This window comes from Pseudoalteromonas sp. SR44-8 (genome assembly GCF_014163635.1).
GTDB classification, from domain to species: Bacteria; Pseudomonadota; Gammaproteobacteria; order Enterobacterales; family Alteromonadaceae; genus Pseudoalteromonas; species Pseudoalteromonas rhizosphaerae.
Genome location: NZ_JACJDS010000003.1, coordinates 1 through 57671, shown reverse-complemented (window position 1 = coordinate 57671; position 57671 = coordinate 1). Strand labels below are relative to the sequence as shown.

At 40.2% G+C, this 57671-nt stretch carries 46 protein-coding genes (1 of these 46 running past the window's edge); 21 read left to right on the top strand and 25 right to left on the bottom strand.

The window, feature by feature from the left end; genetic code table 11:
• From H5183_RS01940 to H5183_RS01930, 3 genes are all read left to right on the top strand, one after another.
• Positions 1 to 3025: the 3' portion of an efflux RND transporter permease subunit gene (locus H5183_RS01940; RefSeq protein ID WP_182730777.1), read on the top strand. 107 nt of this gene lie to the left of the window's left edge; only the last 3025 of its 3132 coding nucleotides appear in the window; its start codon lies beyond the left edge, outside the window; it ends in the stop codon at positions 3023 to 3025.
• Complete coding sequence (locus tag H5183_RS01935; protein ID WP_182730776.1) at positions 3025 to 4434, top strand: efflux transporter outer membrane subunit; 1410 nt, start codon at positions 3025 to 3027, stop codon at positions 4432 to 4434. The genes H5183_RS01940 and H5183_RS01935 overlap by 1 nt, the downstream gene beginning before the upstream one ends.
• Positions 4435 to 4571: 137 nt before the next feature.
• On the top strand, positions 4572 to 5186 hold the full coding sequence (locus H5183_RS01930) for a TetR/AcrR family transcriptional regulator (protein WP_182730775.1): 615 nt from the start codon (positions 4572 to 4574) through the stop codon (positions 5184 to 5186).
• Between the two features lie 92 nt (positions 5187 to 5278).
• On the opposite strand, the gene H5183_RS01925 is transcribed toward H5183_RS01930, so the two are convergent.
• The 7 genes from H5183_RS01925 to H5183_RS01895 all read right to left on the bottom strand — a co-directional run bounded on the left by H5183_RS01925 (position 5279) and on the right by H5183_RS01895 (position 11700).
• Positions 5279 to 5866, bottom strand: a complete 588-nt coding sequence (locus H5183_RS01925) for a GNAT family N-acetyltransferase (protein WP_182730774.1) — start codon at positions 5864 to 5866, stop codon at positions 5279 to 5281.
• Positions 5867 to 6006: 140 nt separating this feature from the next.
• Entirely contained in the window at positions 6007 to 7125 is a 1119-nt protein-coding gene (locus H5183_RS01920; protein WP_182730773.1) for a HupE/UreJ family protein, read from the bottom strand.
• Positions 7122 to 8129 carry a hypothetical protein gene (locus H5183_RS01915; RefSeq protein WP_182730772.1) on the bottom strand — a complete coding sequence of 336 codons (1008 nt, stop codon included), beginning with the start codon at positions 8127 to 8129 and terminating at the stop codon, positions 7122 to 7124. The genes H5183_RS01920 and H5183_RS01915 overlap by 4 nt, the downstream gene beginning before the upstream one ends.
• Positions 8130 to 8180: 51 nt before the next feature.
• Positions 8181 to 8696, bottom strand: a complete 516-nt coding sequence (locus H5183_RS01910) for an Ig-like domain-containing protein (protein WP_182730771.1) — start codon at positions 8694 to 8696, stop codon at positions 8181 to 8183.
• A gap of 11 nt (positions 8697 to 8707) precedes the next feature.
• Positions 8708 to 10300, bottom strand: coding sequence for a DUF4331 domain-containing protein (locus H5183_RS01905; protein ID WP_182730770.1), 1593 nt, complete (start codon positions 10298 to 10300; stop codon positions 8708 to 8710).
• A gap of 177 nt (positions 10301 to 10477) precedes the next feature.
• Positions 10478 to 11164, bottom strand: a complete 687-nt coding sequence (locus tag H5183_RS01900; RefSeq protein ID WP_145234383.1) for an anti-sigma factor domain-containing protein — start codon at positions 11162 to 11164, stop codon at positions 10478 to 10480.
• Positions 11161 to 11700: a sigma-70 family RNA polymerase sigma factor gene (locus H5183_RS01895; protein ID WP_182730842.1), complete on the bottom strand. Its 540-nt coding sequence runs from the start codon at positions 11698 to 11700 to the stop codon at positions 11161 to 11163. Before H5183_RS01895 ends, H5183_RS01900 begins: the two co-directional genes overlap by 4 nt.
• Positions 11701 to 12062: 362 nt before the next feature.
• Between H5183_RS01895 and H5183_RS01890 the strand changes: the two genes are divergently transcribed.
• Positions 12063 to 13064, top strand: a complete 1002-nt coding sequence (locus H5183_RS01890; protein WP_149979978.1) for a branched-chain amino acid aminotransferase — start codon at positions 12063 to 12065, stop codon at positions 13062 to 13064.
• A gap of 274 nt (positions 13065 to 13338) precedes the next feature.
• The gene (locus tag H5183_RS01885; protein ID WP_182730769.1) at positions 13339 to 14964 is read left to right on the top strand and encodes a diacylglycerol kinase family protein; all 1626 of its coding nucleotides are present in this window, start codon (positions 13339 to 13341) and stop codon (positions 14962 to 14964) included.
• A 42-nt stretch (positions 14965 to 15006) separates the two neighbouring features.
• On the opposite strand, the gene H5183_RS01880 is transcribed toward H5183_RS01885, so the two are convergent.
• Both H5183_RS01880 and H5183_RS01875 read right to left on the bottom strand, forming a co-directional pair.
• Positions 15007 to 15273 carry a VF530 family DNA-binding protein gene (locus H5183_RS01880; protein ID WP_145234376.1) on the bottom strand — a complete coding sequence of 89 codons (267 nt, stop codon included), beginning with the start codon at positions 15271 to 15273 and terminating at the stop codon, positions 15007 to 15009.
• A gap of 65 nt (positions 15274 to 15338) precedes the next feature.
• The gene (locus tag H5183_RS01875) at positions 15339 to 15641 is read right to left on the bottom strand and encodes a DUF1496 domain-containing protein (RefSeq protein WP_182730768.1); all 303 of its coding nucleotides are present in this window, start codon (positions 15639 to 15641) and stop codon (positions 15339 to 15341) included.
• A gap of 181 nt (positions 15642 to 15822) precedes the next feature.
• Here H5183_RS01875 and H5183_RS01870 point away from each other — a divergent pair, with 181 nt between their 5' ends.
• Complete coding sequence (locus H5183_RS01870; protein WP_145234371.1) at positions 15823 to 16056, top strand: TIGR02647 family protein; 234 nt, start codon at positions 15823 to 15825, stop codon at positions 16054 to 16056.
• A gap of 6 nt (positions 16057 to 16062) precedes the next feature.
• Here the strand turns inward: H5183_RS01870 and maiA are convergent, their stop codons facing one another.
• Entirely contained in the window at positions 16063 to 16692 is a 630-nt protein-coding gene (maiA, locus tag H5183_RS01865; protein WP_182717586.1) for a maleylacetoacetate isomerase, read from the bottom strand.
• A gap of 7 nt (positions 16693 to 16699) precedes the next feature.
• Entirely contained in the window at positions 16700 to 18001 is a 1302-nt protein-coding gene (hmgA, locus tag H5183_RS01860) for a homogentisate 1,2-dioxygenase (RefSeq protein ID WP_145234367.1), read from the bottom strand.
• Positions 18002 to 18130: 129 nt separating this feature from the next.
• Between hmgA and H5183_RS01855 the strand changes: the two genes are divergently transcribed.
• On the top strand, positions 18131 to 18562 hold the full coding sequence (locus H5183_RS01855) for a MarR family winged helix-turn-helix transcriptional regulator (protein WP_149979983.1): 432 nt from the start codon (positions 18131 to 18133) through the stop codon (positions 18560 to 18562).
• A 63-nt stretch (positions 18563 to 18625) separates the two neighbouring features.
• Here H5183_RS01855 and H5183_RS01850 read toward each other — a convergent pair whose 3' ends face one another.
• The 3 genes from H5183_RS01850 to H5183_RS01840 all read right to left on the bottom strand — a co-directional run bounded on the left by H5183_RS01850 (position 18626) and on the right by H5183_RS01840 (position 26049).
• On the bottom strand, positions 18626 to 21703 hold the full coding sequence (locus tag H5183_RS01850) for a carboxypeptidase regulatory-like domain-containing protein (RefSeq protein ID WP_145234362.1): 3078 nt from the start codon (positions 21701 to 21703) through the stop codon (positions 18626 to 18628).
• Between the two features lie 274 nt (positions 21704 to 21977).
• Positions 21978 to 25154: a TonB-dependent receptor gene (locus H5183_RS01845; protein ID WP_182730767.1), complete on the bottom strand. Its 3177-nt coding sequence runs from the start codon at positions 25152 to 25154 to the stop codon at positions 21978 to 21980.
• 31 nt (positions 25155 to 25185) lie between these two features.
• Positions 25186 to 26049: a S1/P1 nuclease gene (locus H5183_RS01840; RefSeq protein ID WP_182730766.1), complete on the bottom strand. Its 864-nt coding sequence runs from the start codon at positions 26047 to 26049 to the stop codon at positions 25186 to 25188.
• A 221-nt stretch (positions 26050 to 26270) separates the two neighbouring features.
• On the opposite strand from H5183_RS01840, the gene H5183_RS01835 reads away from it, so the two are divergent.
• Positions 26271 to 27167 (top strand): PhnD/SsuA/transferrin family substrate-binding protein, encoded by an 897-nt coding sequence (locus H5183_RS01835; RefSeq protein ID WP_182730765.1) that lies wholly within the window; start codon positions 26271 to 26273, stop codon positions 27165 to 27167.
• A complete protein-coding gene (locus H5183_RS01830; RefSeq protein WP_182730841.1) occupies positions 27160 to 28107 on the top strand; it encodes a hypothetical protein in 948 nt (315 codons plus the stop codon). Before H5183_RS01835 ends, H5183_RS01830 begins: the two co-directional genes overlap by 8 nt.
• A gap of 78 nt (positions 28108 to 28185) precedes the next feature.
• Here H5183_RS01830 and ushA read toward each other — a convergent pair whose 3' ends face one another.
• Positions 28186 to 29820: a bifunctional UDP-sugar hydrolase/5'-nucleotidase UshA gene (gene ushA, locus H5183_RS01825; protein WP_182730764.1), complete on the bottom strand. Its 1635-nt coding sequence runs from the start codon at positions 29818 to 29820 to the stop codon at positions 28186 to 28188.
• A gap of 77 nt (positions 29821 to 29897) precedes the next feature.
• Complete coding sequence (locus H5183_RS01820; protein WP_145234351.1) at positions 29898 to 30095, bottom strand: hypothetical protein; 198 nt, start codon at positions 30093 to 30095, stop codon at positions 29898 to 29900.
• Between the two features lie 263 nt (positions 30096 to 30358).
• Between H5183_RS01820 and H5183_RS01815 the strand changes: the two genes are divergently transcribed.
• Positions 30359 to 31102: a peptidylprolyl isomerase gene (locus H5183_RS01815; RefSeq protein ID WP_182730763.1), complete on the top strand. Its 744-nt coding sequence runs from the start codon at positions 30359 to 30361 to the stop codon at positions 31100 to 31102.
• Between the two features lie 50 nt (positions 31103 to 31152).
• On the opposite strand, the gene H5183_RS01810 is transcribed toward H5183_RS01815, so the two are convergent.
• On the bottom strand, positions 31153 to 31572 hold the full coding sequence (locus tag H5183_RS01810; protein ID WP_149979989.1) for an MAPEG family protein: 420 nt from the start codon (positions 31570 to 31572) through the stop codon (positions 31153 to 31155).
• 154 nt (positions 31573 to 31726) lie between these two features.
• Between H5183_RS01810 and H5183_RS01805 the strand changes: the two genes are divergently transcribed.
• From H5183_RS01805 to H5183_RS01795, 3 genes are all read left to right on the top strand, one after another.
• On the top strand, positions 31727 to 34606 hold the full coding sequence (locus tag H5183_RS01805) for an insulinase family protein (RefSeq protein WP_182730762.1): 2880 nt from the start codon (positions 31727 to 31729) through the stop codon (positions 34604 to 34606).
• Between the two features lie 146 nt (positions 34607 to 34752).
• A complete protein-coding gene (locus H5183_RS01800; RefSeq protein ID WP_182730761.1) occupies positions 34753 to 35340 on the top strand; it encodes a DUF1287 domain-containing protein in 588 nt (195 codons plus the stop codon).
• A 25-nt stretch (positions 35341 to 35365) separates the two neighbouring features.
• Positions 35366 to 35770 (top strand): DUF1801 domain-containing protein, encoded by a 405-nt coding sequence (locus tag H5183_RS01795; protein ID WP_182730760.1) that lies wholly within the window; start codon positions 35366 to 35368, stop codon positions 35768 to 35770.
• Between the two features lie 80 nt (positions 35771 to 35850).
• Here the strand turns inward: H5183_RS01795 and H5183_RS01790 are convergent, their stop codons facing one another.
• Positions 35851 to 38031 carry an OsmC domain/YcaO domain-containing protein gene (locus tag H5183_RS01790; RefSeq protein WP_182730759.1) on the bottom strand — a complete coding sequence of 727 codons (2181 nt, stop codon included), beginning with the start codon at positions 38029 to 38031 and terminating at the stop codon, positions 35851 to 35853.
• Between the two features lie 446 nt (positions 38032 to 38477).
• Here H5183_RS01790 and H5183_RS01785 point away from each other — a divergent pair, with 446 nt between their 5' ends.
• Together H5183_RS01785 and H5183_RS01780 are read left to right on the top strand one after the other, a co-directional pair.
• Positions 38478 to 39557 carry a porin gene (locus H5183_RS01785; protein WP_392352553.1) on the top strand — a complete coding sequence of 360 codons (1080 nt, stop codon included), beginning with the start codon at positions 38478 to 38480 and terminating at the stop codon, positions 39555 to 39557.
• 10 nt (positions 39558 to 39567) lie between these two features.
• On the top strand, positions 39568 to 39984 hold the full coding sequence (locus tag H5183_RS01780) for a phosphate ABC transporter substrate-binding protein (RefSeq protein WP_310736407.1): 417 nt from the start codon (positions 39568 to 39570) through the stop codon (positions 39982 to 39984).
• A 78-nt stretch (positions 39985 to 40062) separates the two neighbouring features.
• Here the strand turns inward: H5183_RS01780 and H5183_RS01775 are convergent, their stop codons facing one another.
• Positions 40063 to 41445: a Na+/H+ antiporter NhaC family protein gene (locus tag H5183_RS01775; RefSeq protein WP_145234337.1), complete on the bottom strand. Its 1383-nt coding sequence runs from the start codon at positions 41443 to 41445 to the stop codon at positions 40063 to 40065.
• A gap of 306 nt (positions 41446 to 41751) precedes the next feature.
• On the bottom strand, positions 41752 to 42654 hold the full coding sequence (locus H5183_RS01770; protein ID WP_182730758.1) for an AraC family transcriptional regulator: 903 nt from the start codon (positions 42652 to 42654) through the stop codon (positions 41752 to 41754).
• 187 nt (positions 42655 to 42841) lie between these two features.
• Here H5183_RS01770 and H5183_RS01765 point away from each other — a divergent pair, with 187 nt between their 5' ends.
• The 3 genes from H5183_RS01765 to H5183_RS01755 all read left to right on the top strand — a co-directional run bounded on the left by H5183_RS01765 (position 42842) and on the right by H5183_RS01755 (position 46513).
• Positions 42842 to 44362, top strand: a complete 1521-nt coding sequence (locus H5183_RS01765; RefSeq protein ID WP_145234333.1) for an aldehyde dehydrogenase family protein — start codon at positions 42842 to 42844, stop codon at positions 44360 to 44362.
• A 678-nt stretch (positions 44363 to 45040) separates the two neighbouring features.
• Positions 45041 to 45775, top strand: coding sequence for a subclass B1 metallo-beta-lactamase (bla, locus tag H5183_RS01760; RefSeq protein WP_182730757.1), 735 nt, complete (start codon positions 45041 to 45043; stop codon positions 45773 to 45775).
• A 540-nt stretch (positions 45776 to 46315) separates the two neighbouring features.
• Positions 46316 to 46513 (top strand): CPXCG motif-containing cysteine-rich protein, encoded by a 198-nt coding sequence (locus tag H5183_RS01755; RefSeq protein ID WP_145234329.1) that lies wholly within the window; start codon positions 46316 to 46318, stop codon positions 46511 to 46513.
• A 147-nt stretch (positions 46514 to 46660) separates the two neighbouring features.
• Here the strand turns inward: H5183_RS01755 and katG are convergent, their stop codons facing one another.
• Positions 46661 to 48928, bottom strand: coding sequence for a catalase/peroxidase HPI (gene katG, locus H5183_RS01750; RefSeq protein WP_182730756.1), 2268 nt, complete (start codon positions 48926 to 48928; stop codon positions 46661 to 46663).
• A 315-nt stretch (positions 48929 to 49243) separates the two neighbouring features.
• A complete protein-coding gene (locus H5183_RS01745) occupies positions 49244 to 50584 on the bottom strand; it encodes an L-cystine transporter (RefSeq protein ID WP_149979997.1) in 1341 nt (446 codons plus the stop codon).
• Positions 50585 to 50903: 319 nt separating this feature from the next.
• Here H5183_RS01745 and H5183_RS01740 point away from each other — a divergent pair, with 319 nt between their 5' ends.
• Positions 50904 to 51434 (top strand): hypothetical protein, encoded by a 531-nt coding sequence (locus H5183_RS01740; RefSeq protein WP_145234322.1) that lies wholly within the window; start codon positions 50904 to 50906, stop codon positions 51432 to 51434.
• A gap of 82 nt (positions 51435 to 51516) precedes the next feature.
• Here H5183_RS01740 and H5183_RS01735 read toward each other — a convergent pair whose 3' ends face one another.
• Positions 51517 to 52659: an alkene reductase gene (locus tag H5183_RS01735; RefSeq protein WP_182730755.1), complete on the bottom strand. Its 1143-nt coding sequence runs from the start codon at positions 52657 to 52659 to the stop codon at positions 51517 to 51519.
• 110 nt (positions 52660 to 52769) lie between these two features.
• On the opposite strand from H5183_RS01735, the gene H5183_RS01730 reads away from it, so the two are divergent.
• Positions 52770 to 53654 (top strand): LysR family transcriptional regulator, encoded by an 885-nt coding sequence (locus tag H5183_RS01730; protein ID WP_182730754.1) that lies wholly within the window; start codon positions 52770 to 52772, stop codon positions 53652 to 53654.
• A 3-nt stretch (positions 53655 to 53657) separates the two neighbouring features.
• Here the strand turns inward: H5183_RS01730 and H5183_RS01725 are convergent, their stop codons facing one another.
• The gene (locus tag H5183_RS01725; RefSeq protein ID WP_182730753.1) at positions 53658 to 54926 is read right to left on the bottom strand and encodes a mechanosensitive ion channel family protein; all 1269 of its coding nucleotides are present in this window, start codon (positions 54924 to 54926) and stop codon (positions 53658 to 53660) included.
• Positions 54927 to 55045: 119 nt separating this feature from the next.
• Positions 55046 to 56935 carry a propionyl-CoA synthetase gene (locus tag H5183_RS01720; RefSeq protein ID WP_182730752.1) on the bottom strand — a complete coding sequence of 630 codons (1890 nt, stop codon included), beginning with the start codon at positions 56933 to 56935 and terminating at the stop codon, positions 55046 to 55048.
• 203 nt (positions 56936 to 57138) lie between these two features.
• On the opposite strand from H5183_RS01720, the gene H5183_RS01715 reads away from it, so the two are divergent.
• The gene (locus H5183_RS01715; protein WP_182730751.1) at positions 57139 to 57552 is read left to right on the top strand and encodes an NUDIX hydrolase; all 414 of its coding nucleotides are present in this window, start codon (positions 57139 to 57141) and stop codon (positions 57550 to 57552) included.
• The last annotated feature ends 119 nt before the right edge of the window (positions 57553 to 57671 follow it).

Sequence of the window (57671 nt, the reverse complement as noted above, 5' to 3'; positions counted from 1 at the left end):
TTCAATTGCGCCGCCAGCCATTACTATTAGCGCAAGTTATCCTGGTGCGTCAGCACGCACACTTGAAGATTCAGTAACCCAAGTTATTGAACAAAAAATGAAAGGTTTAGATGGCTTGTTGTATATGTCATCAACTTCTGAATCCAGTGGTACAGCAACACTGACACTGACGTTTGATGCAGAAACTGACCCTGATATTGCACAAGTACAAGTACAAAATAAGCTAGCAACAGCTACGCCGTTGTTACCTGAAGAAGTACAACGCCAAGGTGTTGTTGTTGCTAAGTCATCATCTAGCTTTTTACTGGTAGTGGGTTTTGTGTCGCAAGATGGAAGTATGACCAATATTGACATCGGTGATTATGTGTCATCAAACGTGCAAGATATTGTAGCGCGTGTTGATGGGGTGGGCGAAGTACAATTGTTTGGCTCTCAATATGCAATGCGTATTTGGCTCGATCCGGCTAAGTTACAAAGCTATAAACTAACACCAGCGGATATATCTGCGGCGATAAAAGCGCAAAATGCACAGGTATCTGCAGGTCAACTTGGTGGAATGCCGGCGATAGCAGGTCAACAGCTTAATGCGACCGTTACCGCGCAAAGTCGATTACAAACACCTAAGCAGTTTGAAGATATTTTAGTTAAAACTAACAGTGATGGCTCTGTAGTTCGCTTAGTCGATGTCGCCAAAGTAGAGCTTGGTGGTGAAAACTACGGCGTGGTTGCGCGCTTCAACGGCAAACCAGCATCTGGTTTAGGCGTGAAGCTAGCCAGTGGAGCGAACGCCTTGGATACAGCGCAAGGTGTAAAAGATGCACTTGAAGAACTTAAACCATTTTTTCCACAGGGCTTAGAGGCGGTTGTTCCTTATGACACCACTCCTTTTGTTGCATTATCAATCGAAAAAGTAGTGCACACCCTAATAGAAGCGGTTGTTTTGGTATTTGTTGTAATGTACTTATTTTTACAAAACTTCAGAGCAACTATTATCCCAACCATTGCGGTACCTGTCGTATTGTTAGGTACGTTTGGTATTCTATTTACTTTCGGGTATTCAATTAATACCCTCACGATGTTTGCGATGGTATTGGCCATTGGTTTACTCGTAGATGATGCGATTGTTGTTGTAGAAAACGTTGAACGTTTAATGACCGAAGAAAAACTTTCTGCGGTTGAAGCAACGCGAAAATCGATGGATGAAATTAAAGGGGCGCTGGTAGGTATTGCTATGGTGCTGTCGGCTGTATTTATTCCGATGGCATTCTTTAGTGGCTCTACTGGGGTTATTTATCGTCAGTTCTCTATTACCTTAGTGTCGGCGATGGGGCTGTCGGTACTGGTTGCGCTTATTTTAACTCCCGCACTGTGTGCTACGTTATTAAAGCCTAGTCATGTACATACTGATGGTAGCATTATTGGTCGTTTTTTCTCAGGCTTTAATCGTGGTTTTGATAAAACCAATAAAGGTGCGCAAGGTTTTGTTGGTCGTATGATCAAACATTCTAAGCGCTACTTGCTTAGCTATGCATTAATTGTAGGCGGCATGGTGGCTATTTTTTCAAACTTACCAACGGCATTTTTACCTGATGAAGACCAAGGTATTTTGTTTAACCAAGTAATGCTTCCTGCAGGCTCTACTACAGAGCAAACGCTTGAAGTGGTTAAAAAAGTTGAAAACCACTATTTAGAAGATCAATCTGAAGCCGTTAGTTCAATTTTTACGGTAACAGGTTTTAGTTTTGCAGGCTCTGGACAAAACTCAGCAATTGGCTTTGTTAGCTTAAAGCACTGGGATGAGCGCCAACGTGACGACCTATCAGTGGGCGCCGTTGCAGGAAAAGGCATGGGGTATTTTTCAACGATTAAAGAGGCTTTTGTATTTGCATTTCCACCTCCGGCGATTGTTGAACTTGGAACCGCAAATGGCTTTAATATGTTTTTACAAGACCGTGTCGGTTTAGGTCATGATGAGCTATTAAAAGCGCGTAATCAGTTATTAGGTATGGCGAGTCAAAGTCCAATATTGGCAGGTGTTCGCCCTAATGGGCAAGAAGATATGCCTGAGTTACAGCTGGATATTGATCTTGCAAAAGCAGAAGCGCTTGGTGTGTCGCAAGGTGATATTAATAGTACGCTTTCGACGGCGTGGGGTAGTAGTTATGTAAATGACTTTATCGACCGTGGTCGCGTGAAAAAAGTATACCTGCAAGGTCAAGCCGATGCGAGAATGGTGCCTGAGGACTTAAACAAATGGTATGTGCGTAATAAAAACGGCGATATGGTGCCATTTTCAGCATTTGCTAGTTCTTATTGGTCTTATGGTTCGCCTCGCTTGGAAAGGTATAACGGCTTTTCAGCAATGGAAATCCAAGGCAGTGCAGCGCCAGGCTACAGTACAGGTCAAGCCATGGATGAAATGGAGCGTTTAGTTAAGCAGTTACCACAAGGTATTGCTTCTGAATGGACTGGTATTTCATATCAAGAGCGATCAAGTGGCGGTCAAGCGCCGTTGTTATATGGATTATCACTGTTATTTGTATTCTTATGTTTAGCAGCGCTTTATGAAAGTTGGTCAGTACCATTTGCAGTAATGATGATTGTGCCACTGGGGATTTTTGGTGCGATTGTAGCCGCCTTTATGGGTAACTTATCAAACGATATTTACTTACAAGTGGGTTTATTAACCACCATAGGTTTAGCCTCTAAAAATGCCATTTTAATCGTTGAGTTTGCGATTCATAAAATGGAAGAAGGCTTAAGCTTAGTTGACTCGGCCATTGCCGCTGTACGACTTCGCTTACGTCCTATTTTAATGACTTCAATGGCATTTGTGTGTGGTGTGCTTCCGTTAGCCATCGCCTCAAGTGCAGGCTCAGGTGCACAAAATGCATTAGGTATTTCAATTATTGGTGGAACACTTGCCGCCTCGTCACTGGTTGTTATTTTTGTACCTTTATTTTTTGTTTTAGTTCGCAGAGCATTCTCAGGCAAAACTAAAACAACGTCACAGGAGCAATCATAATGACATTCAAAACGTTAAGCTTAGCGAGTCTAAGCGTATTTGTGCTCAGTGCTTGCCAAATGGCACCTCCGCGTGAAGATATCGTGTTGCCGGTGCCTGATAGCTACGCAATACAGAGTGAGCAAGGTAATACAGCTGATTTAAGATGGCAGCAGTTTTTTGCGAATGAAAAACTGCAACACTTGATTGAGCAAACATTAGTTCATAATAAAGACCTTAAACTTGCCGCACTTAATGTGCAGCAAGTTCGTGCGCTTTATCAAATAGAAGACTCTGCCTTATATCCGTCAATCGATTTTGCTGCGTCGGGCACGCGTCAGCGCTTACCGGGAGACTTAACGTCAACCGGTAATGCACAAATTAGCGAGAGCTACAAAGCTACCGTGGGAATGACCGCGTATGAGCTCGATATATGGGGCAAAATTCGTAATCAATCTGATCAAGCTCTGCAAACTTTGTACGCGTCAGAGCAAACTCAAACGAGTGTAAAAATTAGCTTAATTTCTGAGTTGGTTAGTGCGTGGCTAAATTACGCTGCTGATAAAGAGCAGTTAGCGCTTGCTACGCAAACCCTAAAAAGTCAGCAGGCATCACTGGCGTTAACCGAAAAAAGCTATGCACTTGGCGCGGCATCAAAGTTAACGTTGGCACAAATTGAGAGCACTGTAGCCACCGCAAAAGTTGATATTGCTAACTATCAGCGCTTGTTAAAGCGTGATAAAAATGCCCTTGATTTATTAGTAGGTCAGCCGGTTTCAGCGCAGTTGTTACCTGTTGAGAGTTTAGATGAAGTACTAAATTTCCCGACCGTGCCTGTAGGCTTACCATCCGAGTTACTTGAACAACGTCCTGATATTAAAGCAGCAGAGTTTCAGTTATTAGCTGCTAACGCTAATATCGGTGTTGCAAAGGCGGCATTTTTTCCAAGTATTAGCTTAACGGCTAATGCCGGGAGTGTGTCGAGTGATCTAGATAATTTGTTTTCAAGTGGCACTGGCACTTGGAGCTTTATGCCATCGATCACGATACCGATATTTAATATGGGTCGTAATCAAGCAAACTTAGATGTTGCGCAAACTCAGCAACAGATTGCGCTAACAACCTATGAACAAACGATTCAACAGGCATTTAAAGAAGTCTCTGATGCGCTTGCCGATAGGGAAGGCTATATGCAGCAGCTAAGTGCGCTTGAAGATCTGTATAATAGTAATCAAGTGTCGTTTACACTCTCTGAAGCTCGCTTCGAAAAAGGCGCCGATAGCTATTTACAAGTGCTGGATGCACAACGTAATTGGTACAGTGCTGGGCAACAACTCATTAGCGGTAAAAAAGCCTATATTACGAGCCAAATTAGTTTGTATAAAGCGGTTGGAGGCGGTTGGCAACGATCGGCTCAACAGAGTGAATAGCCATTAGGCTGCGCCATTGTATAGTTTATCACTAGTTTATTAAGTTCTTTGTGGTAACCGACAAAGTTGATGTCAAAGGGCATATAAGCTAGTGATAATTATTAGGTTAAAGAAAAGCAGTGCTTTTCGGAGTTACTATGAAAGAAAAATCTAAGAGACAAACCGACCCTGCACTTGTGCAAGCACGCCGTGAGCAAGTGCTTAGTGCTGCGGCCGATTGTTTTAGACGAAAAGGCTATCATGGCGCAGGAATGGCCGAGATCTCAAAGACCGCAGGGATGAGCGCAGGACATATTTACAATTACTTTGCCAGTAAAGAAGCGATCATTGAATCGATTATAGAACAGGATATGGAAAAACTGTTCTCTATTTTTCAGGAGTATGAAGATCAACCTGGTGACTTAGTAACGATTTTACTCGATGGTTTAGACCACGCAGTGGATCATCATACTGATGTAAACCAAGGTGCACTGGATTTAGAGATGTTCGCTGAAGCTGCGCGCAACGATAAAGTGGCAGAGCAGTTGCGAAAGTCTGATTGTTACGCCAGAGAGAAAATGCGAAATCTTTTATTGAGTGAACGCAGTTTGATAAAAGACCTTAGTGCAACTGAACTTGAAAGTCGTATCGAAGTGATGTTTGCAATGATAAATGGGATTACCATACGTAAAACCCTGAATCCACATGTTGATAAAGCCACGCTATTATTAGCGCTTCGCCCGGCAATGCGGGTGTTGCTCATACCGTTCTAATTAGAGCCGAGGCCTTAAGCGCAAAGAGGTGTCGTTTAATCCTCTTTGCTGCGTTATTTTGGGGCTTAAAGCGTAATACCTTAAATTATAAGTTAGGTATATTTTAGTTTGTTCAGTAAATGATTCTTCACGGCTGGCCACTCTGATGCAATAATTGAATAAACAACAGTATCGCGAATCGATCCATCACTTGTTATTTGATGGCTGCGTAAAATACCATCTTGTTTAGCGCCTAGCCTTGCAATTGCCTTTCGCGACTGTTGATTAAAAAAGTGTGTTCTAAACTCAACTGCAATGGCATTGTGAGTATCAAATAAATACTTCAACATCAAAAGTTTACATTCAGTATTTACAGGACTTCTTCGTACAGCCTTGGCATACCATGTGTAGCCTAGTAATGCGCGCTGATGCTGTGCGTCTACGTTATAGAATCGAGTTGTGCCAACTATTTTATGGCTACTATTACACCTTACGGCGAAGGCGCTATTGCCGTTTTTGGCTTCAATAATTGCCCGCTCAACATAACTGTGCATTTGTTCTGGCGAAGGAACATTGGCATACCATAATTTCCAAGACTCTCCATCAAGCACCGCATGTTTTAATTCATCTATATGATGTAAGCTTAACACCTCAAGCGTTATAAAGTGCCCAACCAATGGCATTGGTTTTAACCACTGCATATATTTCCCTTACTCCTGAGACCATTGTTTAATATCTCAACGTTTTGTACATAGAGATGATCCTATAAGGATTCAATGATAGCAACTTACACATTGAATTTTACAATTAATCTGTTGATTTCAGCTATAAATCAATAAACTCAAATCCGCTCCATTGACCACTGTACCGCGATTATTGCGATGGCGAGTGAGCCTGCAGGCATCACCCATTTTTGATACCAGTGATAGTTTCTTGCCCAAATAAGGACTGGTAATGTAACTGCTAATATAGCCAGTTGGCCTATCTCTACACCTAAATTAAATGCGAGCACGCTGAGTAATTGATAGTCACTGGATAGCCCTAATTCACCTAATACACTCGCAAAGCCCATGCCATGCAATAAACCAAAGGCGAATGTGACCCAACCTAAACGCACAACTAACGGCCAAATATTGTTAAGAGCTGCAAACAACACCGATATAGCGATTCCCAATTCTACCCAGCGACTGTTAGGTGTAACTAATTGCATTGCAGTGGCGGTCAGAGTGATTGAATGCGCCAAAGTAAATGCGGTAACTATCCATGCGGTGTGTTTGAAGATCGTGACTTTTGATTCTACACCTTGCCATTTTGCTGATTTTTTTACTAATACACAGGTAAGCAACAATGCAATTAAAAATAAGATATGGTCAAGTCCGAGCCAAATATGCAGCACTCCTTGGTAAACATATTGATTAAAAGTGGTGAGGTAATTGCTTTTAGTAAAATCAAAAGTTTGAAGGGCATTATTTTTACTCATCACGCGAGTTTGTTCATTGATAGTGACAATTGCTTTATGATTGGCATCAGTATCGAAAAATGCCTGATAATGAAATGCTATGGCGCTGTGGTTCGTGTCCAGAGCTGGGCAGGATAATTGCAATTTAACAACCACATAGGGTTGATTAAAATGACTATCAAGCTGCAACGGAGCGTCGCTGGTAAGCGTACATACTTGCTCGTCCGCTGATGTTACCGTCAGTGAGGTCAGGACAAAATCACTTATGGCGCTATGTTTTGCACTGATCTCATGCCATGCGATAGCCCCATCTTGGTTTAAATCAAACGCCACCTGTTGCTCTAAATCGGCAACGTTGATTTGCCAACTACCTGTAAAATGGCTGTCATCAATTGCGTTTAAATTAATATAGCTGGTACTTAATTGGTGTGCTTGAGCTGTTCCTTGCAACATGAAAAATAAACACAGGTTACAAAAAAACGCAGTTACAAATGCGTTCATAAAGAGGCTCCTTGTGCACGTGTAAGTAGTTGCTGATCGGCATCAAGCTTGGCTTGTTGCCAATTTATTTTTGCCCAGTATAGGGCTTTTTCTGGCTGTTTATTGATGTCTAAATAATAGTGAGCTAAATCACTGGCATGGAAACTGTCTTGGCGTAATTCACGCAGCGCCACTCTTTGCGCCATTAAATTTTGCCATTGCGTCAGCGAGGTATCGTTGTAGTGTTGCTCTGCAATTGCTAAGCGCAGCAACAAGGCATCCTCTAAATTTTGTTTTTCATTTACCAGTGCGGGCAAAGTGTTAAGCACTTTTTGATAATTCCCTTGCGCTAAATAAATATCTGCCCATAACACTACAAGGCTGACGGGGGCTGTTTTTAATGGCAATGACTGGATATGAGCGAGCGCTTCATCGGGTTTATTGAGTCTCAGTGCCATTTCAGCCAATACATGGCGGGTATTATCGCTTTGTTTATTACTTGTAATACTGTTTGCTAAACTTTGATAACTTTGTGCTAATTGACCGTCTTGGCTTAGTACATCAAATGTACAGGTATTAATTACATCCATTGCTGTTAGAGCCAAGAGTTTTAAGCATTGTTGTTTGGCGGCTTTAAAGTCACCTTGAACCATTAGCATATTGGCGCGTAATAGATGGGTGTTAACATGGTTAGGATCGCGTTTTAGTACTGCATCGGTGATTGCTAAGGCTGCTGAAAATTGATGTTCACGTTGTAAAACGCGTGCATACATATAGCCAATTTGTGGTGTGGGAGATTGCGCATAGCGCTGCTGTAACTGGTTTTTTAATAAGCCTTGGCGAAGCTCAGTTTGACCTACTTGTTGGCTATTTATCAGTAACGTCATTAATTCGTCTTGATTAAGGTGTGCGGTATTTATTGCGCGGGCTTTTGCGATGATCTCGTCATCTGCTGGCGTATAAGGTTCAGCCCCTGCATTAACAGAGATCAATAAACAAAGGTAAGTAAAAGCACGGGTGATCATAGCATTCTCCTTAAAAAGGCCATCCATGGCCTGCAAGTTTTATTGTGTGATTTAGTTGTTACCTAACAAATCGTCAAATGTGGCATTTTCATCCGCATTTGTGAATGTACGGCCGTTCACACTCAGTGGCTTATCGGTAGCCGCTTGGTTAAATGCTGCACGGCCCAGTTGTGCAAAATCGACTTCAAGTGCTTCAATAGTGATATCAACCATTGCGGTAACTTGGCTGTTTACCCCATCACTGACTGCAAAGGTAAAGCTATCAGAGCCAGTCGTTTCAAGGTTCGGCGTATAGGTGTAACTACCATCACTATTAACCACTACCATGCCTAGCATTGGCTCAGTAACCAGACTGAAGGTAAGAGTATCTCCTTCAGGATCAGAACCTTGTAGCATGTCTTCAATTACAACTTCGGTTTGTGTGGTTACCATATCAGCTGTTGCTGTAGGTGCTTTATTTACCATCGGTGGTATCTCGACGGTGTTATGGTCGTCATCATTGCTACAGCCGCTGAGTGTAAGCGCAGCAAGCAATAACCCAAGATGTGATAATTTAAAATGTTGCATGAGTGTTCTCCTTATTTAGACCCTGCAAGTGGAGTTGCTAGATATGGGAAGCTTGCATCCATCATCGTAGCGTTCACTGGTGCACCATCAGTAAATGGTACGTTACCTACACTGGCATCATCAGATGTGCACAGGCCTAAATCAGTATTTGTACCATTTACTGGAATTGGATAGCATAAGCGACCCATTACCACACGTAGCGCAATATCAACTACATCATCACCAGGACGACGGCCATTTGGGAAACCCGCTAAATCATCGCCAGCAACACCGAATGCTGATTGATCTGCTTGTGCTTTTGCAGCGATATTGGTATTTAGACGCAGCATTTCAGCGCCTGTAACAGTGGCCAATTGATTAACGCCTGGGAAACCAGTTAAAAATGCAGTTACTAAGTCATTACGTGGAAAATTCGTTGGTGCAAGGGTCGCTAGATTTGCCCCTAAGGTGGTGTTAACCGCATCTTTGAACAGAATATTTAATAGCTCTGGTAAAGATGGGTGGGTAACATAATCAATAAATTGACCATCGTCTTTAGGCTGTGAACTTGAGAAGGTATCTTTGTCTTTTAAACCAATTACCAGCTCATTAACAAGTGGATTACCTAAACGAGATACTTGAGTAAGCGCACCACCATTTACCGCATTGTTCGCAAATTTAGCATTTGGGTTTAAAATACGCGCCTGTGGTAAGCTAGCTGTAGTCCATGTGCCAATAGTGCCATTGCCATTACCAACTACACAGCTTTTAGGTACTTCAATAGCAATTGCGGTCACATTTTTATCTGCTAAGTCATCATTATCTGCCGATTGTGTAATGCCTCCAGGGAAGCCCTCGCCATCACCTGCGCCCGGCGCACTGTCGCCTTCTACCGGCACATAGTTCACTAAGTCAAAGGTTTTGCCTAGGTTCACCACGAATGGATCTTTACGTTGGCCAACAAATACTTTTGCCATACCGTCACAGCCCGGGATTGCTACTTGATATACAAATTGCGCTGCGTAGCTTTTATAGCCATCCATTGATGAAAACGTTTTATCGCCAATATAATCAAGTGGCTTGTGGAATTCATTACTGCTGGTCATGGTATTAGTTAGCATGGTTTTGCTACCTGTACGCTGATCACCTGCGATCATCGTCATAGTGTATGATTCGCTAAAGTTAACTGCGGCATTATTGCCAGCTGCAACACCACCAACATTTTTAAGTGGTACAGCAACAGTACGTTGGTTGCCTTCAGGGCCAACGGTTAATGCAACGCCTTGATTGTCATTAGGCAGCATACTTTTGAAGTTAAAGGCGAAACTAATATCTTCAATCGCATCGCCATCGTTATCAATATGGATGCTGTAGGTTGCATCAGGATCCATGGCAAAATAGTTAGGTCCACCATAGCCATCTTGCAGTGGAATATAGTTTGCAATCAGGGTGACATAATCACCACGGCCTTGTTCATAACTGTTAAATGCATAAAAATCTGTTGAATCTAAAGTCGGGAAACGACTGATATTTGGAGCTTCACGGTGACTTGACGCCTCTGATGGGGCGCTTACGAAGGTACTGCATACTACAACTGCTAATATTGACGGAGTTAAAGCTTTCATGACTTTGTCCTTTAGTTTTAATAAATAGTGGTCATAGTTAATAACGCATGGTGGTCGTAATTAGATGCAAAGAAACGTAAATAAAGTTAATAAAATGTCTTTTTATTTTTATTGCTTTGATTTTAAAGCAATAAAAAACCAGCTTGCGCTGGTTTTCAACTATCTTTTATTGTTTTACTACAATAAAATTAATTCAGTAGTGTAAAGTACTTCGCTAGGTAAGCCGTTTGGTGAGCCACCTATTGGCTCTATACTAATTGCTAACAGGGCAATATCTTGCGCGTTAAAACGTGCGTCTTTCAATATTGATTTAACGCCATCTTTAGGAAGTAGCCCTAATGATATTGGTATATCTTGCCCTTTTAAAATCATCCACAGCTCATAATCTTTATCCGTCCTTGCCGTAAGCTGCTCGCTGGCTTTTATTGATAAGCCTTGCTCGTTGATATCAATAAACCATAATGGTTTTTCGCTGGCATCTTTAAACAGTGCAATTTGCTGAGTGTTTTGCCCTACAGGCGTTTGTGGCTGCCAAATAATCAAAGCTAATACTACACAGGCTGCGGTAGCAATTAACGACCACGCTTGCCAAATACCAGTTTTAGGTTGAATAACATTGTTCGATACTACTTGCTGTGGGTCAATACGTTGTGAAATTGCTTCCCAAACATGGCTATCTGGCGGCACAGATTTAATTGAGCTGGCTAAATTATTTAAATGTTGCTCCCACATCCAGGTCGCCTCTCGAACACGATTTGATGAGAGCATCAAACGTTGAAAGCGTTTGCGAGCAGAGCCTTTTAATGTTCCTAACACGTATTCAGCCGCCAACATATCGATGAGTTTTTGATTGTCATAATTCATAACGTTAAGCACCTTTGCAACTGTTGCAGGCCGCGTCTGATCCAGCTTTTTACTGTGCCAAGCGGAGTATCAATATGATCAACTAACTCACGGTGAGTCAAGCCTTTGTAGTAGGCTAAGTGGATCGCCTGTTTTTGCTGTTCATCTAGTTGCTCTATACAATCAACGAGTTTACTTTTATCTTCGTAATCAATAGCTAAAGGTGAGTCAGTTAAATCATCTGAGATTGCTGAGTCGTCATCTAGGGCTTGCTCTTTACGGACTTTATGATAGCGCAAAGAGTCTAAGCTACGATAACGAACAATGCTGATCATCCAGCTGATGACAGTGCCTTTAGTTACTTGATAATCAGATGCATTGTGCCAAATTTTCACAAATGCATCTTGTAGCGCTTCTTCAGCATGTGCACGATTGCTTAACATTTTTAAGCTGATCGCAAACAGCTTTGCACTTGTGGCATTATACAATTTAGCAAATGCCTGTTTATTGCCCTGTGCGGTTGCACTTAGTAGAGGTAATAATTCGTCGGTTTCCATAAAGTTCCTATTTTTATTGTCAGTTGGTAAACGTTTCAGGATGTAAATTGGATGCAAAAAACCAACTAAATGATGGGTGCTTACTATTATTTTCATGCTTTTCCACCAGTTAGCCTAGCAGCAAAATACGGCTTATCAAGTTGAGAAGCTCCGTCGGCTATTTGGTAGCAAGGTTTTACAATCGAAGTTTTGAAGTGATTAATGACTCTTTTAAGTAAAACAATATGGCTGACAAAATTGAAATTTTACCAAATTGCAAAAAAATCCCGTTGCTTACAATAAATGCCTTGTTTTAGTTATGGTTAAACGGTGCATGAATGTCATACAATGGGGTAAAAGTAGACCACATAAGAGAGATTAAAATGGCCGCATTCGGTACCGTATTTATGCCGCAGATGATTCAAGCACGTTTTACTGATAACGCTTGGAGCGAAAGCTCTGTTGTTCCGTCAGATAAAATTGAACTTCATGCTGGTGCACATGTTCTTCACTATTCAAGTACATGTTTTGAGGGGTTAAAAGCATTTCGCCATGAAGACGGCTCAGTTTATATTTTCCGTATGGACGCTAACATTGCCCGCATGAAACAAAGCTCGCATTTATTAAGTTTACCTGAAGTTGATGGAGCCATGCTTGAAAAAATGATCATTGATATTGTTCGCCAATATGCTGATGAAACGCCGTTACCACCGGGCTCTATGTATATTCGTCCAACTCATATCGGTACTGAAGCTGCAATTGGTAAAGCGGCTGTGCCGTCATTAAGTTCATTATTGTATGTGCTATTATCACCTGTTGGTGATTACTTTGCTGGTGGCGCGACTGCGCTGCGAGTATTGTTAGAAGAAGATGGTATGCGCTGTGCCCCACACATGGGTATGATCAAAAGCGGTGGTAACTACGCTAGCGCATTAGCACCCATTACGGCAGCACGCTTGCAACATCAAGCCGACCAAATTCTATTCTGTCCAGGCGGTGATGTACAAGAAACTGGTGCCGCAAACTTTATTTTAATTGATGGTAATGAAATTATTACTAAAGCGCTAGACAGCACCTTTTTACATGGCGTGACGCGCAGCAGTATTTTAACCATCGCTAAAGATTTAGGTATGACAGTATCCGAGCGCAATTTTACAGTCACTGAATTACTTGAGCGTGCTGCAAAACCGGGTACTGAAGCTGCTTTATCTGGCACTGCTGCGGTATTAACCCCAGTGGGTACTTTTATTCATAATGATAAAGAATACAAAGTGGGCAGTGGTGAAGCAGGGCCAACGACAATGCGTTTGCGCCAAGCCCTTAACGATATTCAATGGGGTAAAGCACCAGACACCCATGGCTGGTTAACCAAAATCGACGTGTAAAGTTAAACGATATGTTTTTATAAAAAGCCTAGGTTATTTATAACCTAGGCTTTTTTATGGTCTAAGTTATTTAATAATCTATACTTTCAACTGTGTAAGTTAGCTGCAAAGATGTGTAAAAATAACGTATGTAAACACAGCAAGTATCACTAAACTAATCAGTTGATATCTTAATGCTATGAAATATATATGAATATTTATTTCTGTGAAATTTTATTAGTGGCGCATAGATTGCATTTCTATTTGGGTATAACTAACGACAAAAGGAGCGTTTATGTGGGCCGCAATAAGTTACTTATTATTGGCAATTGTATTTATCATTATGGGGTGGCAGGTTAGTCCTAGCTATTTTTCGCTGCTATTCTATTGGACGGCTTTATCTTTATTACTGGTAAGCGGTGCCTATTTTTTTAATATTGCAAAAATTTTTCGTAAACGAGAAAACGGTGTTATCCCGTTTTACATTCGTTGGGCTTTCATACCTTTTTTATTGGGGGCACAAGTTTATAACGCGTGGAGCCGAAAGCACGATAAAGTACCGCCATTACAACAAATTAACGAACACTTATTTTTAGCCTGTCGGTTATTCCCTTCAGATATAGATACTTTAAAAGATAACGGTATTACCGCGATTTTAGATGTAACCTGTGAATTTGATGGACTTGAATGGTCATCAACACAAGAAAACATAAACTATTTAAATATCCCTGTGCTTGATCATCGAGTCCCAACACGTTCGCAGCTTAATCAAGCGATTAACTGGATTGCCCATCATATTAAAGATAATCGTCGAGTGGTGGTGCATTGTGCGTTGGGTCGTGGTCGATCGGTGTTTGTGATGGCGGCTTATTTACTCAGTCAAAATAAGGAGGCTGATGTACATCAAGTGCTTGCGCAAATAAAAGAAACACGCGAAACCGCTAATTTAAATAAACACCAACTACGTCAACTAGTTAAACGCCATAGAAAGGGTGAGTTATTAATCAAAAATAAAGCGGTATTAATTGCTAATCCAGTTTCCGGCACTAAGTTATGGCAGCAAAAAGAGCATTTAATTGTTGCGCGTTTATCTGCTTATTATAACTTAAAAGTGATGATCACATCAGTGGAGCAAAATGGGATTGTGTTGGCCAAACAAGCGATAGCTGATAAGCCAGATATGATCATCGCCTGCGGAGGCGATGGCACAGTGGCAGAAGTGGCAAGTGTTTTGGTAAACACAGACTGTAAATTAGGTATTATCCCATTTGGCACAGCCAATGCTCTAGCACATGTTTTAATGGGAATTAAGTCAAAGTTGATCCCTGTGGAAGTAGCATGTGATTTGATTATTGAAGGGCAAACCAAGCAAATGGATACAGCATATTGCAATGGTGAGTTAATGCTGCTGTTAGCAGGGATTGGCTTTGAACAACACATGATTGAAAAAGCCGATCGGGATACTAAAAACGAGCTTGGTCAGTTCGCATATTTACAGGGCTTCTGGCAAGCTTTAGGCGAACAAAAAGCCCAAGATTTCACAGTACAGCTAGATGATAACGAGCCGCAGCAAATACATACCAATAGTTTAATTGTCGCTAATGCTGCACCTTTTACTACTTTACTAGCGCAAGGTGGGGGACAGCCTGATCACTATGATGGCTTGCTCGATGTTAATTGGCTTACTCCAAACCAAGACGCATCAGCCAATGTATTAAGTATTGCTGAGCTGGTATTTAGCAGTATTACCCAAGCACATTTTGCGATTAATTCACATCATACCAATGCGCGCCGCGTTGCAATATCGGCGACTCAGGAAATAAAATATGTACTTGATGGTGAAGTTAAAAGTGCTGATAAATTGATCATTGAAATTACTCCGCAATCACTGGCGGTGATCTGTGCAGAGCAGGTCGAGTAACTGAACTTGTTGCGCGTTATAAGCTATAACGCGCAATGGCTGTTACTTCTTTTTAATACTAGGCCACACAAAGCCACTGTTTTGCGGTTGTGCATCGACACAGTTATCGAGGTATAACTGCTCGACCTTGGTACGAGCCCAAGGTGTTTTACGTAAAAATTTTAGGCTCGATTTTACACTTGGGTCTGATTTAAAACAGCGAATATCAACATGCTCACCCATCGCTTTCCAGCCAAGTGTTTGCTCGAGTTTTACTACTATTTGTTCGAGTGTAATGCCATGTAACGGGTTGTTTGCTTGCTGATTCATAATTCACTATTGCTTGATAAAAGTCGCTGCTATTGTAACGTAACTGTGCGTTGATACCAATTCTATTAATTAACGCGAATTGTTTTAGGAGCGGTTGGGTAAATAATTTCATTTTGCTCGTTGAGCATTAACCAATTTAACGCGCTATTATTGTGATGAGGGTTTTTTGCTGCACAAATCACCCGCACATTAGCCATTATAATAATCGCACCTTCGCTGTAGCGTTGATCTTCAAACCAACAGAGTTGTTGCTCGCTAACTATATTTTTTGCGTCAAGAAACAAGGCTGGTTTTTGATTATTACTGAAACTATTAGCCGAGTAAATTACACTGATAAAACAGATGCCTATAATCGTTATAATTCGCATATTTAGCCTTTGCATTAAAAAATAACTACACTAAGCTTATACCTAAGTTATCCCAAAATACTAGTTTCAGTTGCAATTAAATGCGTTTAAACCAGCCCACTTAGGGTTTTAGGGTGACTTGGCCATAAAATGTGTTAGGGTAAAATCCACAAAAATAATTTTCTAAAGACAAGGTGAGCACATGCAATTTAAACAAACGATGATTGACGAATTTACACTGTTAGCAAAATTTCCATTAACCAGTAAAATGCAAGGTATTAAGTTACATAGTGATGCTGATGAAAGCTTATTAAGCGCGGCACAACGATTGTTTGATAAAGGTATTATAGATAGCCCAGATGGCGGTTACTTAACCGATCTGGGCTTAGATCTGATAGAGCACGTAACCGTGCTACACAGTGCGTTGGGTAATTAAAAAATATCAGGCTGCATCCGGTTGGTTTTGTGGTGCAGCATCAATAAATGCATCAAGCTTGTTACAACGTTCATAAATGGCTGCTATTTTCGGATACGCAGTCATATCAACGTTAAAACGATAAGCATTAAATACTTGCGGCACTAAACACACATCAGCAAGGCTAGGTTTATCACCCACACAATATTCATTTGTATGATCAAGTAGCTGTTCAATTTTTTCAAAACCAACCTCTACCCAATGACGATACCAGGTATTTTTGATTGCATCGTCAGCACCAAGTTCACCGCTTAAATATTTCAGTACCCGTAGGTTATCAATAGGATGAATATCGCAGGCAATGGCATAACATAAATTACGGATCTGGGCTTTTTGCCAGGCATCACCAAATAATAGTGGTGTGTCGGGGTGTGTTTCTTCAAGGTATTCTAAAATTGCCATCGATTGTGCGAGTACACCGTCATTGGTTTCCAGCGCAGGTAATAACCCTTGCGGGTTTTTATCTAGGTATTCAGGTGCTTGTTGCTCAGATTTTAGTAAGTTAACAGTTACTAACTCATGCTGAATATTTTTTAAATTAAGCGCAATACGCACGCGATATGCGGCAGATGAACGAAAATATGTATAAAGTTTCATGGTTCAATTATCCTTGTGGGCCACTGTAGTGTTTTTTAATAGTACGCCAGCAGTCAGTGTAGTTAGGTTGGCGCTCTTTGCCTTCTAATGCGTATTTTGTTGGTGAAATAACGTAACGTGATTCAAACATAAACGCGAGGGTATTTTCGTAGCGTTGCGGTTCAAGCTCTGCGTTAGAGGCCTTTTCAAATACATCAGCTTCTGGGCCATGCGGTGACATACAATTATGTAAACTCATGCCTCCTGGTACAAAACCGTGCTCTTTGGCGTCGTACACGCCTTCAATTAAGCCCATAAATTCACTCATAATATTGCGGTGATAATAGGGTGGGCGAAAAGTGTTTTCTGCCACCATCCAGCGTGGAGGAAAAATTGCAAAATCAATATTAGCAACGCCTTCTGTGCCTGATGGGGATGTCAGTACTGTGAAAATAGACGGATCCGGATGATCAAAGCTCACTGTATTCATTACATTAAAACGTGCTAAATCATATTTATAGGGTGCACTGTTGCCTGTCCAGGCTACAACATCTAAAGGGGAGTGGCCTATATCACAGCGGAACATATTACCGTTGAACTTAGCAACCAACTCAAACTCACCTTCTTTATCTTCAAAGGCAGCAACAGGGTATTGAAAATCACGGTCGTTAGCGTAGCCGTTGGCTCCCACTGGGCCGCGCTCAGCTAACACATAAGCATGACCATAATTTTCACAGATATAACCACGAGCAGTATCAGAGAGCAAAACGACTTGGAATTTAATGCCACGCGGGATCACTGCGATTTCACCCGCTTTAATCATTAAATTACCACATTCTGTTTTCAGCAGTAACTGACCTTGCTGCGGCACAAATAACATTTCGCCGTCGGCATTATAAAAATAACGATCAGTCATTGATTTATTCGCTACATAAACATGGATGCCAATTCCTGTTTGGCCATTGGCGCTGCCGTTTGCAGCCATAGTGATCAAACCATCAATGAAATCGGTTGGTGTGGTTGGAATATCAATTGGATCCCAACGAAGCATAGTAGGTGGAGTCGGGACTTCGGTAATTGGGGCGGTGCGAATTAAACCGTTATCAATTGCGCTGTAATCACCTTGGACAACCGATGGGCGAATACGGTACATCCAAGTGCGGCGGTTATCAGCACGCGGCGCGGTAAATGCGGTGGTACTAAATTGTTCAGCGTATAAATCGTATTTTACTTTTTGCGGGCTAAACTGCCCAATAGGCAATGCGCCAGGCAGAGCTTCGGTTTCAAACTCATTGCCAAATCCTGTCATATATTTTAATTCGCTGGTCATCACTCGACTCCTTTATGTTTTACTGTAAGATACTCTCAAGTGAGACTAAATTCAAACGTCGTGCTTTTTGTCACTGTACATATTTATGGACACTTAAACATGATTGTAAATTAAGAGGACATAGCCGTTATGGCTCTCGATTTAGAGACATTTTTACCTTATCGTCTGGCTAACTTAGCCAGTAAAATGAGTGAACAGTTTGCACCCGTGTATCAACAACAAAGTGATTTAAGCATTCCTCAGTGGCGTATTTTGTTTAATTTAGCCCAGTTTGGACAAAGCAACGCGAAAGCATTGTGCGAGCAAGCAGCAATGGATAAATCCACGGTATCGCGTGCTATTAAGGCATTGATAGATAAACACTATGTAGTGAGTTTAATCGATCCAGCAGATAAACGCGCCAGCTTGTTAGCGTTGAGTGAGCAAGGGTTGGGCTTGTATCAGCAATTAGCCCCAGCTGCTTTAGCGTGGGAGAAGAATCTGTTGGATGTTTTAACTCAAGCCGAGTATCAAACCTTGCTTAGTTGTTTAGATAAGTTAACTAGTAAATTAGATGAATAAAACAAAAAGCCCATCAAAAGATGGGCTTTAAAATTAATTTAATTTGTAAGTTACTTTAGCAAATTAGAATGTGTATTTAACACCTACACGCATTTCCCAAAGTGACGGCTTAGTTTCTACACTTGCACCTGCTGGATCATTAAAGCTGGTGTAAACGTATTGACCATTAACAATTTCAGTCGTTACAGCGTTTTGTAATGCGCTGCCGCTTTTCAGCACGCCCCAATCGTCATTTAGCATGTTACCGATGTTTTTGATAACAAAGTATGCTGAGCCTTTTTGATCATCAGTAAAGCCCATAAATTCTTGCTCAACTTTGAAATCGAACGTAACCCACCAATCACCATCAATGCTGTTACGGTTATTGATTTTACCGCGAGTTAGGCCTTCGCTTTCAACCCACTCATTAAAGGCTGCTTGATCAAAATCTGCACCATAAACAACTTGGCTGTCGTCAAGTGTTGGTACATACAATAATTGACGAGCAGCATCGTTGTATCCCATACCACCTGATCTTGAGTCAAATCCATATGAGTAAGGTGTTGTTTGTTGTGCTTGACCAAATAGGTTGAACTTAGTCTCGTAACCATCAAATAACTCATGGCTATACGCTAAACTCATCGTAAAGCGGTGCGGAATTTCATAGTTAGATGTTGCCACACCTGGGTTTTCAGAATCAGACACCGCAACGTAATGATAGTTAGAAAATGCTACAGAGCTAGTCATCGGGTTAACATCTTTAGACACTGTATATGCATAAGAAAGAGCAAAATCGATGCCATTATCAAATGACTTGTTCATTGCAAGAGACAGAATATGCGAGTAAGCATCATCGCCTTTAACATTGGTTAACAAGAAGTCTGAACCACCATTGTAAATTGGGCGACCATCTGGCGCTACACCAGTTTTTTCATATGCTAAGTTTTTAACAATGGCTGAATCTTGCTTATCGGTATAAAGGTAGTCAACATTAAACACATAATCGCTTTCAGTGATATAAGTACCACCTAGTGAGAATTTCCATTCTGATGGAATTTCAAAGTTAGGATCCGTCACATTTACATCAGCATCAGCACCACCTTGGCCTACTTTATCATATAAGCCTTGTGGAATATCGTAACCAGGTTGACCTGCGCCATTGAATGCTATTGCATCAGGACCAAGGATTTGGATATTTCTTTGATTAACTTGAACATTACGAACACCATCGTTTGAATAGCTGTTAGAAATCCATACGTTAGGGTTACCACCTGAATATAAGCCAATACCGCCGCGCAATTCTAACTGATCATTATATATCCAGTTAACACCTAAGCGTGGTTGAAGTAAGTCAACCCCATCAAGATTTTGGCTATTTGAATAGCCATAACGTTCTTCAAAGTTAGCATTATAAGTTGGTGTATCATCACTGGTATACCAGTCATAACGAAGACCTGCAGTAAATGTTACATCATAATCAATAAGTGCAAACTTATCTTGGAAATACACTGTATTCAGTGCATATTTGAATTCACCCGCGGCATCATCAGGATTTTGGCTTGAAGCGTTACCATAGTAAATTCTGTCTACAAAGCCGCTTTCAAACTCTTCAATAGAACCAAAACGGTATTCACCTTCATTATGCTGTACAAATAAGTTGAAAACATCAAGCTCTTCACGCTCATAGCCAAATGATAGCTCATGGTCTTCAAGGTAATATGTACCACCTAATTTAAGTGATAAATTATCATACTTAAGTTTGTTCGCTTGGCGAGAGTCATCAGGACCCATGTAAATATCAATATCACCAGTATCGATTCTAAACTCACCAAAACCAGATGCTGCATCAAGTGAATTTTGACGATTATCAAGTTTTGAGTAACCTACGCGAACTTCAGTTGAAAAGTTATCAGTCCAATCTGAATATACTGATGCTACGTAAGATTGTAGCTCAGCACCACGCTCATAAAAATGATTAGATAAAGCGATTTCGCTAGAATCTGCGTCTGACTGGGCTAGGCTGAAGCCGTCGTTATAGTTATAAACAAAGCTTGCACGGTGAGCTTCGTTAATATTCCAATCTAGCTTAACTAAGATTTTTTCATCTTCAACTGGCATGCTAGGTACCATAGTACCTGGGTCATAATTATATTTATCGATAGCAATTTGGGTAACGCGATCAATAGTTGCTTGATCAATTCGACCGTTAGCAAATGGCGTATAATTAAAAATTTGTGCGCCTTCAAGCTTCTCATAAGAAGTGAATAAGAATAGCTTATCTTCAATAAGAGGAAGGCCTACGTTAAAGCCGTAACGTTTTTCTGAGTAATCACCAAGCTCTTGTTTCTCGCCTTCAATTGAGTCACCTGACATTGAGTCATTGGTATAATCATAGAAGAAACCACCAGTGATTTCGTTGGTACCTGACTTTGTTACGGCGTTAATGTTACATGAAGTAAAACCACCATATTGAACATCAAATGGTGCAAGTTCTACTGCAACTTGTGCAATTGAATCAAACGAGAAAGGCATTCTTTCAGTAGGGTAACCACTTGAGTTTAAGCCAAAGTTATCGTTCATACGAACGCCGTCAACAGTTAAGCTGTTAAAACGTGGGTTACCGCCGCCACAATTGATAGCACCAGCGTTTGTTTCATCGATATAGATACGTGGATCAGCGCGAATAATATCTTTTAAGTCACGGTTAATAGCTGGTTTGTTTTCTAAATCATCTAAAGTGAAATAAGCAGCTGGACCTGTGCTGCCTGATTGAGCGCTAATTGGCGCGCCACTAACAACGATTTGTTCCATTTGTTGCGAGCGAAGTGCAACAGTTACTGGGTAAGTTTGACCAAGTGTTAAATAAACATCATCAAGTTGAGTATCTTCATATTTATCAGAATCAACAATGATTTTATATGGGCCGCCTACGCGTAAACCTTTTGTAGAGAAGTTACCTTGTTCATTTACTGTTGTTGTTTTTGTTGAACCAGAAGGTAAGTGGATAATAGTAATTTGAGTACCAGTGGCTGGGTTGCCATTTGGACCTGTGATTTGGCCTTTTACAGATGATGCAGTTTCATTTGCAAACGCTGCGCCACTTACGCCAACACAAGCTGCGATAGCAAGTGAAAGTGCTGTTTTGCGTAGTTGAATTTTCATTATTAATTTCCCGTGTAAGGTGTAATATTTTTAGTTTTGGTATTAATTTGCTCGGATTTTCCAAGCAGCTAAATTGTACCCTATTATTTCATTACAAATAAGTTACATTGCACATAAATTTGTAATAAAAGTAGTTTAGAACAAAACTTCGGTTTTTCGAGCAATTTAGTACCCATGAGTCAATCTACTCATTAAATATGACAAAAGTATGAAACCCAGTGCTTTATGCATAAAAAAACCCGCTAAAAGCGGGTTTTACATAGAGTTTTAAAAATTAGAACTTGTAGCTGATACCAATCTTAGCTTGCCATGTTGATGAGCTCGTTATTTGGCTATAGTTTCTTACATCAGCGCCACCGAAGCTATTATCAATAATATAGCGTCCTTGGTCATCAAGACCACCAAAATCATAAATTGATTGGTCTGAATAGCCTAAGCGCTTTTCTATACCCCAATCGCTATTAAGTAGGTTAGCGAAATTATCAATCATAAGGTATAGCTCGCCACTATGGCCGTTAGCAAAGCCAGGGATTTCTTGTTTAATGCTGATGTCCATGGTGGTAACCCAAGGCTGCGTTCCAGTATTTTTACCGATAATGCCGCCGCGTTGAGAGATACCTGCGCGATCTAAACGCTCTGCTAATTGTGCCCAATTCATTTCAGAATCAGCCCAATTGACATTCGCATCATCAGCACCCGTTGGAATATAGGCCAAATAAGCACTGTTGCTAAATAAAGAACTTGTGTCGCCTAAGTGAGCATCTTTATACATATTCATTGTATAACTAAATGGACGACCAGAACGGCGTTCAAAATACATATTAAATTTAGTCGCATAACCGGCAATAAACTCAGCATTGTAGCCTAAGTTAATTTTGAAACTGTGCTCAACTTCATAAAAGCCACGTGCTGCCACATCTTGATTACGATTAGCCGTAATATTATGCTTATAGTTACCTTCAGCTTGCGACGCTGATCCAACAGAAGACTCAGTAACATCTTGATGAGCATAACTTGCAGAAACAAATAAACCGTTATCCCATTCTTTAGCAATACCAGTAGAGATAATGACAGAGCGACCATCGTCGGTTGAATTAGTCATTGCAATATCAACATTATCTTTCAATGCACCACTGTAGATGGTTTCATTAATTACACGCTCGCCGTCAGCAGCTAAACCGATAGGACGGATAGAGGTATTATGCCATACAGCTTCATTTTCTTTTTTGTGGTAAGCAATTTCGGCCTGCCATTTAAAGCCATTTCCTAATAGTTCAGAATCAAATTCATATTCAAAGCCAACTTGGGCACGAATACTTGAAGGTAGCTTGAAGTCAGGATCAATGTAAGCGGTACTTCCAGCGCCTTTCTTTAACGAATTCTTAATAACATCAGGGACCTGAGTGATATCTGCTGGGTTATTTTGGTAGTAGTCGTTTATTACACTATTTGGTGCAGAAACGAGGGTAATACCATCTTTTTGAAATGAGTTGTTATACCAGACATTTGGAATGCCACCTTGGAAACGACCAATTCCACCGTTGATAGTTAATGCTTCAGTTGCATAATATTTAAAGCCAACGCGAGGTAGAATAATATCTAAACCATCAAGGTTCTCTTGATTACTAAAACCATAGGTGTTTAGAAAGCTTTCATTAAGAGTCGGTTTATCATCAGATGATAAGCGCTCATAGCGAAGCCCAGCTGTCACTTCTAAGTCATCACTTAAGTAAAAAGTATCTTCAACGTATAAAGCAAATTGACTACGTGTAGCATCATAGGCGGTATCTGCTGAATTATTAGTGTACGCATTTTGATATGAGAAGTTGTATGCACTCACTTCGCGGTTAGCAAATTGATCAAGACTAGTGAATTTCCATGTACCTAATGAGTTCTCAGCAAACAAGTTATATAAACGAAGTGACTCATATTGAGCCCCAAAGTTTATTTCGTGCTCGTCCATTAGATAAGTTGCATCAAACATCAGTGTTAAGTTTTCAGTTTCAGATTTGTTCGCATGGCGATATCTATCAGTACCAAAATTAAAACTAGGGCCATTTCTGCCATCTTCTTCTACGGTGATGCTACCTAAGTTAGAGCGAGTAACACTGTCAGAGGTTACATCTTTATAGGCAATACCAATCTCTGTTGAAAAGTCTTCAGTCCAATCAGAATAAAGCTTAGTGGCAAAGTTATTAAACTTAGTAACATATGCATATGTATTTGATTTTAATACAATGTTATTACCACCCTTACTAAAGTTACGCTCATCTTGATCATCTTGCCATTGATACGTGAAATCTAGGCGATGCTCATCACTGGCATTCCAACTAAGCTTAACCAATAAATTTTTATTGGTGTCTTCAGGAGCCCCGGCTAATGAGTCTGTTAAACCATATTCGTCATTTAAAATAGCAATAAAACGATTGTAGCTGTCTTCGGTTATATTAAATTCATTTGCAGCACCTGAATTTTCAAAGCCATACTCTAAATCCTGCTCACTTGACCACTGTGCGTAGTTTACAAAGTAAAACAGTTCATTTTTAACAACTGCGCCACCGACATTAAAACCAAAACGTTGTTCAGTTTGAATCGGTTTTACTTTATTTGTTGAATAAGTTTTATAACCGGCTTCATCAGTACCTCTTTCGTTAATTGTTTGAACATCGCCGGCCATATCTGGTGTAGATGTTTCATAGAAACCTGAAAATTTGAATTCGTTAGTACCAGACTTCGTTACGGCATTTATTGTACCGCCGCCAAAGTTACCTTTAGAAGCTGAAAAAGGTGATACGTCTACTGAAACTTGCTCTATTGCATCAAGTGAAACAGGAGGTTGAGACGTTGGGTAGCCCTTAGGATTCAAACCAAAGTCATCGTTTTGACCAATACCATCAACAGTCAGGCCATTAGTACGAGGGTTGCTACCAGCAAACGTTAACTCGCCATTACCATTGATACTTGCTAAAGGATTTAGACGGGCAATATCTTTAATGTCACGGTTAAAGCTTGGCATATTTCTGATTGTATCTTCGCCAAAGGTACTGCTTGAACCACCAGATTGTTGAATAATTTTATAGCCTGATACTTCAATTTTTTCGATGTTAGCTGCTTGAAGCTGAGAATTAAGACGATATGTATCGCCCAGCTCTAAATATATATTTTCAAGCATGGTATCGGTAAATTGGTCTGAATCAATAAACACAGTGTAAGGGCCGCCAACACGTAAACCATTGGCAATAAAGGTACCGCTTTCATTGGTTGTTAATTCGCTTACAGTGCCAGTTGGTTGGTGAATAACTTTAATTTTCACATTTGCAGCTGCAGTGCCAGAAGGTGTAGTAATTTTACCACGCATAGCGGATGAGGTATCTGCTGCCATTACGCTTGTAGAAACACCTAAGGCTAGGATCACAGCCCCAGTTAATTTCGAAAGGCGAAGCTTATTCATTTTGTTGATTCCCGTGGAAAGTTAAGGTTTATTACTTGTTTGTGTTAGCTGACATCTTAAGTGCCTTTGCTAACGGTTTTGCTGAACTATCAAATAACGTATTTAATAATCCTGCTAATCGAATACCGGCTTGTTGTAAGCGAGTTTTAATAATCGGTGTATTTTCGTAAATGTAGCTAAAGCCAATCTCGTCATTATTTAGCTTGTATAGTTTGTCAGCTAAATTGTGTGACTCTGTTACCCATTGCTCTGGTGAACTGGCTAGGTACTCGGTAATTATTTCTGCATTATCAGTATCAATAAACTGCGCGAATTCAGTGAATGATAGGTTCTCATTTTCGATTAATTTAGTGTCCCACAATGAGTGCAGGTTGGTTGGCTGGCCAAAAAAGGTAACGTTAACACGGTTACCACCTCTGTCTTCTGCACGTCCGGCATGAAACGGCTGATGGCTATCGCCAACTAAATGAACAAGAAAGCGTAAGCTAAAACGTTTGGCATCTATTGAGCTGTTTTTGTTTTGTAGTGTATCGATGGCAAAATACATCCCTTCAAGAATGTTGCTTACATTATCTTTATTTAAGTTTTCATCGTGGTTGTGAGTAAATGTAGATGAGTTGCTTGGCGCGTTAATGTAATGCCAACGAGAAGATTTTTTTTGCCAAAAAGGACTCGGATCAGAGCGCATTTCATCAGCCCAAGTAGCAATTTGCGCTAGGCTTTGCCCTTCTAAAAGTGCTTTAAGCTCTGCTTTAGTTGCGTCTGTTATGTGATTTTCGGCAATTTTACCGACTATTCTGTGGCCATTTTGTCCCCAAGCCAATACATTTTGTGATGATAAAAGTACTGCGCCGACTAAAAGATAACTAAATCCATGTGTAATTTTGCGTAACATTTGTGTTTTCCTCAATGATCTTATTTGGCAAGAGCGGCCTCTTCTATGGCGCGAATTGTCCTGATTTTGAGATAAATAGGAAGGACTCAAAGAAATTCATAATTTCCCATTGATAGTTCTTTTAATTCATAAGCTTAACTGTTTTGGGTAAAATTACTTGTTGTAATAAGTAATTTAAATTGGTCAAATAGAAGGATGAATCGTTTTGGATTGTTGAACTTTTGAAAATTAAACAGCTGCTTTTGCAACACAGCTTCTTTGTTACTGTTTTGTTACTGTTTTTTTTGTTGGTTTGGCTCAGTGGCCAGCTGAGTGTGATTACATCAACGGGTACCTTGAAGCCTTTAATTGAAACATCTAGTCGTTGTCAGACGAGGGCAACAGAAAACCAATCGCAATTAATTGTCTATGCCTCGTCGCAAAAGGTCGCTCGTTCTTTAATACAAAACCTGTGTGAAGATCCCGTTGTAGCAAAACAATATGGCGAAGTGATCGCTTTATGGGGTTACCGTACTGCCGATAGCATTGAGTTCATTGGTAAAGGTATTGCTGATTTAATTTTAGCAAAAAACAACATTATGTCAGCCTTCAAAGCTGAATCGACCTATAACTACCAGCCTGTGGTTGGCTTTCCAAGTTATACTGCGTTTTTTATTTCAGCTAAAGAAAAGCCAAAAATTAACAAGCAATACTTTTTGGGGAAACGGATTGGCTTACTTGATTATCCTACAAGCCGATCGGGGCATATACTACCTAAACAAAAGTTTAAAGATTTAGGGATCAACCTTGAAAATTTAAAAATTACTTACGCCAGTTCACATAATGAGCTTAGGGAGTTATTAGCCAATGGACAGGTTGATTTAATAGCCTCTTTTTGGAAGGAAGCAGATCAGGCGCATTTTTCTAAAAATTATATAACTCCAATCAGCGATAATGTAATAGGCACACGTTGGTACTTTAAAATGCAGCATGAGAACACTGATTTGCTGTGCGCTATCCAATCTCAATTAATCCAATTATCTAAGCAGCAAGTGTCGACTTATTTTAATCATGTTGAACCATACTGGCATTGTTCAGCGGGTAAAGCTGAATTCTTAGGAGAGCAACGTGATGAATAATAAGCGCTTGTTTGGCGTGACACTGCTTATTTTTAGTGCGGCGCTATTGACGTTTAAACTCTCTAGTTATCTGCAGCAGGCGCAACATAACGATTTAATAATGGCTGATATTGAAAACCGAATTGCACTAGATTTACCTCGGTTAGACTTATCAAATCGTTTTTTGAAACACTCGGGTAATCATGATGCTATTGTTGGTTATCTACAACGTTTGAATATGCAATTGATACAACAGCCAATTCAAGTTAATACCATCAATGATGTCTCACTGGCATTAACAAATAATGGCCGCGAAAGTCGGATAGAGTATCTTGAAACAAGTGATCAAAAAGTTGCGATTACATTTTTAATTGAGACGCGTTGGTGGCATACAAGCGATATTTATACCTTTATTGTATTGTTATTATTGGCTTTTTTATTTTCTAAGTGGGCTGAACTTATTAACCGAACATCGCTGAAACACTTAGCATTAAAAGAACAAGTAGAGCAACTTCCACTGATTAATGTACAAGTGAAACTAGTGATTGATTTGCAAGATAAGGTTTTGGCTATTAATGATAACGCTGAGATAAAAGCTGGCTTAGCTAACAAACCACTGTGTTTTTACTTGGCTTTAATCGAGTTTTGCGTTGAGAATCCGGACGTGACACTTAATCAAAACAAAGATGTGCCGGATGAGTTAATTGAACTTGCTAATAAGTATTTTTACCGATTAACACAACTTGGCCATACTATTCGTAAACGGCCTAATTTTACTAACAGTCTAGAAAAAACCTTGAGTGAAATTAGGGCTGCATTGGATGAGGTACTTATTGAACACTCACAGCTGAAGGAAATATATTACCCTCCTAAGGCACATGGTGAAGGCTCTCGGTCACGGTTACATAGTTATGGTTTATCGAATATCAAAGCAGATGATATAGAGGTGATAGGCAAATAACCTTAACCTGGTTAGTGAGTTAGTTCAGAATAAAAACCTCACACTGCTAATACTTAAACTGTGTGAGGTAAGCTCTGATTATTTAGGAGCAAATTCAATGGCTTTGACTGGACTATTTTCAATAAAGAAGCGTTTTAATGCCTGTGCATCTGTTTCGTCAGTGCTGACAAATCCTTTATGATTTATCAGTATCGGGTAGCCGTCACCGCCAGATGCATTGTAGCTATTAATGCTCATGCGATAGGTTTTGTTTTTATCCAAAGCTTTGCCGTTGATCATCACTTTAGTCAGCGCATTATCGTTACGCTCGAAGCTTAATTTGTGGTATTGCAAATAAGCACCAGAATCCGGTGGGAAACTAGTTACGGTCTCAAGGTAATCCCAAAGCTCTTGGCCTTGCCAATCAACATACGCGATGCGATTTTTAAAAGGGTGTACTTTTAAAATATCTTTATAACTAACTGCACCTGCAGCAATACTATCACGTACGCCACCGCCACTGATGATACCAAAATCGGCGCCAACAACATTCATTTGTGCTTGCACAATAACGCGCGATAAGTTGGTTTGTTGATAACGAACTTTATTGCGATCGCCCTCAAGCTTTGCATCAACATAACCAATTTCACCTTCAATTTGTTTTGCACCTTTGGCTTGGTAATCAGCTAAAAATGTTTTTAAGGCAGCGTCTGGTTTGATGTATTCGTTGGCAAGCTCAGGCTTAATTGAACCATCAGCTTGCGTTTTATCAACGTATAAGTTAACTGGCAATAATTTATAATCTAATAAGGTTAATACGCCGTTTTCTTGTTTAAACTCGGCTTTGCCGACATATTTACCCCATTCATGAGCTTGCATTATCCACGTACCATTTTGTTGGTCTGGTTTACATGTCATACCGGGTTTAAAGTTATCGTCATTTTTATTTTCGCTTGCCATGCACACAGGTTCTTGTGAGTGACCGCCGATGATCATATCAAGGGTATGAGCCGGTAAAGAGCGGGCAAGGGTAACATCGCCAGGTGCATTTATGCCATAATTCGCATCAACATAATGACCCATATGAGTTACTGCAATCGTGATATCCGGTTGATATTGTGCTTTGATTTTCTCAGCTAAAGCTTGGGTTACTGCAACTGGCTCTTGAAATTCAAGGCCGCCGATATACTGCGGGTTGCCTATTTTAGCGGTATCTGTGGTTGTCAAACCAATAACGGCGATTTTCAGCCCCTGTTTGTTAAAAATCTTATAGGATTCGAAGGCATTTTTACCGGTTTTTTTATCAATTATATTAGCCGAAAGAAGCGGGAAATTTGCCCACTGCTGCTGTTGTTTTAAAACACTCAGTGGATTATCAAATTCATGATTACCAATCGCCATCGCATCGTAACCAATTAATGACATTCCTTTAAAATCAGGCTCTGCAAATTGCAGGTCTGATTCTGGAATGCCTGTATTTATATCACCACCAGATAGAAGTAGCACTGCGTGACCTTGTTGCTGCGCATCAGCACGTAACTGGTCGATTAAGGTTTTACGTGCAGCCATACCGTATTCACCTTTTTCGTTATGCCAAAAGCGGCCATGATTATCATTGGTATGTAAAATGGTGAGATAGTGAATATCTGCTGTATCAGCTTGTTGAACGGAGGTTTGATGATTACTACATGCAGTAATGCTTAGTAATAGGAAAAATGAAAGTAATATGCGCATAATATGACCCGTGTTGTCAGTGTTGTGCTATTTATTAAGCGCATAGTTTAAACTAGTTTTATTGCAAAATAACGTAATTATTCTATTTTAATGTCATCTTGGAAATTTAACTTTCCAGTTGCCGCTAATTGACGTCGCTGTAACTCTTGTTCTGCTAATGCTGATTTTTCATGGTTATTACCCACCATCCAGTTTAAAAAGCTTGCCGGTAACTTAGTGTACGCCTCTCCTTGGTGTAAGCCAAAATCACATATGTGTTGCTCTTCATACGACATAGTTGTTAATCCTGTTGTGTGTGTTTTATTGTTATAAATAATACTAACAAAATAAACTCGGCTATTAAGACGATTTCGTTTTAAACAAAATTTATTTATAACGTGAGTGAATAACAAGATAATGTAATTACATGTAATTTAAATGTAATCAATTCGGTTTGATTTGTTTAAAGGTACGTTTTGCTATCGTAATCTCCACAAGAGTTCTTTATTATTTGCATTAAATTCACATAACCACAACATTCTTCAGGATAGATATAATAATGAAAAAACTATTACTGTGCGGTTTGTTAACCGCAACCTCATTTGCAAGCCATGCCACTGTAGTTGAAATGCAAACTTCACAAGGCGCTATTAAGGTCGATTTGTTTGATCAACAGACTCCGAAAACGGTCGAGAACTTTTTAAGTTATATACAAAGTGATGCGTACAACCAAACCGTGATCCACCGTTCAATCAAGGACTTTATTATTCAAGGCGGAGGCTTTACTTTTACCGATGATTTTAAAGCGATCACAACGTCACCAGCTGTTGTGAATGAGCCAGAACTATCGAATGTAAAAGGCACGATTGCCATGGCAAAAGTCGGCGGTGATAAAAATAGCGCCACCAGTCAATGGTTTTTTAATCTCAAAGATAATAGTGCAAATTTAGATAAGCAAAATGGCGGTTTTACCGTATTTGGTCAGATTACAGCAGATAGTTATGCAGTGCTTGATAAGATCTCTGCTTTAGTGCATTGCGGTGAAATACCGGTAGTTAATCTCACTAAAGACCAATGTGCAAGTGCAGATACTACGCTGACTATTGCTAATTTAGTGTCGATCAATAGTGTTGTGGTACTGGATAATGATCCAAATTCGTCAGTAAATTTATCTCCAAAAGAAAATACGCTAATTGACGATCCAACTCCAACTCAGCCTGATGATGGGGATAGCTCAAGTGGTAGTATGAGCTGGTTACTACCATTATTATTGCTTGGCTTTAAACGCCGCCGCGCAGCTTAAAGGTATATACTTGCTATCGGGTTATGTGTCCCGATAGCAAACGTAACGCTTTAGAGTGCAAATACCCGCATTACTAATAACACCCACATAGTTAAAACCAGTAAACAGCCAAGCAAAAAGCTATAATAGCGAGGTTTTACGCTATTGCTGCCTAAATGAATAATACTGTGAATGACGCGCGAAATCACAAAACCCCAGGCTAAAGTAATAAATACATAACCCGCTGCATTGAGCTGTAAAGCAGCTAAACAGGCTACAAAAAATAGCACTGGTATTTCAAACTGATTAATAAAGTTTCTACCGGCAATATGTACATCATCACCCGCATTATTTAATTGCATAGTGGCAAAATCTTGCATAGTAATCGTTTTGTTACGCGCCGCACTAAAACGGCGGCGGCCCATGACTACCATTACCGTAAAAGTGAGTAGTACCTGAGAAAACATCGCGAGTAATACATATTTTTCCATTAAGAGTCTCATTTGATAAATAACCTAGCTTTAAGCCTAGCAGTTTGTCTTTATAATTCACAATGTGTTACAAAGTATTTAGAAAAATGATTGCAAGGGTTTTGAATTTTACCGATCATTCAAACAACAAATAAGTATGGATCACATTCTCAATATGAAAAAAATAATTACTTTAAGCGCTATTGCTTTAGCAGTATTAAGTGGCTGCGGCACTACCACCACAGCGGTACAGCAGCAAACGTCATTACTTTCAGATACGCTGGTAATAAGTCCCAACGATACTCGTCAATATAAAACCCTTAAACTTGCGAATGAGATTGAAGTAATTTTAGTGTCGGATCCAACTGCTGAAAAATCAGCCGCATCATTGAGTGTGGGTGTTGGTTTATTACATGATCCAATCAGCCAGCAGGGAATGGCGCATTATTTAGAGCACATGCTATTTTTAGGCACAGATCGTTACCCAGATACCAAGGGTTACTCTGATTTTATGACTAAAAACGGCGGCGCCCACAATGCTTATACATGGTTAGATATTACTAATTACATGTTTGAAGTAAATAACGATGCTTACGATGAAGCATTGGATCGTTTTGCTGACTTTTTTAAATCCCCTAAGCTTTACCCAGAATACACCGATAAAGAAAAAAACGCAGTAAACGCCGAATGGTCAATGCGTCGCGAGATGGATTTTTTTGGTCAGTTTAAGCTTGCCCGACAAATGATGGGCGATCATCCAGCTAATCGTTTTTTAATCGGTAATCTTGAAACATTAGGTGATAAAGACGGTAGCTCTCTACATAAAGAAACCGTTGATTTTTATAATAAATACTACTCTTCTAACATTATGAAAGTAGCAATGATTTCAAATCTACCACTTGCGGAAATGGAAGCGAAAGCACAAAAATACTTCGCTGATATTGAAGATAAAAAGATCGACAAACCAACTGTTACCACAAAGCTAGATTTTGATAACGTAGGTGGAAAACGCGTTCACTACGCGCCAAATGAAGACGTAAAAGAGTTACAACTTGATTTTACTATTACCGATAACAGCAATGAGTTTGCCGTTAAACCTAACCGTTTTGTAGCATACTTATTAAGCAATGAAATGCAAGGTAGCCCGGCGCAAATTTTGCGTGATAAAGGCTGGGTTTCACAACTTTCAGCCGGGGCAGCACCAACCCAATATGGTAATTACGGTGCGCTGACGGTTAATGTGCAATTAACAGACGAAGGCATGAAAAACCGTGAAACGATCGTTGCAACAATAATGCAATATATTGATTTGATCAAAAAAGAAGGTGTAGATAGTAAATACTTTAATGAAATTCGCACTTCACTTAATAATGAATTTCAATTTTTAGAAAAAGGCGATGAATTTGGCTATGTCAGTAATTTAACTGGTAGCATGCAAGATTATCCACTAAACCACGTTATTAATGCGCCTTTCTATTATGCTAAGTTTGATGCAGCTGCGATCAACAACGTACTTGCGCAACTCAATGCTGATACTCTACGTATTTGGTATACCTCACAGCAAGAAGAAACCGATTCACAATTGCATTTTTACGATGGTAAATACCGCATTGAAGATATCAGTGATGCTGAAATTGCCAGCTGGAGTAAGCCTAGTCAGTTTGCCTTAGCATTACCTACGGTAAATCGTTTATTACCTGAGAGTTTTGCGATTAAAACAGCACAATTTGCAGAGCAAAAACACCCTAAGCTGGTATATGATAAAAATGGCGTAAAAGTATGGCGTCAAGCGAGTCAAAACTTTGCCGAGCAACCGAAAGGTTTGGTCGAAGTTTACTTAAATACCCCAGATGCTCTGACGGATATCAAAGCTAAAGTACTTTATTCAGTATGGTCTGACTTATTTAACTTACAACAAAGCAAGCTAAGTACCGAAGCTGCCGTGGCAGGTATGAGTGTTGGCCTTGAAGCAAGTAACGGACTTATCCTTTCAATGAGTGGTTTTACCGATAAACAAAATGTTTTACTCGCGCAAGCACTGACAAATATTGATGTGCAAGTAACTGAGCAAGGTTTTGCTCAAGCGCTTGATCGTTACCAACGTGATTTATTAAACGCCCAAAAACAATTCCCTTATTATCAAGCGTTTGGTGAGTACTCTAAATTAATACGAACAGGCAGCTTTGACACCGATGCACTGATCAATACGGCAAAAGCATTAACCATTGCAGATTTTGAGCAGCTTAAACAGCATACCTTTGCTAATAACGAAATGCGGGTGTTCACTTATGGTAATTATAACCAATCAGATGTTGAAGCGATAGCTAAAGAGTTAACGGCAGTTTTACCAGCGGCGCATAAAAGCACTGAATTTGCGCGCAGTAAAGCGTGGTTACCGCAACCAGGCGAAACGATTGTATTGCAAAAAGATATTGATGTGGCTGATGTAGCTATCATTGATATGACCGTACACCCGATTGCAGGCTATAAGCAAAAAGCGCAAGCGCAAGTCTTACAAGGTCACTTTAGTACCGTCGCGTTTGACAAGTTACGTACTGAAGAGCAATTAGCATATGCGGTTGGTGGCTTAGCACGGCCAATTGAAGATTACTCAGCGATTGGCTTGTTTATTCAAACCCCAGTAAAAGATGTAAAAACCATGCAAGCGCGTTTTGAAGAGTTCAAAATGCAATATGCAGTAGAGCTTGATAACATGAGTGAAGAAACCTTCGAGCAGCTTAAAAATGCCGTATTAGTGTCGCTTAAACAGCAGCCTAAAAATCTTAGCGATGAAATGGGCCCACTGATTGGCGATTGGTATCGTGAAAACTTTGATTTTGATTCAAAGGATAAGTTAATCGCTGAAGTTGAAAAAGTCACGCTTGCAGATATTAAAGACTACTACCAGCAAACTATGTTAAACCCACAAGCTGCGCGTTTAAACGTACAGCTTCGTGGTAGCAAATTTGCCGACAAACCGTTTGCAGATTTACCAAAACAAACATTGGTAACAGACTTACAAGCGCACTTTAATGGCATTAAATTGCAAAAGTAATTTAGCTAATTGAAGCGTTGAAAAAGATTAAAGCCCAAGCGATTTGCTTGGGCTTTTTTATGAATCATTATCTTTTAAATAATTTACAAAATGTACGTACAGTGTAACTGTATAAAAAAGGAACAGCTCAAACCGCTAGGATTTTGATGAATAAGATAGTGTCCATATTGCTTCTGCTAAGCCCTTTTTATAGCTTAGCCAACTCATTTGCTGATGATTTTGTAAACGCTGCAAATGATAGAACAACACAAAGCGTGCGCTATGACGGCGCTTATCAACGCATTGCCTATCCAAATGGCGATGTACCTGCCAATATTGGCGTATGCACAGATGTGATTATTCGCAGCTACCGAGCACTGGGTATCGATTTACAAAAGTTAGTTCATGAAGATATGCGCGATAATTTTTCAGTCTATCCATCAACAAGAATATGGGGGCTTACTAAACCCGATAGTAATATTGATCATCGTCGCGTGCCTAATTTACAGGCTTTTTTTAAACGCCACGGTACAGTACTGCCCATAACTAATAATGCTCAGACCTATAAAGCAGGCGATATTGTCACGTGGATGCTGCCGGGCAATTTGCCGCATATCGGTATCGTGGTAGATACATACACTGCAGATAACAAAACCCCATTGATAGTGCATAACATAGGCGCAGGGCCGCAGCGTGAAGACGTGCTGTTTCGCTATAAAATTACAGGGCATTATCGGTATCAGCTATCAGAGTAAATGCTTTTTAAGCAAGGGTGATCAAATGGATGAGCAAGTACAACAAAAGTTTACGACTTACCCTTCACAGGTTGTAGTTGTCTTAAATGAAGTTCGAGAGATTATATTCCGTGTTGCAAAGCAGGATGGTATCACTGAACTTGAAGAAACACTCAAGTGGGGAGAGCCGAGTTATATTTCAAAAATAGGCACTACCATTCGTTTTGATCACAAACCAAAATCAGCTGAGCAATTTTGTATTTACTTTAACTGTAAAACTAAACTTATTGAAACCTTCAAAGAGCTTTATGGTGATACGTTTAGCTATGAAGGTAACCGTGCTTTGGTGTTTAAGCTTAATCAAACCGTGCCAGCTAAAGAGCTAGCCCATTGTATATCGTTGGCTTTGCGCTATAAAAAAATAAAGCACCTGCCATTGCTAGGTGCTTAAATTTAAGAAGTTATTGTCCGGCAGAAAGAGCAACAGCGCGATATAAACTCCCGCCTACGCAAATCTCGCGCTGACAATAGTTATTTGGCTCTTGCAGCGCGAGCCCCATGCAGTTTTTTATAGCTGTCGATCAAACGCTGATGACGATCTAACCCTTCAAGTTGCATATTGGTTGGAGTTAAACCGTAGAACATCACATCACCATTGATAGAGCCGACTACTGCATCCATTACTTTTTGGCCAAACATGCGGGTGAAGCTGTGAATGTAGTCTTCAATTTCTAAGTCATCATTTAGCGCAACTTCTAAAGTCGCGTGCATTGCTTGGTAGAATAACCCGCGTTCAACAGTGTTATCGTTAAACTGTAAGAAGGTTTCAACCAGTTCCATGGTCGCTTCTAAATCGCCTAATGCTAAGTAAATTAGCAGCTTAAGCTCAAGAATAGTTAACTGACCCCACACGGTGTTTTCGTCAAACTCAACGCCAATTAAGGTGATGATATCGATGTAATTATCAAGCTGGCTGTCTTCTAAGCGCTCAACTAAGTCGGCAAGTTGGTCTTCATCTAAACTGTGCAGATTTAAAATATCTTCACGGTATTTAAGGGCTTTATTGGTGTTATCCCAAATTAAGTCTTCGACAGGGTAAACTTCTGAATAATCAGGCACTAAAATACGGCATGCGATGCCAAGATCTGAAAATTCAGCAATATAAGCTTCTTTACCTAAGGCTTTTAAAATACCAAATAAGCTAGCAGTTTCTTCTTCGTTAGTACCTGAAAAATCCCATTCCACAAAGTCATAATCGTGTTTAGCACTGAAAAAGCGCCATGAGATCTTACCGGTTGAATCAATAAAGTGTTCAACAAAGTTTTCAGGTTCAGATACTGCCATGCTGTTGAATGTTGGTTTAGGTACGTCGTTTAAACCTTCAAAGCTGCGACCTTGTAATAGCTCTGTTAAGCTACGTTCAAGGGCCACTTCAAAACTTGGGTGTGCACCAAATGAAGCAAATACGCCACCGGTTTTCGGGTTCATTAACGTTACGCACATGACAGGGAATTGCCCGCCTAGAGATGCGTCTTTTACAACAACCGGAAAGCCTTGCTCTTCTAAGCCTTTAATACCGGCAACAATACTAGGATATTTAGCAAGTATCGCTTCTGGTACGTCTGGCAATACCAGTTCTTGCTCGATGATTTGGCGTTTAACAGCACGTTCAAAAATCTCAGATAAACATTGTACTTTGGCTTCGGCAAAGTTATTACCCGCACTCATGCCGTTACTTAAAAACAAGTTTTCAATCAAGTTTGATGGAAAGTATACAGTTTCGCCGTCAGAGTGACGCACATATGGGATCGAGCAAATACCTCGCTCAACATTACCAGAGTTAGTGTCGATAAGGTGCGAGCCACACAGCTCATCTTCAGGGTTGTAAATGCTCAAGGTATAGTCGTCTAAAATACCTTCTGGTAGTGAGTCATCATCAGTGAGCTGAAACCATTTTTCGTTCGGGTAATGAACAAATTCGCTGTTGGCAATTTCTTCACCAAGGAACTGGTCATTGTAAAAAAAGTTACAGTTTAAACGTTCAATAAACTCGCCAAGGGCTGAACATAATGCGCTTTCTTTGCTGGCGCCTTTACCATTGGTAAAGCACATCGGTGATGCAGCATCACGAATATGCAATGACCAGACGTTTGGTACAATATTACGCCATGATGAAATTTCAATCTTCATGCCTAAGTCAGCCAAAATCGCAGTCATATCAGCAATGGTTTGCTCAAGCGGTAAATCTTTACCTAAAATAAAGGTGTTTTCGCTGCCTTCTGATTTTGCCATTAACATGGCTTGCGCGTCGTTATCTAAGCTTTCTACGGCATCAATTTTAAATTCAGGTATGGTTTGAATAACACGCTTTACGGTACAACGATCAATAGAGCGTAAAATGCCGGTGCGGTCTTTTTCTGAAATACTTTCAGGGAGTTCAACCTGGATTTGGAAGATTTGGTTATAACGATCTTCAGGATCAACAATGTTGTTTTGCGCAACACGAATACCGTCAGTCGAGATATCACGGGCATTACAATACACTTTAATAAAGTACGCAGCACATAAAGCCGAAGATGCTAAAAAGTAGTCAAACGGACTTGGCGCAGAGCCATCGCCTTTGTAACGGATTGGTTGATCCGCAATGACTGAGAAATCGTCAAACTTAGCTTCTAATCTAAGATTATCGAGAAAATTAACTTTAATTTCCATTGAGTTGGTCCACCTTCGTGCGCACTAATAAGTAAGGCCAATAGGTGTTTGCGCCAGACTTTGTCAGTGTATTTTCATTTAGCTGCAATTATCCGCTTTTTAAGGGAGCACATACAAGTAATAGTCGAGGTTAATTAAAATAAATGCTATTTGCAGCGCATAAATTGGTAAAAGTCACGTGGTTCGCTGGTTTTGAACTCTTTATGAGGCTGTAAACTTTATACTCAGAGTAAGCCTAAAGTTTTTACAGTAAGAGGTAGAAAAGGTCGTGAACTCCAAATAATTTAGTACTAATTAATTAAATCGATTATCACTGATGTTTTAATTTTGTTGTTATTTTGTAATTAATTTGGGGCGGAAGCTTAGGTATAGTAGGCAAAATTTTCATCTGTGGTCTAACTTTAATAATGCATATTGCAAAAGACTAATATCATAAGGTAACGCAGATGATGAAAAAGCTGTATTGGTTATTAACTGTAAATTGCATCCTGTTTACAGGTGCTTCTTATGGCGAGATCAACTTATCAGGGTTTACTAGTATTAATGCTGGTAAAGTTTTATCTGGAAGTGGGGTCCCGCAGTACGATATACCACCTACTTTTTTGGCCGATTATCCAATAGTATCGTCTTACGACGAAGATGTTTCGTTTAAACCAGAGAGCTTATTTGGGCTACAAATTAGCGCTGATTTAGCTGATGGACTATCGGTGACAGGCCAACTAGTTGCTCGAGGCGCTAATGATTTTGATGCAAAAATTGAATGGGCTTATCTCTCATATGAGATTAATGAAAATTGGACTGTTCAAGCAGGTAAAAAACGATTGCCCCTGTTTTATTATTCGGATTTTTATGATGTAGGTTACGCCTATGTATGGATGCGTCCGCCTGCGGATAATTATACGTGGCAAATATTTAACTACAACGGCGTAAATGCACTATACAGCGGTGAAATTGGTGATTGGTCTGTAATGGGCAACCTTTATTATGGAGAAGAGGATGATACAGAAAATAAGCTCCTTAGTGAGTTTTTTTTCAAAGAGCCAACACGTGAAATTTGGCGTGATATGTTAGGTGGGGTATTGCAATTAAATAAAGAGTGGTTCGAAGTTAGATTAACCCATATGACTTACAAAAATGAGCGCTACCGTAGTGGTGAGCGAGTATTATTTGACGGTGAAACTAGCCGTACAGGTAAGTTTTATGGTGTTGCAGTTAACTTAGACTTTGAAAGTTTATTTATATTAACAGAGTTAAACCGGTTGGATTTGAATGGCAACCTTGACACTTCAATGATTACGCTAGGTTACCGTTTAGACACAATTACTCCTTATGTTTCTTACTCTCAATTTAAAGAAGATGCCGATGATGGTGAACAGCACAATACAACGTCAGTCGGAATACGCTGGGATTTTCATTCTTCAGCGGCTTTTAAAGTCCAGTTTGATAAAGTGAATGATAAATCATTTGATTTAGCTGTTGCAGGTGATAGTGAGTCGATCACACTTGGCATTGACTTGGTATTTTAAGGAATACGCTATGATGTTGTTAAAAAAGATACTTTTACCACTTTTATTGCTTAGTTGTTATTCAGTAAACGCGGAGGTAGTTGTTGTTGTTCATCCTACAAATAATAGTAGTTTTGATCAATCTGAGATTTCAAAGCTCTTTTTAGGCAAGGCCAAATCATTTTCTGATGGCAATCAAGCTGTTCCATTGAATCAAGAGGAAGCCTCTACAGCACGCCAAGAGTTTGATGCGAATGTTTTATCAAAATCAGGTAGCCAGTTAAAAGCATACTGGTCAAAGCTTATTTTTACAGGTAAAGGCTCGCCTCCTAAAGAAGTGACTAATGATGCAGAGGTAATTGATTTAGTAGGTAAAAATCCAAGTATGATTGGTTACATTAATGCTGCATCGCTAACCGATTCAGTGAAATCGGTTGGGAAGTTTTAGTAATAATTTAGATAAAAACGCAAAACGTTAAAATCGATTACAGGAAACTGTAATCGATTTTTTTTAGATTTATGCACCTTAAGCAATCACTAAAAACCCGACAAATGCACAGGCAGCTGCGATGAGTGTATAGGGCAATTGAGTAATTGCGTGACTCATTAAGTTACAGCCTGAACCTTGGGCTGCAAGGACAGTTGAATCTGAGTAAAAACATGCTTGGCTACCAAATGATGAGGCAGATAACAGCGCACCAATCACCAGCGGTATATTTGCATCAACCGCGACTGCCAGAGGCATCACAATAGGAATTGTTACCGCAAAAATACCCCAGCTTGAGCCTGTAGCAAACGCCAAAATTGCCATTGCTAAAAACACCACTGCAGGTAAATAGCCTGCGGTCATGAATGGGCTTAAGGAATCAATTACAAACTGTGGTAATAGTAGTTGGTCGCACACATCTTTAAAAATAAATGCGGCGATCACAGTTCCTATTGCTGGCAACATGCTTTTAAAACCATCGAGCATTTTTTCAATCATTTCGGCAAATGGCATTAGCTTTTGCAGCATATAAAATGGAAGCGTCACGGCGAATGTCGCTAATAACCCTTTGTATACATCAATGTCAAAATACACAGTGAACGCAACGAGCAATAAAATAGGCAGTAAAAAGTTGTACAGTTTGCCGTGGCTGTCTGCGCTTTCAAAGCTTTCTTCAACGGCTTTTACTGCGTATTCATCGGCAGTTTGCACTTCGTTGTACTGTGCAGGATCTACTTGCGGTTGTTCTTGCATTGCCTGTAATTGGGCTTTTTTCATCGGCCCAAATAAAGGGATAACACCAAGTACCACTAATGGCACAAGTAACACGGCAAACCATGCATACAGCATATAGGGGATTGCTTGAATATACACGGCAATACCTTGGCCTTCGACGGCGATGTTGTTATCAACCAATAAGCCACCAAAAAATACTGCCCATGTAGACAGTGGTACTAATACGCAAATTGGCGCTGCGGTAGAGTCAACTACGTAAGCAAGCATCTCACGGCTAATTTTGAATTTATCGGTAATGCGTTTCATGGTTTCACCCACGGTAAGCGCATTGAGGTAGTCATCAATAAAAATAACGATACCAAGTAAAAAGGTCATGAGTAAAGATGAGCGTGGGCCTTTACAAAAACGCAGCGCAAAACTACCAAATGCTGCTGCACCACCGGTTCGCACTAGTAATGCGATTAACGCACCAAAGCCACCACACACTAAAATAAGCCAGCCGATTGTTTCATCTACCATTACTTTTAATGATGCCGCAGCAAAGTTGCTAAGCATTTCAACAGGATTTAGCATAGCAAGGCCAACAAGGGCACCGATCAGCAAAGATAAAATAGGACGACGTAGCACGATCGCCAAAACCACCACTACAACTGGCGGCACAAGACTTAACGCAGAAGGTTCGAGCATTTAAGTATTCACAAAATAAAAAGCATTTGAGTAATTGGCTCAAACTGCTTAACAAAAACAAAGAATGTTAGCCCAACGGCTGATATTCCAAGTCACTGCTTTTGCACGCAGAAGTCACTGTTAGGTTTCGCGGTGGGTTTAGCACAATTGCGACACAGTAAAATGCGTTGGCTTGGCGCCAGACGGTGCAGGGGATGCATGCCGCTATTGTTATGCCGATAAAAACATCAGCGGGAAAATAATCTGCAATTGCGTTCGAGTCAATAAAAACTTTTAATTTAGTTAAAAATTCTTAATAGATGAATATTAATGCTTGCATTGTTTAGGTGAAACACCAAATTTTTGCTTAAACAAACGGCTAAAGTGACTGGGGTTGGTAAAGCCAAGATCGTAGCAAACTTGACTTATTTGTTGTCCTGATTGTAGAAGTTGGCGAGATTTCTTTAATCTTAGCTGTTGTTGCCACATGGCCGGACTTTGCCCAAAGGCGAGCTTGAATTGCTGGTAAAATTTACTACGGCTCATGCAGGCTATTTTACATAAAGTATCGATATCTAAAGTTTGATTAAGATGTTCTTTAATAAAATGCAGGGCATCGGTTAATGGGCATGCAATAGTTTGTTGGCAATTGGCGAGCATTAAATCGCGGCTTTGTTGTTGTAATAATCGAGTGATTAACTCATTTACTGATAGATCAATTAGATAATGACGATCTTGCTCGTTTTCGCTAAATAACCCAATCATCCGTTCAAGTAATTGTTGGGTTTGTTGATTGTGTTGGGTATGCACCAGCTTTGGAATGTAATGAAAAAAATCATCGCTGCTTATTTGCTGCTGCATATTTAGCGCGTCAGCTACTTGGCTGATTTTATCGCGGCTAATTTCGATAGCCAAACAGGTGGTAGGTTGCTTCATTGATGCTTCTGGGAAGTCGATTAAAACCCCTTGTTCGGGTGCTAATACAAATGATTGCTGGGGTAAAAACTCTTCATGGTAGTTACTGTCAGCAACGTGCATCACTTTTTTACCGCTGATCATGCCGCAAAACAGCAGTTCGCTGGAATGCAGTGCTACTTTTTGTGCGTCTTGGTAGGTGTCGTAAATGCTCAGCTCGGCGTTGTCTGAGGCAAAAGTAATTTTATTTTCGATCAGTACATCAACCGCTTGGCGCTTTTTAGTCAGTTTATCAGTCAATAACGTGGTATTCATTTTATTTCCTTTAAACACGACCAACAGAGTTTGGACGCACAGACATGTTTTTTGGACAGCTAATCAAGTTTTTATGCTTCTTATAAGCTAATGTCAACAGGTGACGGATAAATAAACAACAATCTCCCGTCAAACTTAGTCAATTTGATTAAATTTAAAAAGCAACATTTTGAATAAAGGACACACAATGATCTATGCAAATCCTGGCAGCGACGGCGCACTTATTAACTTTAAATCCCAGTACGGTAATTACATTGGCGGACAGTGGGTCGAGCCTGTAAATGGTCAGTACTTTGATAATATTAGCCCCGTTAATGGTAAAGTATTTTGTAAAGTACCACGCTCTGATAAAGCGGATATTGAACTTGCCCTTGATAAAGCCCACGCTGCAAAAGCTGCTTGGGGTACAACTTCAGTAACGGCTCGTAGTAATATATTATTAAAAATAGCTGATCGGATAGAGCAAAACCTTGAGCTTCTTGCAGTTGCCGAAACGTGGGATAACGGTAAAGCCATTCGCGAAACATTGGCGGCAGATATCCCACTGGCGGCAGATCATTTTCGTTATTTTGCCGGTTGTATTCGCGCCCAAGAGGGCAGTATTGGCGAGATAGACGAAACCACAGTCGCGTATCATTTTCATGAGCCACTGGGCGTTGTTGGACAAATCATTCCGTGGAACTTCCCAATTCTAATGGCCGCATGGAAACTCGCACCAGCGCTTGCCGCAGGTAACTGTGTGATACTCAAACCGGCTGAACAAACACCAGTATCTATTTTAGTGTTGATGGAAATTATTGGTGATTTATTGCCTGCAGGCGTGCTTAATGTAGTAAATGGCTACGGTAAAGAAGCGGGCGAAGCGCTGGCAACCAGCACGCGTATAGCTAAAATTGCTTTTACCGGCTCAACTCCTGTTGGCTCACACATTTTAAAATGTGCCGCTGATAACATTATTCCATCAACGGTTGAGCTCGGTGGTAAATCACCGAATATTTTCTTTAACGATGTAATGGAAAAAGACGATTCCTTCCTAAGTAAAGCCATTGAAGGCGCAGTACTTGCGTACTTTAACCAAGGTGAAGTGTGTACTTGCCCATCGCGACTATTTATTCAAGAAGATATTTACGAGCAGTTTATTGAGCGTATTTTAGAGCGCACATTAAAAATTAAACGCGGTAACCCGCTTGATAGTGAAACCATGGTAGGCGCACAAGCGTCTAAAGCACAGTTTGATAAGATTCTCAGCTATATTGAAATTGGCAAAAAAGAAGGCGCACAAGTACTTACTGGCGGCAATGTAGAGCAACTAACAGATGAGCTAAATGGCGGTTATTACATTCAGCCAACGCTGTTAAAAGGCACTAACGATATGCGGGTATTCCAAGAAGAAATTTTTGGCCCGGTGATTTCAATGTCGACCTTTAAAGACGAAGCCGAAGCACTCGAACTGGCTAATAGCTCTGAATTTGGTCTAGGCGCAGGGGTATGGAGCCGCAACATGAACCGTGCTTATCACTTTGGCCGCAAAATAGAAGCAGGCCGTGTATGGACCAACTGTTACCATATGTATCCTGCACACGCTGCGTTTGGTGGTTATAAAAAATCAGGCATCGGCCGCGAAACCCACAAGCTTGCGCTTGACCATTACCAACAAACTAAAAATTTATTAGTAAGCTACAGCGAAGATCCGCTCGGCTTCTTTTAAATAAAGCGGTTAAGCTTAAACAAATAATTTTTATGAGTAATGAAAGCGCTGTATTGTTGCAGCGCTTTTTTACTTTTCTAAAGCACTGCGCTTTATATCCTCAAACACCTGTAATACCTTCCAAAATGCCAATTAAAACAACACCAAGTCCTCTTTTTATATTTTTCGTGAAATAGAAGTAACCGATTGAATCAAAATAGGAATTCGACTGTGGTTAGTACATCAATAAAAAATAAATTAAAAACGAATTATTCTTCAGGCTCGTTAGGTTTTTATAGAGGCTGGAGTGCAATCTAAGCTGCTAAAAATTAAATCCAAATTCCTTGAAGTCATTTAGATATTTTGAGCTCTTATATGCGCAAAAATATTGAGTTTGCAAAAAGCGAGGCGGAGCAAAAGGATCCCTTTGGGATGTCGTATTTTATGAAAAAGATGATGAATTTGAATATATTTATGCAAACATCTTTTAATGTCCTAAGTTTTGTGAGGCTAGATATGCACTGTCTTAGGCAAAGATATTTATGCCTGTTGCTTTTTCGTTTTACCCAACCCCTTAAATTTAATGAGTCTAATATAGCAATGAATTAAGTTGTTTGTTAAAACACTTTGAGTGTAAGTATGTTATCGGCAGTACTATGTGCGATTATTTTACTATTTTTTGAACAGCTGAGGAAAAGTATGAGAAGAATCATACATCTAACTTTAATAATTTTATTTTCTACGATCTCAATGTCGGCGTTTGCAAGTGCTGATGTTGAAATAAAAAAGATCGCTTCAGGAGTGTGGGTTCATACCTCATATTATACATACCCAAATGGAGTAAAATTTCCTTCAAGTGGATTAATAGTTCAAGATGGGGAAGGCGTTGTTTTAGTGGATACTGCTTGGGGAGAGCTTGCTACGTTAGAACTCATGGAGCAAATTAGAACGAAGATTAAACTACCGATTAAAACATCAATAGTAACTCATGCTCATGGTGATCGGATTGCGGGTACGGATGCTTTAAAATCAAAAGGAATTCCAGTTTATTCGCATCCTCTAACGCAAAAATTTGCTACTGAGTATGGCTTGCCAGTACCAGATCAATCTTTAGAAGCAATTATTTCACCTGGAAGCATGGTTAGTTTAGGAAAAATTGATGTTATTTACCCAGGTCCAGGTCATGCAATGGACAACTTGATGATTTGGTTACCACAAGAAAAAATTCTGTTTGGTGGTTGTGCCGTTCGCGCTAAAGGAGCAACCTCTTTAGGCAATACAGCACATAGTGATATTGGTTCATGGCTTCAGGGAATGAAACATATTAGCCAGGAGTATAACTCTGCACAGATAGTAGTCCCAGGTCATGGTGAGCTAGGTGATTTTTCATTAATTTCAAACACATTAATGCTTTTAAGTGAGTCTGCGCAATAAATATACACTAATAATCACATAAAAGATCTCGTCAAGCTCTGATAGAGCGCCTTTTATGTGGGGAGAACGTAGGATTATCCTTTATAGGAACTAATCTTACGCCTCCTGAACTCATTGATTAACTTTTTAAAAGCCACCAAAACCAACCACTTACTGTCATCTAAAAAATACTAAACCACGTTTAGAACTATCAACTTATAAAACTACTAAATAATTTAGCAAAAAAGTAGAAGTTAAAGATTATCAAATTATCGAAAATTGCTGTAAATGAAGATCATCAGGTTGCTGGAGATTTAAACGTTGCTTAGGAGCTTTATAAAATGAGCAATCATTTTATTACCTAAGGTAGGCTAAGCACTTTGGTTGGATTATTGTTACCAAACCTTTAATCAGGTGAGGTGATGGGGCAGCTAGCAGTGAATATAGTATGCTGATTGCTCCAGCAAAGAAATTCAACAAAGAGCCTGCACAAAGAAATGCACCTTGATACTATATGTCTAATGATAATGGATATAGCAAGTAATATGTGAGGTTATAGCAATGAATCAATTAACTGAAAAAACGATAGCATGTCCTTATTGTGGTGAGAATATTGACGTGCTGCTCGATCCGGCAGATGTTGATCAACAATATATTGAGGACTGCCAAGTCTGTTGTAAGCCTATTAATTTTTTGGTTTTTGAAAATATAGATGAAGAGCTTTCAGTGACGGTTTTTAGTGATGACGAAGCTTATTGACTATCTTTATAGGCACTTACACTCAGCAAGGTTTGGGCAGTATGTTTAGCTGCAGAGCAATGCAGTAATATATAAAAGAGTATGACTAACCAACATAAAAAGCGCTGCAATTAATTGCAGCGCTATGGTTGCATTACTTAATGGTTATTAAGGGTCTAAGTTCATTACTTTAGTCCATGCCGCAACAAAGTCTTCTACAAACTTTTGCTTTGATGTATCAAAGGCATATACTTCTGCAACTGCACGCAGCTCTGAATTTGAACCAAAGATAAGGTCAACTGAAGTGGCTGTGTACTTTTGCTCACCTGATTGACGATCAAAGCCTTGATAAATCCCCGCATCGGATGACTTTTTCCAAACCGTAGACATATCCAATAAATTAACAAAGAAATCGTTATTTAGAGTGCCTGGCTTGTCAGTAAATACGCCGTAGTCAGTGCCTTTATAGTTTGCATCAAGCGAACGTAATCCGCCTACTAATACCGTCATTTCAGGCACTGTTAGATCAAGTTGATCTGCTTTATCTATTAGCATTTCAGTTGGCGATTTGTAGCTTTGTTCAGCATCAAAGTAGTTTCTAAAGCCATCGGCAGGCAGCTCTAATAAACTAAATGCATTAACGTCAGTTTGAGCTTGCGTAGCATCGCCACGGCCAGCATTAAAAGGTACGTCTACTGTGTAGCCTGCATCTTTCGCTGCTTTTTCAATCGCTGCATTACCAGCTAACACAATCAGGTCGGCCAGTGATACTTGGCTTTTACTAAAGAAACTATCATTAAAGTCGGCTTGAATCGCTTTTAATACTTTAAGTACTTTTGCAGTTTCGGCCGGATTATTTACCGCCCAATCCTTTTGTGGAGCAAGCGCAATGCGTGCACCGTTGGCACCACCGCGCATATCGGAATGACGGTAGCTTGCAGCAGATGCCCATGCAACACGTACTAGCTCTGATACGCTAAGACCTGAATCTAAAATGCTGGCTTTAAGCTCTTTTACTGCGCCAGCATCAATGTTTGATTGAGTCTCTGCTGAAATAGGATCTTGCCAAATTAAGTCTTCTTTAGGAACTTCTTTACCTAAGAAGTTACGTGGTGGCCCCATATCTCGGTGAGTCAATTTGTACCATGCTTTAGCAAATGCCAGTTGATACTCTTTAGGGTCGTTTAAAAAGCGTTCAGCAATTTTGCGGTATTCAGGATCAAATTTTAACGCTAAGTCGGCCGTGGTCATTACTGGTGCGTTAAACTTACCTTTAATATGAGCGTCAGGTACAACGTTATGTAACGATTCATCCGTTGGGATCCACTGAATGGCACCTGCAGGGCTGCGAGTTTGTTTCCACTCAAAGTTAAGTAGATTGCTAAGGTACAGTGATGACCAGCGAGTAGGAGCTTGTGTCCATGCGCCTTCTAAACCACTTGATACGGTATCTTCAGAGTGGCCTTTACCACATTTGTTTTTCCAGCCTAACCCTTGTTCTTCAATGCCTGCTGCTGCGGGCTCTGCACTCACACAATCTTTAGGTTTGTGCGCACCATGCATTTTACCAAAGGTGTGGCCACCTGCGATAAGTGCAAGAGTTTCCTCGTCGTTCATGGCCATGCGAGAAAACGCCACACGAATATTTTTAGCTGAACCGATTGGATCAGGAACCCCTTTAGGGCCTTCAGGATTTACGTAAATTAAACCCATGTGAGTTGCACCCAATGGGCGTTCTAATTTGCCGCTGGCATCTTCACGGTCGCTGGCAAGCATTTCTACTTCTGGACCCCAGTAAACCATGTCTGGTTCCCAGTCGTCAGTTCGGCCGCCGGCAAAACCATAGGTTTCAAATCCCATGTTTTCTAGAGCAACGTTACCGGCTAATACGATTAAGTCTGACCATGAAAGTGCTTCTCCGTATTTTTGTTTAATAGGCCAAAGTAGGCGACGCGCTTTATCTAGGCTTACGTTGTCTGGCCAGCTGTTGAGTGGTTCAAAACGTTGTTGACCGCCACCAGCACCACCGCGGCCATCAAGCGTACGGTAAGTGCCTGCGCTGTGCCATGTCATACGGATAAAAAATGGCCCATAGTTACCAAAATCCGCCGGCCACCAATCTTGAGATTGTGTTAGTAGGGCATCAATATCACTTTTTACTGTGTCTAAATCTAGGCTATTAAATGCCTTGGCATAATTAAAGTCGGCACCGTAAGGGTTTGAGCGTTCATCATGATCACGCAGAGGTGAAAGGTTAAGTTGATCTGGCCACCAAAACTGGTTTGTTCTGGTTGCGCCCATTTTAGCTTCACCCATGCCAACAGCACCTTGTGGCTTTGACATTTGTGGTTTTTCTTGGCTAACAGCGGTGCCAGATATAAGTGCCATACTTATAAATCCAACAAGCGCTTTTTTATTGAATGAACGGTTTTTCATTGTCAGCTTCCTTAAAGTTAACGAATTTCGTTATACAAAGCGTATTACTACTTTAAACAGAGATCTCAATCGCTTTAAAAATTATTGAGTTGTAAATTTGTTTGCTCAAGTGAGGCTTAATCAAGCCTGAATAACAAAGCAATGAAAAGAATATAGCATCGGGCTGAAATGTGTGTGCGAAATAAAGCGATTACTACAATCTATAAATGTGATTGATTTTGTTGTAGTGATTAGATAAATGGATTGTTTTTACTTAAGGCGGAGAGAGTAATACAGATAAAAAAGCCCAGCCAAAGCTGGGCGACTACAAAAAATCTAGTGCACTTTAATTAATTTACTCGTTATAACACCTGAGGTCATTGACCCTGATACGTTTAATGCGGTGCGTGCCATGTCTATTAATGGCTCAATTGAGATCAGTAACGCGACTATCTCAACTGGTAAGCCCATGGTCGGTAATACAACCAATGCAGCAAACGTTGCGCCACCACCTACTCCGGCAATACCAAAAGAGCTTATAACAACAATGCCAATTAACGGTAAAATAAATTCGAATGTCAGCGGATCAATTCCTACGCTGGGTGCTACCATCATTGCCAGCATGGCTGGGTAAATACCGGCACAGCCATTTTGGCCAATAGTGGCGCCAAAAGAAGCCGATAAGTTAGCTATAGCAGGCGGCACTTTTAGCTGGTTAATTTGTACATCCACATTCATAGGAATAGAGGCTGCTGAACTACGCGAGCTAAATGCAAAGGTCAGTACTGGCCAAATTTTTTCAAAGTAACTCTTAGGGTTCACACCAACTAGGCTAAGTAATAAACCATGAGCAATAAACATTAATAATATAGCGACATAGGAAGCCACAATAAACGCCAGTAAATTAACAATATCATTGCTACTTGAGTTTGCCACAACGCTTGCCATTAACCCTGCGACGCCATAAGGCGTTAGCGCTATCACCATTCTTACTAAGTTCATTACTATGGCTTGTAAGGCGTTAACACCGTTGCGAATTGGATCTGCTAGTTCGCTACGTTCAAGCATCACCTTGCGTGCGGCAATCCCTACAAGGACACCAAAAATAACGACGGCAATTATAGAGGTTGAGCGTTGGTTACTTAAATCAGCAAATGGATTTTCTGGAATAAAGCTCAATAGCATTTGTGGCACACTTAAATCAGCTACATTAGCTGCTTTACCCTCTAGCGTGCTCATTTTTGCTGCCTCACGGGTTCCCGAAACTAAGCCTTCAATACTTAAATTAAAGCCATAGGTTACGGCAATACCAATTAAGGCTGCAATTGCCGTAGTAAAGAGTAAAACAGCAATACTAATGAACGATATTTTGCCCAAAGAGCCTTGGTTTTCTAGTTTCACCACGGCGGCAATCATAAACACCAATACCAATGGCATGATGATCATTTTTAATAGCCCAACATAGCCTTTACCAACAACACTTACCCAACTTAAAACGTCATTAATAGACTCCGGGGAGTGGGAAAATAAAAATTGTAAGGCTAAACCAAAAGCACTACCAACAACTAAGCCAAATAAAACAGTGCGAGATAAGGTTTTACTTTTTTGCGAAAAAAGATAAATCGCAAACAGCAAACCGACAAATAATGCCAGCATTAATAAAACAGCAAGCGACATAGCATCCTCTTTAAAGCTGCGAATAAGCGCGGCACTTTAGCGTTTTGTATCGGGTTACGAAAATACACTTTTGATATGCTATAGAACAAATTGATATGTGCTAATAATATTTGAGTATAAAAAATACTATTGCACACAAATATAACCGTTGAGCTTCTATTTAAAGGTGCTAATAATGAATGCTAAATTAAGCAATGATAAAAACAGTATGAATGGACTTCTTTGGTCGTTATTTAGATCTTAATAATGTGTTTATTCGTATCAAAAAGTTGTATTCAAAAGAATTTTTCCTAATTATTAATTAATAGTGAGAACAGAGATGTTGCGATCAGTTGTTGGTTTAATGTTTTTTATTTTTTTAAGTGGGTGTTCGAGTCAATACCCAAATCAGAACTTAGTCGGTAAACAGTTTCCAACTATCAGTGGTGAAAGCTTGGAGCAACAGCAATTTACTATCCCTACAGACTTTAACAACGCACAGACATTACTGTTAATTGGGTATAAACAAGATAGTCAATTTGATATTGATCGCTGGCTTATTGGCTTGGATATGAGTGGCATAAACGTCACCGCTTATGAGTTACCCACAATTCAAGGCATGGTGCCGCGTATGTTTAGTACTTTTATTGATAGCGGTATGAGAAAAGGCATTCCTAAAGAACTGTGGGGCGGGGTGATCACTATTTATAAAGACGGTGATGCAGTACAAGCGTTCACTGGTAATGAAAATCCGAATAATAGCCGCATCGTATTAATTGATGGTAGCGGTAAGATTATTTACTTTTATGATCGGGGTTTTTCGGTTGCTGCATTAAATGAACTAAAAATGGTGATAGATAAAAAGCAGTAATACCCTGTAATGACCCAAACATGGGCTGCATGTTTGGGTCATTTATTTTTAACTTAAGCTGCCTCTTACTCCGTTATTTTTATCAATCATTTTTGTAGCAAGGATAGTCACTGTAACCTTGCTCAGTGCCGCCATACATGGTGGCTGCATCGGCTTCATTTAATGGCCATTGATTTTTTATGCGCGCTGGTAAATCAGGGTTTGCGATAAAAGGGCGACCAAAAGCAAATAAATCACCGTAGCCCTTAGCTAACATCGCCACCGCTTTTTCAACGGTGTACTTTCCAGCGTAAATAATACGCCCAGAAAATTCAGCTCTGACTGCTTGATAAAATAGCTCTGGTAAGTCAGGGGCATTGTCCCAATCAGCTTCTGCAATTGAGAGGTAGGCAATACCGGCTTGTTCAAGTACTTTAATCGCTTCAATGTAGGTATGGTGCGGGTTTGATTCTACTAACCCTAAATAAACACGGGTTTCATCAGTACTGCTAAATAAGGGCGCAAATCTAACCCCTAAGCGCTCAGGGCCTACTACGTCACTTACTGCCGTGACAATTTCTTTTAAAAAGCGCAGGCGATTAGTAAGAGAGCCGCCGTATTCATCATCTCGTTTATTGGTGTGCTCAGAAATAAACTGATTTACTAAATACCCATTAGCACAATGCAGTTCTACGCCATCAAACCCCGCTTCTAGCGCATTACGGGCAGCTTGTGCATACATGCCAACAAGCTCTTTTACTTCATCGGTTGTTAAAGCTTGTGGTTCACTTGGATCGGCTAAAGCGCCTTGAGCCGGTCCTGTTTCAATAAATACTTTAACGCTATCAGCTGTTAGAGCTGAGGGAGCAATAGGTTTGGCTTCATTAGGCTGTAAGCTGGTGTGTGAAACGCGGCCAACATGCCAAAGCTGGGCAAAAATAATTCCACCTTCTGCATGTACTGCATCAGTTACTTTTTTCCAACCAGTTATTTGTTGATTAGAATGAATGCCCGGTGTCCAGGCATACCCTTGTCCTCTTGGTTCAATTTGAGTGCCTTCGGTAACCATAAAACCAGCACTAGCACGCTGTGCATAATATGTGGCCATCACCTCGTTGGGGATATTGCCAGGGACCGTGCTACGTGAACGTGTAAGTGGCGGCATTACAATACGGTTTTTAAGCGTGTGTGGGCCTAAATTGATTGATGAAAATAGACTGTCGATATTTTTACTTGGTTGACTCATTTTAATACCTTTTAAATTAATAATGCTGTTTAGCGCCAATTACAATGCTGGTGAGCATAGGGATTAAAAGGTACAATTTGAAACAATGCTTTTTTGTTTAAGATACAATTATGAATGGTATATCTCGGCTTGATATAAAACAATTACGAATATTGAGTGCATTACTTAAACTAAAAAATGTGTCGGATGTGGCGCGCAAAATGGGCTTAACCCAGCAGGCTATTAGTGAGCAGCTGCGAAAATTGCGTGACTTATTTGACGATCGGCTTTTTATTCGCCAAGGCAATACAATGGTTGCAACACCTAAAGCAATTGCACTAGAGAAGCCCATTAATCAAATATTAACTCAGGTAGAAGCGTTATTAATACCTAAACAATTTACCCCAAGTAGCTACAAGGGCGTATTTACAATAAGTGCGACTGATTACGCTATAGCAGCTCTTTTGCCACAATTATTAGAAATAACAAGACGCGAAGCGCCAGGATTAAAGCTGATTATTCGTGACTTTGCCTCTGATAATGTTAATCAATTAATAAGTGCAGGAGAACTGGATTTACTAATTAGTTTTCCTGAATTTATCCCTGCAAACTTAATCTATGACACATTATTTGAAGAACAGCATATTTGTATAGCAGGGAAAGACACGGTGTTTTCTTCATCGACGTTGAGCCTTGCTGAAGTGGCGGCACACTCTCAATTAGTGGTTTCGGCGTCCCGTGCTAACTTACGAGGCTCTCACGACCAATGGTTTGCTGATAAGGGCTATGCGCGCAATATTGTTATGTCAGTGCCTGGCTTTTCATTTGTCCCCGATTTGCTTTGCAGTACTGACTTAATTGCTTTTTACCCATCGCGTTTACTGCCAAACGCCAAAGTGAAACAGCTTGAAGTTGAATTATTACCACCGCCATTTAAGGTGATTGCTGCATGGCATCCACGTTCAAATAACAGCGATATTCACCAGTGGTTAATAGCACAATTAAAACGGATTTAGTGATTATTTAATTAGTTGACGAATATCGTTCCCTGTTGGTGCCTCATGGGCACGTAACGAAAAGGCGGGTAATATCGCTAATATATGGTCAAATATATCTGACTGAATATTTTCATATTCACCCCAATTAGTTGTATTGGTAAATGCATAAATCTCAATGGGTAAGCCATTTTTAGTTGGCTCTAGCTGCCTTACCATCAGTGTCATTCCCTGATGAATATGTGGGTGATGTTTTAATAGCGCGACTAAATAATGACGAAATGTGCCAACATTAGTGAGTCGACGACCATTTAACGTACAGCTCATATCTATTTTTTTCGTGGTATTTTGCTCGTTAATAGCCGGTAGGGTAATTTCGAGGTAGTGACTTAATAAATCCGCTTTTTTCAGCGCGGTGATCTCTTGCTCATCTAAAAAGCGCACACTGCTCATTTCTATATGGATACTCCGTTTTATGCGCCGCCCACCGGATTCTGACATACCGCGCCAGTTTTTAAATGAGTCAGAAATTAGCGCATAGGTTGGAATAGTGGTAATGGTTTTATCCCAATTTCTTACTTTAACTGTGGTTAAGGCTATATCAATCACATCGCCATCTGCGCCGTATTTGGGCATTTCTAACCAATCACCAACCGCAAGCATATTGTTTGCTGAAAGCTGAATACCGGCCACCAGCCCTAAAATAGCGTCTTTAAACACCAGTAGCAGTACAGCCGATAGCGCACCTAAACCACTGAGTAATATTAACGGGGATTTATTCATTAATAATGAAATCGCTAAAATACCGGTTAATACGCTGGCGATCAGTTTAATTGTTTGTAAAAAACCACGTAATGGAAAGTGAGCTGCAATGGGTTGCCTGTCAGATATCGCTTGAAAAATATTAAGCAAAGAGAACAGCGAAAGTAGTGCAAATAAAATGATCCACTGATCAGTAAACATCTCAATGATATGTAAAAAAGCCGTTCCTTCTGGAACCCAGAGCCTTGCTTGTATAACAACCACAGCACCTTGTAAAACAAAGGAAATATTACGTGTTAATTTAAGCGCTAAGTCGGCAGGCGTGTGGGTATCGGTTTGAACAACTTTATCACTAAAGCGGCCTTTAAGTAGTCGTTTTGAAACTGACCTTAAGATGAGGTGCAATATGAGCGCAAATAAGCCAACCCAGCACAGTACTAATATGTCGTACCATAAATACGCACTCCCAGGAAAATAAAGACTAAACCATTGCAGTAAAAATTCTCGCAGCTGCGATCGTATTTCAGTCATTTATATTCCCAAGAGATTTATTTGCGTGAGTTTTATCTATTTAATGAAATCTAGTTAAGCAGATGGGGTGTGAAAAGTCTATTTAAGCCGCGCTTAAATAGACGTTTTAGAAATAATATTTATATTTTATTTTCAGCAAGTTGCAGAGTTAATTCCTCAAAAATACTCGGATCGTCAATGGTTGATGGAATTTGCAGTTCTTCACCATCAATAAGTTGACGTAAGTTTTTGCGTAAAATTTTACCTGAGCGTGTTTTTGGTAAGCGCTCTACACACATAATATTTTTAAGACACGCAATAGCGCCGATTTGATTACGCACGGTTCGCACCAATTGCTGCTCTACTTCTTTATGCGAGCCATGAAAATCATTTTTTAATACCACCATGGCCATGGGGTTTTGACCCTTGAGCGCATCATTAACACCAAATACGGCACATTCAGCAACCGCGGGATGAGCGGCTACAATTTCTTCCATTTCACCGGTTGATAAACGATGCCCCGCGACATTAATCACATCATCGGTGCGGCCCATAATAAATAGGTAGCCATCATCATCAATATAACCGCCGTCGCCAGAAAGATAATAGCCTTCATATTCACTTAAATAACCGGCTTTAAAGCGTTCGGTATTTTGCCAAATAGTGGGTAAACATCCTGGCGGTAAAGGCAGTTTAATAACGACTGCACCTTGTTCATTGGGGGCGCATTCGTCACCATTCATATCTAAAATACGTACGTCAAACCCAGGAGTCGCAACCGTTGAACTGCCTGCTTTTGTAGGTAGGTGCTCAATGCCGACAGGATTACAGGCTATCGCCCAACCAGTTTCTGTTTGCCACCAATGATCAAGCACAGGTAGGCCTGTTTTTTCTTTGAGCCAATCGTAGGTGGGGGGATCTAAGCGCTCGCCTGCTAAAAACAAGCGTTTCAGACTTGAAGTATCGTATTGTTTAAACCCATCGGCATTGGGATCTTCTTTTTTTATCGCTCTAAAGGCTGTCGGTGCGCTAAATAAAGCCGTTACTTTATACTGTTCAACCACTCGCCAAAATGCACTGGCATCTGGGGTTCTAACTGGTTTACCTTCAAATAAAATAGTGGCGCAGCGGTACATAAGCGGTGCATACACTATGTACGAATGGCCTACAACCCAACCAATATCCGAAGCGGCCCAAAACACGTCACCGGGTTTCATTCCGTATACGCTTTCCATGCTGTAATGCATGGCCACGGCATGGCCGCCATTTTCACGAACAACCCCCTTGGGAGTACCCGTTGTGCCTGACGTGTATAAAATATAAAGCGGGTGATCGCCACTTACCGGAACAGGATCAACGCCAGTAGCTGTTTGCATTGCAACAGCCCAGTCAATATCACGCTCAGGCATAAGTGGTGCAGTTACTTGCTCACGCTGATAAATAATACAATGTTCTACTTTATAAGAGGCTGATTCGAGGGCGTTATCAAGTAACTCTTTGTATTCAATTACGGTATTCACTTCCACACCGCAAGAAGCACTGAGTACTAACTTAGGCTTGGCGTCATCAATTCTTACGGCAAGCTCATGCGCTGCAAACCCGCCAAATACGACCGAATGAATAGCGCCGATGCGGGCGCAGGCTAACATACCAATTACGGCCTCGGGGATCATGGGCATATAAATAATCACGCGGTCGCCTTTTGTTACGCCTAAAGACTGCATTACTCCTGCGAATTTAGCGACTTCTTGTTGCAGTTCAAAGTAGCTGTAGCTGCGCGCGGTATTGGTTACGGGTGAGTCATAAATTAACGCTGTTTCATCACCATGGCCGGCAATAACATGCTGATCTACCGCTAAAAAGCAGCTATTAAGTTGGCCGTCGGCAAACCAGTGATATAAACCGTTTTCATCTTGTGTGTAAGCTGTTTCGGGAGCCTGGTACCAAGGGAGGCGTTTACTTTGCGATAACCAAAACGCTGCCGGGTTTTGTTTAAACTCGTTGTAGTGTTGTTTGTATTCACCTGACATAAAGGCTCCTGAGCAAAATTTAATATAACTTTATTTAAAACTAAGCGCTTTTTATCAGGAGTGATATTCGACCATGGTCGGTTAAATAATGAACGAGTTGTTTGGTTTTTAGCTAACGCTATGGTTTATAACGAACTAACGACTAGTTTGATGATTTAAATGAGGTAACATATAAAAATGATGAACTATTTAATGTGGTAATAATGAGTCAAGTTGTCAGAGTAGGCGTTGCAGTGATAGTAATGCATGATAATAAAATTTTACTCGGTGAGCGAATAGGCGCACATGGTGCAAATACCTGGGCAACCCCTGGGGGGCATTTAGAATTTGGTGAAACGGTTGAGCAATGTGCAGTGCGCGAAGTAGCAGAAGAGACAGGGCTTACTGTTACTAATATTCGTAAACTCGATTTTACCAACGATATTTTTAGCGCCGAGAACAAGCACTATATTACTTTATATGTACGGGCAAAGTATGAAGGTGGCGAGCCTGTGAATAAAGAGCCTAACAAATGTTTACAGTGGCGTTGGTGCGATATTAATAACTTACCTTCACCTTTATTTACTTCATTGAAAAATTACTTAACGCAAGGCGTTTTACCTACTCAATACTCATAGGTAGGTACTTAAGAAAAATATTAAGTACAGCCTTAAAAATTTGGCTCTACCCCATACTGAAATACTCCTGTTTTTCGATCGCGTTTGGGGTGCGCCCTAGCTGCATTTTTCCTCAGAAA

Excerpts from the sequence above, each read along its gene's own strand:
- H5183_RS01845 (WP_182730767.1), bottom strand. The coding sequence starts at position 25,154 with ATGAATAAGCTTCGCCTTTCGAAATTAACTGGGGCTGTGATCCTAGCC.
- H5183_RS01780 (WP_310736407.1), top strand. The coding sequence starts at position 39,568 with ATGATGTTGTTAAAAAAGATACTTTTACCACTTTTATTGCTTAGTTGT.
- H5183_RS01770 (WP_182730758.1), bottom strand. The coding sequence starts at position 42,654 with ATGAATACCACGTTATTGACTGATAAACTGACTAAAAAGCGCCAAGCG.
- H5183_RS01910 (WP_182730771.1), bottom strand. The coding sequence starts at position 8,696 with ATGCAACATTTTAAATTATCACATCTTGGGTTATTGCTTGCTGCGCTT.
- H5183_RS01895 (WP_182730842.1), bottom strand. The coding sequence starts at position 11,700 with ATGGAAACCGACGAATTATTACCTCTACTAAGTGCAACCGCACAGGGC.
- H5183_RS01890 (WP_149979978.1), top strand. The coding sequence starts at position 12,063 with ATGGCCGCATTCGGTACCGTATTTATGCCGCAGATGATTCAAGCACGT.
- H5183_RS01870 (WP_145234371.1), top strand. The coding sequence starts at position 15,823 with ATGCAATTTAAACAAACGATGATTGACGAATTTACACTGTTAGCAAAA.
- H5183_RS01905 (WP_182730770.1), bottom strand. The coding sequence starts at position 10,300 with ATGAAAGCTTTAACTCCGTCAATATTAGCAGTTGTAGTATGCAGTACC.
- H5183_RS01855 (WP_149979983.1), top strand. The coding sequence starts at position 18,131 with ATGGCTCTCGATTTAGAGACATTTTTACCTTATCGTCTGGCTAACTTA.
- H5183_RS01935 (WP_182730776.1), top strand. The coding sequence starts at position 3,025 with ATGACATTCAAAACGTTAAGCTTAGCGAGTCTAAGCGTATTTGTGCTC.
- H5183_RS01900 (WP_145234383.1), bottom strand. The coding sequence starts at position 11,164 with ATGAATTATGACAATCAAAAACTCATCGATATGTTGGCGGCTGAATAC.
- H5183_RS01795 (WP_182730760.1), top strand. The coding sequence starts at position 35,366 with ATGGATGAGCAAGTACAACAAAAGTTTACGACTTACCCTTCACAGGTT.
- bla (WP_182730757.1), top strand. The coding sequence starts at position 45,041 with ATGAGAAGAATCATACATCTAACTTTAATAATTTTATTTTCTACGATC.
- H5183_RS01830 (WP_182730841.1), top strand. The coding sequence starts at position 27,160 with ATGAATAATAAGCGCTTGTTTGGCGTGACACTGCTTATTTTTAGTGCG.
- H5183_RS01755 (WP_145234329.1), top strand. The coding sequence starts at position 46,316 with ATGAATCAATTAACTGAAAAAACGATAGCATGTCCTTATTGTGGTGAG.
- H5183_RS01790 (WP_182730759.1), bottom strand. The coding sequence starts at position 38,031 with ATGGAAATTAAAGTTAATTTTCTCGATAATCTTAGATTAGAAGCTAAG.
- H5183_RS01810 (WP_149979989.1), bottom strand. The coding sequence starts at position 31,572 with ATGGAAAAATATGTATTACTCGCGATGTTTTCTCAGGTACTACTCACT.
- H5183_RS01720 (WP_182730752.1), bottom strand. The coding sequence starts at position 56,935 with ATGTCAGGTGAATACAAACAACACTACAACGAGTTTAAACAAAACCCG.
- H5183_RS01765 (WP_145234333.1), top strand. The coding sequence starts at position 42,842 with ATGATCTATGCAAATCCTGGCAGCGACGGCGCACTTATTAACTTTAAA.
- katG (WP_182730756.1), bottom strand. The coding sequence starts at position 48,928 with ATGAAAAACCGTTCATTCAATAAAAAAGCGCTTGTTGGATTTATAAGT.
- H5183_RS01930 (WP_182730775.1), top strand. The coding sequence starts at position 4,572 with ATGAAAGAAAAATCTAAGAGACAAACCGACCCTGCACTTGTGCAAGCA.
- H5183_RS01820 (WP_145234351.1), bottom strand. The coding sequence starts at position 30,095 with ATGTCGTATGAAGAGCAACACATATGTGATTTTGGCTTACACCAAGGA.
- H5183_RS01925 (WP_182730774.1), bottom strand. The coding sequence starts at position 5,866 with ATGCAGTGGTTAAAACCAATGCCATTGGTTGGGCACTTTATAACGCTT.
- H5183_RS01880 (WP_145234376.1), bottom strand. The coding sequence starts at position 15,273 with ATGAATCAGCAAGCAAACAACCCGTTACATGGCATTACACTCGAACAA.
- H5183_RS01850 (WP_145234362.1), bottom strand. The coding sequence starts at position 21,703 with ATGAAAATTCAACTACGCAAAACAGCACTTTCACTTGCTATCGCAGCT.
- H5183_RS01885 (WP_182730769.1), top strand. The coding sequence starts at position 13,339 with ATGTGGGCCGCAATAAGTTACTTATTATTGGCAATTGTATTTATCATT.
- H5183_RS01715 (WP_182730751.1), top strand. The coding sequence starts at position 57,139 with ATGAGTCAAGTTGTCAGAGTAGGCGTTGCAGTGATAGTAATGCATGAT.
- H5183_RS01745 (WP_149979997.1), bottom strand. The coding sequence starts at position 50,584 with ATGTCGCTTGCTGTTTTATTAATGCTGGCATTATTTGTCGGTTTGCTG.
- H5183_RS01875 (WP_182730768.1), bottom strand. The coding sequence starts at position 15,641 with ATGCGAATTATAACGATTATAGGCATCTGTTTTATCAGTGTAATTTAC.
- H5183_RS01805 (WP_182730762.1), top strand. The coding sequence starts at position 31,727 with ATGAAAAAAATAATTACTTTAAGCGCTATTGCTTTAGCAGTATTAAGT.
- H5183_RS01775 (WP_145234337.1), bottom strand. The coding sequence starts at position 41,445 with ATGCTCGAACCTTCTGCGTTAAGTCTTGTGCCGCCAGTTGTAGTGGTG.
- H5183_RS01725 (WP_182730753.1), bottom strand. The coding sequence starts at position 54,926 with ATGACTGAAATACGATCGCAGCTGCGAGAATTTTTACTGCAATGGTTT.
- H5183_RS01840 (WP_182730766.1), bottom strand. The coding sequence starts at position 26,049 with ATGTTACGCAAAATTACACATGGATTTAGTTATCTTTTAGTCGGCGCA.
- H5183_RS01785 (WP_392352553.1), top strand. The coding sequence starts at position 38,478 with ATGATGAAAAAGCTGTATTGGTTATTAACTGTAAATTGCATCCTGTTT.
- H5183_RS01740 (WP_145234322.1), top strand. The coding sequence starts at position 50,904 with ATGTTGCGATCAGTTGTTGGTTTAATGTTTTTTATTTTTTTAAGTGGG.
- hmgA (WP_145234367.1), bottom strand. The coding sequence starts at position 18,001 with ATGACCAGCGAATTAAAATATATGACAGGATTTGGCAATGAGTTTGAA.
- H5183_RS01915 (WP_182730772.1), bottom strand. The coding sequence starts at position 8,129 with ATGATCACCCGTGCTTTTACTTACCTTTGTTTATTGATCTCTGTTAAT.
- ushA (WP_182730764.1), bottom strand. The coding sequence starts at position 29,820 with ATGCGCATATTACTTTCATTTTTCCTATTACTAAGCATTACTGCATGT.
- H5183_RS01815 (WP_182730763.1), top strand. The coding sequence starts at position 30,359 with ATGAAAAAACTATTACTGTGCGGTTTGTTAACCGCAACCTCATTTGCA.
- H5183_RS01735 (WP_182730755.1), bottom strand. The coding sequence starts at position 52,659 with ATGAGTCAACCAAGTAAAAATATCGACAGTCTATTTTCATCAATCAAT.
- H5183_RS01730 (WP_182730754.1), top strand. The coding sequence starts at position 52,770 with ATGAATGGTATATCTCGGCTTGATATAAAACAATTACGAATATTGAGT.
- H5183_RS01800 (WP_182730761.1), top strand. The coding sequence starts at position 34,753 with ATGAATAAGATAGTGTCCATATTGCTTCTGCTAAGCCCTTTTTATAGC.
- maiA (WP_182717586.1), bottom strand. The coding sequence starts at position 16,692 with ATGAAACTTTATACATATTTTCGTTCATCTGCCGCATATCGCGTGCGT.
- H5183_RS01920 (WP_182730773.1), bottom strand. The coding sequence starts at position 7,125 with ATGAACGCATTTGTAACTGCGTTTTTTTGTAACCTGTGTTTATTTTTC.